Genomic DNA, 57,044 nt, shown 5'->3' with positions numbered 1-57,044 from the left:
TTATACGGAGGGGTAGCGAAGTGGCCAAACGCGGCGGACTGTAAATCCGCTCCCTGTGGGTTCGGCGGTTCGAATCCGTCCCCCTCCACCATTTTCACATGATGTAAAAAAGATTACATACGTTTTTGTTGTATCGTTTGTCGGATAATTTCCCGAATTTCCTTACAGAAATTCTTGAAATTATCCTGCGTTATTAAATCATGAAGCATATTCACAGAAGTATCTCACGAAGTTATATCAATGGGCTATAGCCAAGCGGTAAGGCAACGGACTTTGACTCCGTGATGCGCTGGTTCGAATCCAGCTAGCCCAGCCATTTAAAGATGAGCCATTAGCTCAGCAGGTAGAGCATCTGACTTTTAATCAGAGGGTCGGAGGTTCGAGTCCTCCATGGCTCATTTTTTTGCGGAAGTAGTTCAGTGGTAGAACACCACCTTGCCAAGGTGGGGGTCGCGGGTTCGAGTCCCGTCTTCCGCTCCATTATGGGGCCTTAGCTCAGCTGGGAGAGCGCCTGCTTTGCACGCAGGAGGTCAGCGGTTCGATCCCGCTAGGCTCCATTAAAAACTCCTTAAGTCATAACGGCTTAAGGAGTTTTTTGTTTTTAAAGAATATGTTTTCCCTTTCATATTGCTTTATTGTTCAGAGCGGCTTGCCATGCTTTCTGGAAGATAACTTTCCTCTGTTGAAGTGATAAGTGTTTCTTGTGGGAAGAACATTTTCTTTCGACGTTAGGCATTTACATCGGTTTTTAATAGAATAAATATTCAAAAAATTGTTGAGTTGAGTCACCAATTTATTATTCGGTAAAATATAAGCAATATGAGGGGGAGGAGAGGTTTTATGAAAAAGATTTCCATCATTGGCGTTCCTATGGATTTAGGACAAACACGTCGCGGAGTAGATATGGGACCAAGCGCTATCCGTTATGCGGGTGTTATAGAACGTTTAGAGCGTTTACATTATGAAATTGATGATTTAGGAGATATTGCTATTGGCAGAGCAGAAAGATCTGGCGACTCTGCTGTTCATTCAAATTTACGAAATTTGAAAGCAGTTGCTGAGGCGAATGAAAAATTAGCAGAAGCTGTGGATGAGGTAGTGCAAAAGGGGGATTTTCCGTTAGTTTTAGGTGGTGACCATAGTATTGCGATTGGAACGTTAGCGGGTGTTGCTAAACATTACAAAAACTTAGGAGTTATTTGGTATGATGCCCACGGAGATTTAAATACAGCAGAAACATCGCCTTCTGGAAATATTCATGGTATGTCGCTGGCTGCCAGCTTAGGATTGGGGCATCCAGCCTTGACCAACATAGGTGGCTATAGTCCAAAAGTAAAACCAGAGAATATTGTTCTGATCGGGGCGCGTTCATTAGATGAAGGAGAGAAACGGCTTATTAAAGAAAAAGGTATTAAAGTATACACAATGCATGAGATTGATCGCCTCGGAATGACAAAAGTCATGGAGGAGACGATTGCATATTTAAAAGAACGGACAGATGGTGTTCATTTATCATTAGATTTAGATGGATTAGATCCTCATGATGCTCCTGGAGTAGGGACTCCTGTTATTGGTGGACTGACCTATAGAGAAAGCCATTTAGCAATGGAAATGCTTGCAGAGGCAGAAATGATTACTTCTGCTGAATTTGTTGAGGTCAATCCAATTCTTGATGAACGAAATAAAACAGCTTCAGTGGCTGTTGCACTAATGGGCTCTTTATTTGGAGAAAAACTAGTATAGTTTATAAAAAGCTGAAAACTTTTGTGCAGACAATAAAATCTGAATATTGAGAACATAGAAGTTCTTTCTTATAAAAACAGCAGACCTGATGATTAGGCTGCTGTTTTTTGTTACAATAAATCGTGGAACTTTTTTTGTTTTGATTCGTATAGAAATATAGCCGCAATAGGGCGGGGGTATAATATAAACATGGAACAGTTGGTAAAAAATAGAATTAAAGCTATAAAAAAAGGCGATCAAAATGCATATGCTGAAATTGTTGAAATTTACAAAAATAAAGTATATCAATTATGTTATCGAATGCTTGGAAATCGTCATGAGGCAGAAGATGTTGCTCAGGAAGCATTTATTCGTGCTTACATAAATATTCATACGTATAATCCTGACATGAAATTTTCTTCTTGGCTTTATCGCATTGCTACCAATTTATCGATTGATCGAATTCGCAAGAAGAAACCAGATTTTTACCTAGATGCAGAAGTCAGCGGTACAGATGGTTTGACGATGTATTCACAGCTAGCCTCGACGGAAGCTTCACCAGAGGATACATTAGAAAGTTTAGAACTGCAAGAGATTGTCCAAAAAGCGATATTAAAATTGCCGGAAAAGTATCGGAGTGTTATTGTTTTAAAATATATAGAGGAACTATCATTACAAGAAATTAGCGAAATTCTCGATTTGCCTGTAGGAACAGTGAAGACAAGACTTCATCGCGGGCGTGAAGCACTGAGAAAGCAATTGGGACATTTATGAGAGGGTGAGAAAAAATGATGAAATGTCCATCTAACATTATTGAATTAATGCACAACTATTTAGACGAGGAGATTAGCCCTCAGGATGAACTTATTTTACGAGATCATTTGCATGAATGCGCGAAATGCAGCCAACATTTTAATGATTTGAAAAAGACGGTTGCTTTCATTCAGCATTCTTCTCATCTTGTACCTTCTGATGATTTTACAGCGAAAGTAATGGCTCGATTACCGAAAGAAAAGAAAACCATTCGCTTAGGAAGATGGTTGAAGAAGCATCCGATGATTACGGCGGCGTCTTTATTTTTCGCTTTAATGATGGGAAGTTTGTTGACGACATGGAATGGCGAGCAGCAATTTTCTGTATCGACAAAAGAAAATTTAATTATTAAAGGCAATACAGTTATTGTGCCAAAAGGAGAAGTAGTTAATGGAGATATTGTAGTCCGAAATGGTTCAATCCAAATTGAAGGGAAAGTGAACGGAGACGTAACGGTCATTCACGGGGAAAAACACCTTGCTTCTGCTGGTCAAGTGACGGGAGAAATTGAAGAAATTAATGAGGTATTCGGGTGGATTTGGTATAACATAAAAGATATGATGAAAGATACATTGGAAACTTTCGATCGCGAATAACAAAGCCGTCTTTTTGATGGCTTTTTTGCTTATATGATATAATAAAAGAGTTGTTTAAATACAACGTATAGGAATTAGAACAACAAAGGAAGTGTGAGAATGCCTTTTGGAGAGCTCCCAATCTTAAGTTATTTAGCAAAAATTGTTGATATACTCCTTGTTTGGTTTGTTATTTATAAATTGATCATGATTATTCGCGGAACGAAAGCCGTTCAGCTTTTAAAAGGAATTATTTTAATTGTACTCATTAGAATTGTAAGCAATTTTTTAGGATTCAGCACTTTGCAATGGTTAATGGACCAAGCATTAACGTGGGGCTTTTTAGCGATTATTATCATTTTCCAGCCGGAATTGCGGCGTGCGCTTGAGCAGTTAGGAAGGGGAAAGCTGTTCTCAAGAAGCAGTGTGCCTGAGGAAGAAGAACAGACAAAAACCATTGAAGCCATTATTAAAGCTACTGAATATATGGCGAAACGAAGAATTGGTGCTCTCATATCAGTCGAACGGGAAACAGGCATGGGTGATTATATCGAGACAGGTATTCCTTTAAATGCACATATTTCTTCGGAATTATTAATTAATATTTTTATACCGAATACCCCCCTTCATGATGGAGCAGTTATTATCCAGAAAAATCACGTTGCTGCTGCAGCGTGTTATTTGCCGTTATCGGAAAGTCCTTTTATCTCAAAAGAATTAGGAACACGGCATCGTGCAGCACTAGGAATTAGTGAAGTGACAGATAGTGTGACCGTTGTCGTATCAGAGGAAACTGGAGCCATTTCAGTGACGAAAAATGGAGAATTGCATCGTGATTTAACATTAGAACAGTTCCGTGAATTGCTGACAGGAGAATTGAAGACAGCAACGAAGACAGCTTCCTCATCTCGTTGGCAATGGAGGGGGAAGAAAAAATGGATAAATTAATGAATAACCATTGGTTTATGAAGGCTTTTGCGTTGTTGCTGGCGCTTATGCTATATATGTCTGTGAACATTGAAAAAGAGACAAAATCGGGGAGTTTAACGCGTAACTCCGTAGGAACAACGAGTGAAGAAATAGTGACAGATGTGCCTGTTGTTGTTTATTATGATAAAGAAAATTTAGTCGTCTCCGGCGTCCCAGAGTTTGTCAATGTGACATTGGAGGGTCCTGCAAGCATTTTAAAACGAACGAAGCTTCAACGAGATTTTGAAATTTATGCAGATTTAACTGATTTAGAATTAGGGAGACATACAATTCCTTTAAAATATAAAAATATATCAGATAAACTCAAGGTAACAATAGAGCCAGCTGTAGTAAATGTTGTTATTGACGAAAAAGTTTCTAAAGATTTTCCTGTTGAAGTAGATTTTATTCATAAAAATAAAATAGCGGATGGTTACTCGATAGAGCAGCCGATTGTCAAACCAAACTTGGTCACAGTGACAGGCGCTAAAGAATTAGTTCAAAAGGTGGCGCTTGTAAAAGCAAGAGTTAGTTTGGATGGAGCAAAAGAAACAGTTGAACAAGAATCGCGTGTGAACGTTTATGATAAAGATGGAGAGGAACTCGATGTCGAAGTAGAGCCTTCTGTTGTAGATGTAACGGTGCCAGTAAAAAGCCCTAGCAAGTCCGTTCCGTTTAAAATTAATCGGACGGGCAAATTGAAAGAAGGTTTAAGTATTGTTAAAATCGAAGCAGTCCCAAATGAAGTAACGATTTTTGGACCGAAAGACAAAATCGAACAAATTGAATTTATCGATGGAATTACCATCAATTTAGATGAAATTACGAAAGACACGACGTTAGAAGTGAAAGTTCCACTTCCAGAAGGAGTTAAAGCGGTTGATCCAGCGAAAATTAACATTCATATTGATGTACAAGAGGAACAGTCAAAAACATTTTCTCAAGTACCGATTGATATTTTAGGATTAGGTGATCGATATTTGCTTCAGTTTTTAGACCCAGAGGATGGGAAGCTTGATATAGTGGCTCACGGTGCGTCAAGCGTACTAAACAGTATAAAACCAGATGACATTGATTTGTATATAAATGTAAGTGAACTGGGTATTGGAGAGCATGAAGTAGCGGTTGAAGCAAATGGACCGCAAAATATAACATGGGATTTATCTCAAGATAAAGTCAAAGTTAAAATTACGGAAAAAGAATAAATAAGCAAGAGAATAAAAGGAGAGATACAGATAATGGGTAAATATTTTGGTACTGACGGTGTACGTGGCATTGCCAATAGCGAGTTAACGCCAGAGCTGGCGTTTAAAATTGGCCGTTGTGGCGGTTATGTGTTAACAAAGGATAAAGAACGTCCAAAAGTATTAATCGGCCGTGATACACGTATTTCAGGGCATATGCTTGAGGGAGCATTAGTAGCTGGATTGCTTTCTATCGGAGCAGAGGTTATGCGTCTTGGTGTCATTTCAACTCCAGGTGTAGCTTACTTGACAAAAGCGCTAGGGGCGCAAGCGGGAGTTATGATTTCTGCTTCGCATAACCCTGTGCAGGATAACGGGATTAAGTTTTTTGGACCGGATGGATTCAAGCTTTCAGACGAACAGGAAAGAGAAATTGAGGAATTATTAGACAGTCCAGAAGATACATTACCGAGACCGATCGGCAAAGATTTAGGACAAGTAAATGATTACTTTGAAGGCGGACAAAAATATTTACAATATTTAAAACAGACGGTAGAAGAAGATTTCTCAGGATTGCGCCTTGCCCTTGACTGTGCTCACGGAGCAACTTCTTCACTAGCTACTCACTTATTTGCAGACTTAGAAGCAGATGTTTTAACAATGGGAGCATCACCAAACGGAATTAATATTAACGATGGAGTTGGATCAACACATCCAGAAGCGTTAGCGGCGTTTGTAAAAGAAAAAGAAGCGGATGTAGGGCTTGCATTTGACGGTGACGGTGACCGTTTAATTGCAGTTGATGAAAACGGCAATATTGTCGATGGCGATCAAATTATGTATATTTGCGCGAAGTATTTGAAGGAGACGGGACGTTTAAAACATCAAACCGTTGTTTCAACGGTCATGAGCAATCTTGGTTTTTATAAAGCATTAGAAGCACAAGGAATTCAAAGTGTACAAACAGCAGTCGGTGACCGCTATGTAGTCGAGGAAATGAAGAAAAATGGCTATAACTTAGGCGGTGAGCAGTCCGGCCATATCATTTTCCTTGATTACAATACAACGGGTGATGGTTTGTTAACGGCTTTGCAGCTTGTCAATATCATGAAAATTACCCAAAAGCCGCTTTCGCAATTAGCAAGCGAAATGCCGAAATATCCGCAGCTTCTTGTGAACGTCAAAGTAACAGATAAACATAAAGTAATGGAAAACGAGAAAGTAAAAGAAGTGATTCAAGCGGTAGAAGCAGAAATGAACGGAAATGGCCGCGTTCTTGTTCGTCCATCAGGAACAGAACCGCTTGTCCGCGTCATGGCAGAAGCCCCAACAGAGGAATTATGTAAAGAGTATGTAGAACGAATTGCTACAGTAGTAAAAGAAGAAATGGGAGCTGAATAATTTATTTCTCTTATAACCAACCTACGCATAAGTGGAACGAACGAGAATATTCCACTTATGCGTATTTTATAAAATAAGTGGAACGAGAAATTTCACTTATACATATTTTATAAAATATATTAGTTGACGTTTCTTAGTGGACTGCTATAATATTAACATTGTTGTTATTCAAAATAGAAAGGTGGGTAGGAGAAGTATTTATTTTGTAAAGCGCCTGGACTAAGCTTTGCTCGGAAGAAAGCTTAGTTGACGAGGAGGAGGTTTATCGATCGTTCGGCGGATGCCTCCCGGTTGCTGCGATTACAGCCGCAAGTCCTTTCTTAAAACAAAGAGGTGACTCTTTGCACAAAGGAAAGGATTTAATCGCAAAGTTGATCATTAAGGGAGTCTGTCTAAAACAAAGGGTCAGATCCCTCAGCTACAATATAAAATATAAATAGGTCGGTAGAAGATATTGTAATCATTCGAGGGGTCCTCACATCCTTATAGGCAGCCTCTTTTGAAAAATAGGGAGGAATGTGTTGATGTGTGGAATCGTTGGATATATCGGTGAACAAGATTCAAAAGAAATTTTATTACGCGGACTTGAGAAATTAGAATATCGTGGCTACGATTCAGCTGGGATTGCTGTGTTAAACGAGAACGGAGTACATGTTTTTAAAGAAAAAGGACGCATCGCAGACTTACGTGAAGTTGTCAATCCAGATGTCGAAGCGTCAGTCGGTATCGGTCATACACGTTGGGCTACTCATGGTGCGCCAAGCCGTGTAAATGCACATCCACACCAAAGTGCATCAGGTCGTTTTACACTTGTTCATAACGGAGTAATCGAAAACTATGCGATTTTAAAACGCGAATATTTACAAGATGTTGAATTAAAGAGTGATACAGATACAGAAGTTATCGTGCAGCTCGTTGAGAAATTTGTAAACAGCGGCTTAGATGTAGAGGAAGCATTCCGACAAACATTAATGCTTTTAAAAGGCTCTTATGCGATTGCATTAATCGATTCTGAGAATAAAGATGTTATTTATGTGGCTAAAAATAAAAGTCCATTGCTCGTTGGTCTTGGAGACGGCTTCAATGTTGTCGCAAGTGACGCGATGGCTATGCTGCAAGTGACAAACCAATATGTCGAGTTAATGGATAAAGAAATGGTAATGGTCACAAAAAATTCAGTGACGATTAAGAAATTAGACGGCAACATTATTGACCGTGATCCGTACACAGCAGAGTTGGATGCAAGCGACATTGAAAAAGGAACATATCCGCATTACATGTTAAAAGAAATCGATGAACAGCCGCTTGTGATGCGCCGCATTATTCAAAAGTATCAAGATGAAAACGGCCATTTAACCATTGACCCAGAAATTATTGAGGCGATGAACGAAGCGGATCGTATATACATTATAGCGTGCGGTACAAGCTACCATGCCGGCTTAGTTGGCAAGCAGTTCATTGAAAAATGGGCAAAAATCCCTGTGGAAGTACATGTCGCAAGTGAGTTCTCATACAATATGCCATTACTATCTGAAAGACCGTTGTTTATCTATATTTCACAAAGCGGTGAAACAGCAGACAGCCGTGCGGTACTTGTCCAAACGAAAGAAATGGGCTATAAAGCTTTAACGATTACAAACGTTCCTGGTTCCACGCTTTCCCGTGAAGCAGATTATACGTTATTGCTTCATGCTGGTCCGGAAATCGCAGTTGCATCGACAAAAGCATATACCGCACAGATTGCGGTTTTAGCGATTTTAGCGACAGTAACGGCGAAAGCAAAAGGAATTGAACTTGATTTTGATCTTGTTAAAGAGTTAGGTATTATCGCGAATGTTATGGAAATGCTTTGCGATGCAAAAGAAGAAATGGAAAAAATTGCACGTGAATATTTAGCGACAACGCGCAACTGCTTCTTTATCGGTCGTGCGGTAGACTTCTACGTCTGCCTTGAAGGTGCGTTAAAGCTAAAAGAGATTTCATACATTCAAGCGGAAGGCTTTGCTGGCGGTGAATTGAAGCACGGTACAATCGCGTTAATTGAAGAGGGTACGCCAGTCATCGCTTTGGCAACGCAAGAGCACGTGAACTTAAGCATTCGCGGTAATGTAAAAGAAGTGGTTGCACGCGGTGCGAACCCTTGCATTATCTCAATGAAAGGCTTAGAAACAGAAGAAGACCGTTACGTCATCCCAGCGGTTCATCCAATGTTAACGCCGCTTGTTTCGGTTGTGCCATTGCAGCTTATCGCTTACTACGCTGCATTACACCGCGGCTGCGACGTTGACAAACCGCGTAACTTAGCGAAGTCAGTGACGGTGGAGTAATTAAGACAGCTACTTTGAAAAGGTGTTGAATTACAAAAAAGTCGGGTACTTGACAAAAAAGTCGGGAACCGGACAAAAAAGTTGGGTACCGAACAAAAAAGTCCGGGAACTGAAAGCCTGCTGGTGAATCCAGCAGGCTTTTGTTTTTCCTATTACAGTGTTTATTTCCTTTGCAAATATAACTGTTATTGGTGTTCGCGGAAAATAAAGTCGCATACTGAAAAATAAAGTTGGTAACTAGAAAATAATAATGGTAACTGGGAAAAGGTGTTGGCATAGGTTTATGCCTAAGTAGTTCTGATAATGTGGAGAAAAAGCTAAATAACAGTGTAAATGACACATCAAATAACAACTGAAATAACAGGCACAATAACAATATAATTAAAACATAAAAACGCTTGGGGTATTTCAAAGAACCCCAAGCGTTTTAACTTTATAGTGTTGGTCTTGTTCAATTAACCCGCGTTAGTTGAAGATTGGTATTATCCCTGACTGTCTTCGTCACTTTTGTATTCTAAAATATCTCCAGGCTGACATTCTAAAGCCTTACAAATCGCATCTAAAGTTGATAATCGAATCGCTTTTGCCTTTCCATTTTTCAATATAGAAAGATTAGCCATCGTTATTCCAACCCTCTCCGAAAGTTCTGTAAGGCTCATTTTCCTTTTAGCCAGCATCACATCAAGATTGATTATAATTGCCACGTTATTCACCTTAGACCGTTAAATCATTTTCTGATTTTATATCTATGGCATTTTTTAATAGTTTTTGAAGAATAGAAGCAAAGACTGCAATCACAATTGAAGCAAGAATAATGACCAATCCAAATAACATGACACCTGGGGCATCCTCATTCTTCGCGCAGCGATAGAACATTGGCAAGGCTGACACATACAACATACTGAATGTGAATGCACAGTATTTTATATACTTTAAAGACCTAACAGATAATTCCGAGAAAGCAATGTTCTTATCAATATAGCTTAAAAGTCTTAAAGTATGATACAATGCAACGAAAAACGGTATTGCCGATGCATACAAATCTATTACAAACAAAACTAACAACCATTCCAACCCTTTTGCTAATTCATTTGCTATAAAAGGCGACACAAATATAAACATAGCAAGTACCGTAATTCCAATAAGACAAACAACTATCTTTAAAAAGAGAGTTTCTGGTTTCATATATAGCACCTCCGCTTATTTTTGTCAATCTGATTTTAATACACAATTTATCGTTTTGCAATATATTTTTATCCTTTTACGATATTTTTTTTATGTAAACGAATATACATAATCTGATTATTTTATTACTTATATTTTCAAAACGTATGTTGACTCTCACGTTACGTGATACTTTATAGTGAATATGGAAGGGAGGTCAAAACGATGGCAATGACAGTGAAAGAAGTGGCCGATTTAGTTGGCATTAGTGTGCGCACACTGCATTATTATGATGAAATCGGGTTATTAACCCCAGATGAGACAACCAAATCTGGTTATCGTCTTTACTCCGATGATAATCTTGAGATGTTACAACAAATCTTATTTTTTAAAGAACTTGGCTTCCCTTTAAAGAAAATCAAAGAAATTATCAATAGTCCTTCATTTGATCGGCATGAAGCGTTGGTACTGCAACGAAAAATGTTGCTTGAGAAACGCAGGCGACTCGATAAAGTGATTGCTACGATTGATAAGACCATTCAGCATATGAAAGGAGAAATTCAAATGACGAACAAAGAGAAATTTGAAGGCTTTGACTTTAGTCATAATCCATACGAGCAAGAAGCTCGTGAACGTTGGGGAGATGAAGCTGTCGACAAAGCAAACGCTAAAATCGGGAGCATGTCTAAAGATGAACAAGAAGCTATGGCTAAAGCAATGAATTCGATCTATCAAAAACTTGCGGCTCTTCGTAATGGCTCACCTGAATCAGAAGAGGCGCAAGCAGCCATTAAAGAATGGTATGATTTTTTGAACAATAACTTCGGCAATTACTCACTCGAAGCATTCAAAGGATTAGGGCAAATGTACGTAGATGATGAACGCTTCACCAAAAACATCGACCAATTTGGTGAAGGCTTAGCGAAATTTATGCGCGATGCCATGGCAGTCTTTGCGGATAAAAACAAAAAATAATGTGAACAAAGAGGCTAATCCAAGTGTCAGACCCCACAACACAATATATAGGACATAACATTGGATAAATGAACGATATATCGTGAAATGCGCGTGAGGTCAGACACTTATGGATCAGCCTCTTTGTTGTTATAACATAAGTGGGAGTTTTCTCGCCTATTTAAGATAAAACATATTGTAGTTTCTCCAGCTGAAAGAGGAAATGCGGGATAGGAAGTAAAATGGTTAGGTTTGTTTGTGATAAACATTCATTAAAATTCATTTCTGCTGAGACACATAAAGATGCGGTAGAGTTTTATCGAAAATATGGCTTTAAGATAACAAGTTTGAGAGAAAAGTATCGAGGTGTTGAGAGATTTTTGTGTAAATTGTTAGGCTATAGGGTGGCATTACTACAGTAAGTGTTCATAAAATCCATTTTTTAAATCTATTTCTTCTTTCCTACTTCTTATATAATATTGTAGGAATTATCAGTGGCTCAAGGTATCTACAATCGTTCATATAAGGAAAGGAGAAGATTATGTGGGTTTGTATCAGTTAAAAAAGGCTACTATTTCTGCGTTAATTGTTGCTATAATGCTGTTTACCATGTTTCCGAGTTATTCAAAAGCAGAAGAAAGTTCAGATAATCCTGTTATTCAAATTGCAGCTGGAAGCTTTCACAAACTAGCGTTAAGAAAAGATGGGACGGTTGTTGCGTGGGGCGCTGATTTTTTAGATCGTGTGGCACTTCCAGAAATGAGAAACGTCCAAATGATTGCTGCTGGTCATAACTATTCTGTTTTTGTTTATAAAGATGGGACGGTCTCGACTTGGGGAGCAAGTGAGAGGGAGATTCCAAAAAATCCACCGAAAAAATTAACCGATATTGTTCAAATTTCAGCGGGATACCGTCACGTTTTAGCCTTAAAAAAAGACGGAACGGTTGTGAGCTGGGGAGAAGGAGAAGGGGCCGCTGTTCCTGAAAATTTAAAGAACATTGTTGCGGTAGCAGCAGGATATGACCATTCTTTAGCTTTAGATAACAATGGAAAGGTCTATGCCTGGGGCGAAAAAGATGGTCGTTCTTCCGTTCCATCAACGCTTGGTCCTGTAAAAGCGATTGCTGAAGGGGGGACTTTTTGCGTAGCATTACAGAAAGATGGAAAAGTGGTCATTTGGGGACTTGACACCAAATTCGAACCTTCAGCTCCTTTAACAAACGTGGTTTCAATTGCGGCGGCAAGAGGATATGTTTTGGCTTTACGAGCCGATGGAAAAGTGGTGTACGTTGGATATCCCGCTTATTTATATGTACATAACCCAGAATTTATGAATCAATTAACAGGTGTGAAACAAATTGAAACTGGAATGTATGACGATGTAGCTCTATTAGAGAACGGAAAGGTTGTTAACTGGGGAAAGGACGTCAAACCTTATAACGTGCCTGATGGTATTCGTCAACCAGGAATAGATGCTACATTAAACGGAATTGCTGTATCTGGAAAAAATAATTATTCGAGCTATGCAAATTATTCTTTTCAAGAAAATCAGAAGAATTATCATTTAGACGTGCCTTATGGCCTTCAAGAAATTTTGCTAGAACCGCGAACAGAAGATCCACACGTTTCCGAAGTCTTGATTCGGACAAACAAGAGTAAGCAAACGGGAACGTCTACCATTGATTTAGGAAATGGACCGACATACGTATCTGTAAAAGTAACAGCAGAAGATCAAAAAACAAGCAAGACATATGCGTTAAACGTATATCAAACATTGAACAATCGACCGGCTATCATATCAAATGTTCCGTTGTCAGATGGTGTTACTGGAAACAGATTTGAAGTAAACTCATCGGAGGTTCTTAACCTACTGAATACACCAGATGAGTTGGATAAATTAAAGATTATCATTTCAAATTTTAGTTATTTCAATAGAAATACAGATATCGTGATTCCAAGTTCAGTCATTAAAGCGATCCAAGAGAAAGATGAAAAGGCGCAAATTGAGATTTGTGATCCTGAATTTTCCACTCGTTTTCCGGTATCAACGTTTGCGGTCGATCAAATTATTCAACAGGAAAACATTTCTCTTGAGGACTTGTCGTTCATTGTTCAATTAAGATTGAAGGAAATGCCATTGTTTTTACAATCTGAAGGCTTTTCTAACCTCTCACCCGTTTATCGCTTCAATGTAGTGGCGAAGGCGGGAAGCGAGTTAAAATCGCTCATATTGAAAGGAAAAGTGGAGAGTACGTTTGGAGCCGAAGTGATCAAAGCAAAAGCAATGGCCGCTCAACTTGATGGACAAAATCTTGGTCCAGCATTACCGATTATTCCAGAAATTGATAAAGTTACTATCAAACATCGCTGGAACCAACCGTTTTTTTACGGAGAAAACAACAATAACACCTTCAAGGATATTGGTGGGCTATGGAACGAAGAACAAGTAAAGAAGTTAGCGGCAAGGGGCATTGTTAAAGGAAAAAAAGACGGCACGTTCGGTCCACATGAACCAGTAAGCCGTATTCAATTTGCCGTCATGTTGACAAGGGCTTTAGGTCTATATTCGGAAAGCGAATATCGTCAACAGTTCTCTGATGTAAGCGGCAAAGAATGGTTTGTGCCGGAGCTTTTGAGTGCTGTCGAAGCTGGGATTATTAAAGGAAAAAATGATGGAACTTTTGCACCGAATGATCCGATTACGCGCGAACAAGCAGCTGCGATGCTTGGCCGGGCGATGAGAGCGGTCGGATACGAGCCTTTGAAGCTGGATGAAACAAAAAACGTGGACAACTTTAGAGACGTGCAACAAATAACCTGGGCAAGAGAAGACGTAAACTTGTTATTACAGGCAAATGTGTTATCTGGAAAAGCAGATGGAAGTTTTGCCCCTCGTTCTTATACAACAAGAAGCCAAATGGTAAAATTACTTGATCAATTTTTGGTTTTTACTGAATATGGAAATTGATATAAGATAGGGGAATTTTTCATAGCCCAAAAAGACAAAAATCCCCAAAAACATATATAACTGATTTAATAACTTTTCGACATGCAAATTTAAACTGATGAATCTCGTACAGCCTATTTTGTTCGTTGACAAACTTGCACCATGTCGAAATCACGCATCATTTATATATAGTTATGTATAAAAATCTTGATAAATCAACGATTGAAAGGCTTGGAGCAATCCAAGTCTTTTTCTTTTTCCCGCTTAAAAGGATCACCTTTATTTAAAGCCTTGGGAGAGCGGGGAGCATTAACGGTTGTTTTGTTGAAAAGGCAGAGATGAATTTTTAGCAAAAAAAGTCAAGATTTCCTTTTTGTGTTTAGTACCCTATAAGCAAAGGAGGTGCGGGTGGTGATTTACCAGCAAATATTACAGAAAGCCATTAGTTATATTGAGGATAACTTACACGAATCTCTTACATTAGAAAACGTGGCTTCCTATGCTGGTTTCTCGAAGTACCATTTTCTTAGAATTTTTCAGAAGGAAACCGGGATGACAGTTGGTGATTACGTGCGAATTAGAAGGCTAGTTAGCGCTGCTAGTATGCTGTTTTACACCGATGAGTCGATTATTAACATCGCTTATCATTTTCGATTTGGAACGCAAGAATCTTTTACAAGAGCTTTTAAGAAAGTTTATCATATGCCGCCAGGACAATACCGCCGGATTATGAACTCAATTATTGATAAAAATGGAGGAAAGAATATGAAACAACAGCAAAAAATGAAGGGATGGTTTTTGAGTGGAAGCCATCCATTCAATTATGAAATGGGGATTGATACGAAAGTAGTCCATCGAGGAAAATGCTCAGGCTATTTAAAATCTGTAACGGTTCAAACAACTGATGAATTCGCTACAATGATGCAACAGTTCAAAGCAGACAAATTTTTAGGGAAACGAGTAAAGCTCTCCGCTTTTGTTAAAACGAAAAATATGGACGGTTTTTGCGGTTTATGGATGAGAGTCGATAACGCTCTGTATGATGTTCTTCAATTCGATAACATGAGCGACCGGCCAATTGTAAAAGATACGAATTGGAATTTATACTCCATCGTTCTTGATGTTCCGGAAAATAGCGCTCTTATCTCCTTTGGCGTTCTTCTCTTTGGCAAGGGACATGTTTGGGTCGATCAATTTAAATTTGAGGAAGTGGATAAAAGTGTACCGACTACCAATCTTGAAATAGCCCATGACGTTCTCGATGAACCGATAAACTTATCTTTCGAAGAGGAGTGATTTTTCATTTAGCGAAAATTTCGGTTTGAGGATGCTTTTTGTTTGAAAGGTAGGCAATACGTAAAGGTGATAAAATAATGCGTATAAAGCGATACTTCTCAAATAGGGGTATCGCTATTTTTGTTTCCATAACAATGGAACCTTTTTCTCTTTTGGCAAAAAAAACTGTGTGCTCTCCCTTTGTTGAGTAAATTTTTGTTCATTCCTCCGTCTTAATTGTCATATCCCATACATCAAACGAAAAACGTATGGAAAGAGGGAGTTTATTTTAAAGATTTGAGAGAGTATGGATGAAGATTCAAACCAACCGTTTAAATCACCCTTCCTATTTGAGTGATTTTACTAAATATTCAATAATTTATATAAAAACTGCAGAAAAATATAGAATTCTTGAGTTTTTATTAGATGGAATCGTTTTTTTGAAAGTATACGCTTGTGGTAGTTATTTAGCTTGAATGATACTTTTAATAATAATTAATTTTGGAAATTTAGTTTATAAGATTCATTTTTAGATATATTTACCGAAATTATGATTTTAGGGAGTGAGATGATGTACGATATTTTTAGGAGTTTTTCAACAACATTTATGTTAGGAACCGTTTTTCTTATAGGTTCAGCTTTATTAAATGCCATCAATCAAGTTTATTATGCGAAATATGTACAGGAAATTAGTCCTTTTACTTTTACATTTGTAAGCTTTTTTGTAACTTCTATCACATTTAATGTTATTAGCTTGTTTTCAAAGAAAAATAAAAATTCTATTAGGCGTTTAAGTTCAAAGGATCGAATGAATTTTATAAGTCTGAATGGATGGACTGCGATTATATTTATTTGTTTTTTCTTTGCATTGAAATATGTTGAACCAGCTATTGTAAGTGCTATTGAGATTGGTGTAGGACCTTTATTAGCCCTTTTTATTGGTAAATGGTTATATCCACAGCATACGGCATCCAAGGTAGAGTTTCTAATCGGTATAGGGATTTTAATAGGGAGTATTGTCTTGTTTTGGGCGTCTCTTACGGGGCACTCAGGAATTGAGATGATTTCCATTGATTTAACGGTGAAAGGCCTAATTGCCTCAACGATCAGTGGAATAGGAGCTGTTTTGGCAGCGATTTATTCAAAAAGATTGAGTGATTCAGGTTGGAGTTCAACACAAATTTTGGACCATCGATTTTATGCCATTATTCCGATTGCAGCCGTCCTCGCTTTTACTCAAGACTCCTTGTATGTAACTGTTTTAAAAAATGGGAAATAGATTCTTTTTATAACGATAGCGGGTGTCATTTTACCTTTATATATGCTTCAAATAGGAGTCCGGTTTTGTAATCCATTTTTTGTCATGATTACGACTACACTTGTTCCTGTGTTTACTTTTATTTTTCAACTCTTTGACCCTCGCATTAAGTGGTCAAATACGTCATTAATAGGTATCGTTCTCATTTTATTTTTTGCTTTACTAAGTGTTATTAGTGAAAAGTGGAGAGATTGAGATTGCTAGTATTTTTACACTGAGTCATTGCTACTTGCGATAAGGAAAACAGAGCGCCCATTCATGTATTGCAAAAATGTGATATGCGAAAAGAGGAGGATTTCAAAGAAACTTGCGTACGGGGGAGCTGGAGAGACAGCTACTTGTTTGTCATGCTGGAAGAAGAAAGAATATAAATTTCTTCCATAATAAGTGGCTGTACGGCAATGTTTCGATGAAGAAGATGAAAAAGAGTAATATTTATACAGAATTTTCATTCATTTTTTGACAATAAATTGGTAAGGAAAATGCTATAATACAATCAGCAATAGCGGAAGTTCAAGGGTGGTCGGCTTGCCCCTATTTCCTTTTGAAAGGGGGTGAGCATAATGACAGTATATGAGTCCCTTTCTCTTATGCTTTCTTTCGGGATGCTAGTGATAGCGGTACTGTCGTTTAATCATAAGAATAAAAAATAGACCTCCCTTGAACCGCCAATTCTAGGATGAGGTCTATTTTTCCAAGTAGGCCGACTCCTTTGAGTCTGCTATTGCAAGGACCGGAAGTGTTGCCGCACTTTCGGTCTCTGTTTATTATTATGTTCTTCCTATTGCGTATCATACCATATTTTTTAGTTAGAAAAAAGATGATTTATCATGTCTTCCGTAAGGCATAAAACCACTTTTGCATTCAGTTTTGTTGAGAAGATAAGATTCAAATCTCTAGCTTGCGACAATATCGAAATCATTAGAATAAAAGCTTTGCTCATATATCATGCTGTTCGGCACTTAGCTAAAGAGGAAATACAACCTATTTATAAAATGTGATTAAGGATGTGATTGAAATCGTGATAGTAGCTTTAAATGAACGGAATGAACGAAGAACAAAGATCCTTTCTTATTTAATGACCAAGCTGTCCGGTGCAGGTTTTTCGATATTCATTTTTTTCATAGCTACTTTGTTTTTAGCGGATTTTGATATGTATGAAGCTGTAAAGAATATAGCAAATCCGTTCATTTGGCTTGTTTTTTACGGATACGGAATTGTTTGTTCCCTTTTCATTGATTTGCTTGTTTTTAAAATTCCTAAAATCAATACAACGATAAAAGTAATTCTCTATATTCTGGCAGGATACATTATTTTCATCCCGTGGGGCTGGTTAGCGTTAATTGCTGGAACAGTTGGTGCGCTCTGTTCTTTGTTATTTTACTTAGGCATGTATCTTTCGCAAAGAAAGATGGTTTTTAAATATGGATTCGCGATTATGGCTCCGTTTATTTTAGTTATTCTTATGAATCTTGATTTTACAATCAAGATGAAGTGGGAAGAGACAAAAGGTGATTCAAGCTATACAGCAAGCTTTAGCTATTTTAATGGAGAACATGCCATCCCGATTCATGCGAAAAAAGGACAAACGATTACGTTTTCCGTCCAGTTCAACAATATTAATGAAGGCGGGTACGGTTATCATGTGTTAAACGAGGAAAATGAATTGGTCGGGATGAATGAAGGAGATGAGCAACAACATAGAATCGAGGTGAAAGACAGCGGAATATATCGAATTATTGTTACAGGTGACGGTTTAAAAGGAAGTTTTCAAGTTGTTTGGGACGTAGAAGAGTAAACATACTTGAAACAAAACAATTATTTAAACGTACATTTTAACTAAAGTCGGTATGTGGCGGAGGGGAGATTTTGATGGCAAGTATAAAGGCAAAAACAAAAGTAGAGAAGGTTCTCCTCATGTTATCGATTTTCGGGATTGTTGCGATGTTTGTTTATGTGATGTTGATTTGGTCCAAATTGCCTGAAACGATTCCTCGGCATTTCAATTTTAAAGGAGAGCCCGATGGATTCGGCGGTAAAGGTTTCATCCTTGTGCTGCCCTTTGTAGGATTAGGACTTTTCATTTTAACTACCTTGCTAAGTCAAATTCCGAACGCGTTTAACTATCCGGACGATGTGACCGAAGAGCAAAAACAGCGGCTTTATGTTCATGGGCGGATTTGTCTAAGCTGGCTACAAACGCAAATTATTTATTTTTTGTTATATGGTGTCTGGCAAACGGCTCAAGTGGCTTTAGGAAAAGCGAATGGATTAGGAATTTATGCACTTCCAATCTTCTTATTTATGGTACTTGGAACTATTATATATTTTGCGGTTCGCGGAAAAAGGCTGTAGGAGAGGATGGTACAATTATTATATAATTATATATATCTATATATAGAGATATATATATCTGTATCGATACCGATCATAAAGTCAAACTCATACATAATCTACGCTATCGTGAAAGAGTAAATAAATGTAAACGTATTTCCCCGCTGATATTGTGAGAGGAGAGAAAATGTGAGTGTAACTAGTTTTTATCATATTCCGTTAGTGTTTTTTTCATTGATTATCGCTGCCGTTGCTTCCTATAATTTCCTTAACCTTGTAGCACATTTACACACGAGAACAGGATATATACGGACCATCTTATTACTTGGCGGAGCAAGCACGAGCGGAGTAGGGATTTGGTCGATGCATTTTATCGCGATGTTAGCGTTTCATTTACCAATTCCAATACAATGTAACTTTTCTCTCTTACTGACATCGATGGTTGTCCCTATGATCTCTTCTTTTATCGTTTTGTTAACGTTCAGCCAAAAAAAGCTATCTTTTCGTTCTATATGTCTTGCAAGCATCTTTATGGGAACTGGGATTAGCTCGATGCATTATATTGGAATGGAGTCTTTAGAAATCGCGGCTAAGATTCATTATACTCTTTATTCGATCCCGTTATCGACGTTAATCGCTATCTTTCATTCATTTATTGCCTTTTTCATACTTTTTCGTTTTAAGAAAGACTTTCAACGATTTACAATTTGGAAAATGATTAGTGCACTATTTATGGGAATTGCTGTTTTTGGAATGCATTACTTTGCAATGGCTGGTACAACGTTTACACCAGTGCATCTGGTTCATTCGACAAGCTCAACTTTTTCCATTAATCACTTGTTACTCGCTGCGATAATCGGCATTGCCGTATTCACCATTTTCGTTTTTACGACAGCGACCTTACTCATTGACCGTCTTTTAAAAGAAACTGAAAAATACCATCAATCACTTTTTACGCAAACACCTGACATGGTATTCTTGTTAAATACAGATGGTACTTTCGTTTCTGGGAATCCAGTTTTCGAAAAAATAACTGGATACGCTCCAGAAGATTATATTGGGAAACATTTTCAACTATTTATTGATCCGAAAGATTGTAAAAAAGCTATTATGTTTTTTCATCAAGCGTTAGAAGGAAAAGTAAATGAATTTGACGTAAAAACGAAACATAAAAACGGCGGAACGATCGATATACATACTAAACTCATTCCGATGACAGTCGAATCAGAACTAAAAGGAATTTATGTCATCGCACAAAACATTACAGAGTTAAAGCAATCTAGAAAAGAATTAGAGACATTACATCATAAACATACACTCATTTTAAATTCAATGGCTGAAGGTGTATATGGAATTGACAGATATACAAACATCGTTTTTTGCAATCCGGCAGCCGAAAAAATGACAGGATACAAAGCGGAAGAAGTAATCGGAAAATGTCTTCACCTTATGATTCACCATACAAAACTAGACGAAACCCCTCATCATATTGAAGAATGCCCGATTTATCGTTCCGTTCAAGAAGGACGTACTTATCATATAACAAAAGACATTTTTTTCAGAAAAGATGGGACATCGTTTCTCGTTTCATACACGAGCACACCAATTTTAGAAAATGGCGATGTAGTTGGCGCTGTGATTACTTTTACAGATATTACAGAAAAACAGAAGACAGAAGAATTAATCCGAACATCAGAAAAACTTTCTGTCGCTGGCCAACTCGCAGCGGGCATCGCTCATGAAATTCGCAATCCATTAACAGCCATTAAAGGATTTTTAAAACTACTAGAATCTGAATTAGGAGAAAAGAAACATTATTTACAAATCGTTCAGTCAGAAATACAACGAATTGAACTGATTTTAAGCGAGCTCCTTGTCCTTGCGAAACCGCAAGCAACAAAATTCGTGCCAAAAGAGATGAGACTGTTGTTAACACATGTTACAGCTCTTTTAGAAACACACGGAAACTTACATAATATCCAAATCATAACAGAAATTGAGCCTGACCTCCCACTTGTTGAATGTGACGAAAACGGGCTTAAACAAGTGTTTATTAATTTCTTAAAAAACGCGATGGAAGCAATGCCAAATGGCGGAGAAATCCGCATCGAAGCGAAGAAAAACGGTCACGATTCTATTGTGATCCGCTTTATCGATCAAGGTTGTGGGATTCCGGAAGAACAGCTCAGAAAAATCGGACAACCGTTTTTCACGACAAAAGAAAAAGGAACGGGGCTTGGCTTTATGGTAAGCAAAAAAATTATCGAAGATCATGGAGGAACGATACATATTACAAGTCGAGTAAACGAAGGAACAACGATCGAAGTAACCTTACCGATTCATATTCAAACAACCCCATTACCTCCAAAGCATGTTTCTACCCTATAATCGTAAACCAGATGATGATCTTTTTAGATCATCATCTGGTTTTTATTTAATCTGTTTTTAGCCGCGTTTTATAAAGAAAGGAAGTTCTGTATGCCCCATTTCGCGCACGTATACGAAAAGTTGTCCTTTATGATGAATTTCATGGTCTAGCGCTAATTGAAGAAGTTGAAATGCAGGGATTTTCATGCCAAATCTTTGCGTAAGGTCAAGGACGCGGTCTAATTCTTCATCTGTAAGTGATTCTAGTAGGCTTTTTGTTTTTTCAGTGTAGGTTTCTGTCACTTTTCGCAAGTCTGTTTCGGTTTCCTCGATTTTTTCACTGAATACTGCTGAATTGCCGCTTTTTGCGACTTTCGCAAATCTATAGAATGAAAAAAGTATATGAGTCACTAAGTCTTTTGCTGTCATGGATGTCGGCGTTGGTTTGTAGTTATAATGTTCCTTTTCGATTTTGTTCACCAATTCCACTGTAACGTTGCGATGGGCTAAAAAACGTTGAACAAGCTGGTTTGTGCGGTTCATAGTTAAACGCCTCCTTAAGAGAAATCAATATCACTTCCATGTTAAGGTGAAAAATATCTTTTTGCAAAAAATTGGCTTGAAATACATCATTTTTTTGCCGCATTTTCTCGTGAATTTTGAACAAATTGGAATTTGGGCAGTTCACTTGAAAGATACGAAGGAGGGCGACGAATTTTATTTTGAAATGAATGATCAATAACGTTTTTTATTACATTCATCTTTTTCCGACCATTAGCTATTGAATAGACATGTTAATAAAGATTCATTTATAGCCCAACAGTTTACTAAAAAGAAAAGGGGAAGCCATTCGCCTTTTTTTGAACAGCTTCCCTAGCAGCTAAAGGTTCAAGTTAGTTATTTTTTTCTTCGGTTCGTTCTTTATGATGATTGTAGTCGTATTTAGAACGGTCTACTGGTTTGAATCCTTTCGGTGTGTAAAAGCGAAGCAAGTCTTCGTACACGACTTTATCGGACAGGTTCAGTTTGGTTCGTACGATTTGTTCATCACGCTTAATTTCGTCATTTTTCTCAATTGGATTGCCGGTTTTGGAATCATAATATTTTCCGTTAATGGCGGTAACGGTTGGAGTGACGAAATCCCCATTGCGAAACGCGACAATTTGTTGGTGTTCTGGTGACAAGAGGTCTGTACCAAATTGAATATAGTTTTTCGTATCAATTCCTAATAAGTGGAGAAGGGTTGGCAGAACATCGATTTCTCCACCATATTGATGCATAATTCCACCTTTGACACCTGGAACACGAATGAATAATGGTACGCGTTGTAATTGGGCATGTTCAAATGGCGTGATTTCTTTTCCGATAATTTGCGCCATTGCTTCATTATGATTTTCAGAAATTCCATAATGATCACCATATAAGATGATGATGGAACGATCATATAAACCAGATTTCTTTAGATAATCGAAGAACTCTTTCACAGCTTCGTCTAAGTAACGCGCTGTTTGGAAGTAACGGTCCACAGACGCATCACCGGTATTAGCTGGCTCAATCGTTGCCTCTTCCTCATCAATTAGATAAGGGAAATGGTTCGATAAGGTAATAAACTTCACATAAAAAGGTTCTTTTAACGTTTCTAACAATGGAATCGATTCTTTAAAGAACGGTTTGTCCTTTAAGCCATAATTTAAAACATCTTTATCATTCATGTCATAATAACTTGCATCAAAGAAGTGGTCAAATCCAAATGACTTATAGACTTCGTTACGATTCCAGAATGTTTTATAGTTGCCGTGGAAGACGGCTGATGTATAGCCAAGTTGCCCTAAAATAGCCGGAGCTGCTTGGTATGTGTTTTGTCCTTTCGTTGTAAATACCGACCCTTGTGGCAATCCAAACAAGGAGTTTTCTAACATAAATTCGGCATCGGACGTTTTTCCTTGCCCTGTTTGATGGAAAAAGTTATCAAAGTATAACGTGTTTTTATCACGAGTTAATGAATTTAAAAATGGTGTCACTTCTTGACCATGTAGCTTATAGTTAATCAAAAAGTTTTGGAATGATTCCAAATGAATATAGATAACGTTCATTCCTTTTCCTTTGCCAAAGTAAGCAGGATTCGGTTTTGCGTACGTTGCTTGTACCTGGTTCAGAACGGTTGTTATATCATTTTTATTGGCAAAGGCACGTTGTGTCGACGATTTCATACTTTGAATTGCATCATAAATTACATAGTTATACATTCCTAAATATTTGACAATATAGTTACGGTCAAACGTTCTTGTTAATAATTGCGGACGATCGATTTCCGCTAACGCTAAGTTGGCCACGAACATAAAGATAGACGTTGCAAATACTAGATTTCTTTTATGACGTCCTAAAGAAACGGGTTCTAGTTTTACACGTTTAGACACGACGAACGCGATTAAAATAGCAGTGTCTAAGAAATATAGTACATCGTATCCTTTTAATAACGCTAAAATACTTCCACCTAAGTCACTGAAATTGTTCGTTTGCGTAAGAGTTGGGAATGTAATAAAGTCACTAAAGAATCGGTAATATACGATATTCGCATACAAGACAAACGATAGAATAAAGTCAATAACAATCAGCCAAGTATAAGTTCTTCTCCCTTTAGCCAATAAAGCTAAGCCGAAGAAGAAAATGGCAGAGCTAATTGGGTTAATGAATAATAAGAATTTTTGCATGGAATTGCTAATTCCTAAGTTGAACTCTATCCGATAGGCTGCGTATGTTTTCAGCCAAAATAAAAACACGGCAAAAATAAAAAAACCAAGAGGTTGGTTAAAAACATGTTGATATTTTTCTACTAATTTTTTTATTCCCTTCATTTTCTAAACTCACCCCTGTTCTCTATAATTCTAGTACTTTGAGTTTTTTAAAAAATATGTGGGGGTCATCGTATTTATAATAGACAAAAGTTGTCCGGCTTGTTTGTTGATTAGGGAGACCAACACGTATATGATTAACAAGAAAGCGAGTAATACTCACAATCTGTTAACATACTTATCAAACGATGACGGCTTACTTTATATCTTTTATATAGAATCGTGATTGAAAATCCCCCATGTCAAGTAGCATAATATATCATTTGATGTTTGGTCAAATCAATAATCTTACTTGATTTCCATTTAATGCAAGTATAGGCGCCATTTAAGGTTTTTATAGCGTTGTTCTTTTTGCGATACGTTTATTTTTTAATCCATTCGCTAATTTTTGCAATAATCGAAGCAGATATGTTTCCTAATAAAAATTTTATTTTGGATGAGGAATGCTGATTTTATCGAATGGGATATGAGGATTGTGAATACGAAAATATATTGAGCGAGCCGGGATAACATGAAAGTAAGGAAATAGCTTGGTATGGCTGTTTTATGTTTAGGGGGGTTCGTTGTATTTCCTATTCGATGAGGTCACATTGCGCATGACCAATCATTATCGGCAAGATGGCAAAATGGTGAAAGTAAAAAGGAATGAAAAGGGGATTAGGACCATTTATTTGAGTTATTCAAAGCTCGCTTCGACGACTTTTTAGCGAGATTTCGCTCTAAAAATGGCTTTTAGAGGATCGTCGCTGTTCGAAAAGTTTTCAACAGTCGACGATCCTTATTTATTTGGAAGCAGGGAGATGCATTGGAAAAGCTTTCATTAGTCATACTATTTAAGACAATAAAGGTATGTATTTTTAATATTTCGTTTTCGAACGTTTTACATCATTTATAGAAGAGTTTGACTAAATGGAGGGAGGGGTAATGATGCGCAGGAATGCCAAATATAATTTCGATCCTCCGAAAGTGTTAGTGGGTGGATTTGCTTTCATTATTTTGCTTGGTTCCATCCTTTTAACACTTCCGATCGCCACAAATGATGGAAAAGGTCTTCCGTGGCTAGATGCGTTGTTTACTGCTACATCAGCTACATGTGTAACGGGGCTTGTTGTTGTTGATACAGGGACGACGTTTACGTTATTTGGACAATTAGTGATTTTGTCTTTAATTCAAGTTGGTGGATTGGGCTTTATGACGTTTGCGACTTTTTTCGCATTTCTCATCGGAAAGCGAATTTCCTTGAAAGAGCGGCTGGTGCTACAGGAGGCGCTTAACAATTTAACAATGGAGGGAGTTGTAAAGCTTGTCAAACGAATTCTTATTTTCACCGTTATTATCGAGTTCATTGGAGGTATTTTATTAGCAATTCGTTTTTCATTTGATATGCCGTTATTCAAGGCGATTTATTTTGGACTGTTTCATGCGATTTCCAACTTTAATAATGCAGGATTTGATATCATGGGCGAATTCAGAAGTTTAACCGGATATGTGGAAGATCCAGTTGTTACGCTTGTTGTATGTGCGCTTATTACGCTTGGTGGCATCGGTTTTATTGTGATGAATGAAGTATATGAGTATCGCGAAACACGCCGCCTTTCTCTGCATACAAAAATTGTTATTTTTACAAGCTTATTATTAGTCGTGCTTAGTACATTGGCAATATTTTTACTGGAGCTGAATAATCCGAAAACGTTGCAGCCGCTGTCTCCGCTTGGGAAATTCCTAAGCTCTTTATTTCAGGCGGTTACCCCGCGTACAGCAGGTGCTAATACGTTAAACATTCCCGACTTAACACAGCCGACTTTGTTTTTAATTATCTTTTTAATGTTTGTCGGGGCTTCTCCCGGTTCAACGGGGGGAGGAATTAAAACAACGACGTTTGCCACGTTGCTTGGGGCAGTTTGGTCGCAAATAAAAGGGAAAGAAGATGTCGTTTTTTTTAAACATCGAATTCTGTACAACACTATTTATAAAGCGTTGACGGTGACATTTAGCGGTTTATTTATTGTTATGGTTGTTACGATGTTGCTAACCATTACAGAACAGGGAAAAGATTTTTTGATGATTTTATTTGAAGCGACTTCTGCTTTTGGAACGGTCGGACTTTCGATGGGGCTTACACCTGAATTGTCTCCAATTGGAAAAATTGTAATTATGTTAACGATGTTTGTCGGCAGGTTAGGGCCACTAACGATTGCCTATGCCGTTACATTGCGGAGAAAACCTGATCCGTTCCGTTATCCGAAGGGAAAAATTATGATTGGCTGATGGCAAGGAGGTGTCACCAATGCAAAAGCAATATGCAGTCATTGGTTTAGGAAGATTTGGTTCAAGTATTGCTTCTACTTTATTTGAAGCAGGTAATGAAGTATTAGGAATAGATATCAATGAGGAACGGGTGGAGGAATTTAAAGATTGTGTTACACATGCTATTGTTGCTGATTCGACCGAGGAAGAGGCTTTAAAAGCGATTGGCATTCAAGATTTTGATGAGGTCATTGTGGCGATTGGCAATGATATTCAATCAAGTATATTGACCGTGCTTGTTTTAAAAGAGATGGGAATTAAAAAAGTCATTGCAAAGGCGCTGAGTAAGCGGCATGGGCAAGTATTGCAAAAGCTGGGGGCGGATTGGGTTGTATTTCCCGAGCGGGATATGGGTGAGCGCGTTGCACATCATCTTATGTCGCCTAACGTCCTTGATTTCATTGAGCTTGCGAAAGATTACAGCATCGAGGAAGTTAAAGTGCCGATTAGCATGGTGGGAAAAAGCCTCAAGGAACTGGATTTACGCGCCAAATTTAACTTAAGTGTAATTGCAATTAACAGCAGGGGGAATATTCATATTTCTCCGCATCCGGATCAAATGATTAAGGAAGATGACGTGTTGGTGGTAATCGGGAGAAATGAGGATTTGAAAAGATTCGCGAATTTGAAATGATATATTATGAACAAGCTTATTGAGAAATCAGGAGCTTATAAAGTATCGATCTTCCCAACTTCAGATTAATAATACGAATGATCAGAAGCCGAAGTGATCAACAAAACATGAAAAGTGAAGACGAAAGAATGGTACCTGTCATTAAAATTGCAAAGCACGATAAAGAATCAACCACTTGGATGATTCGTGTAAAAGATGCGAATGAAGAGAGTGAATTGATATTCAGGTGGGGGATTAATTGATTAAAGAGAAGGAAAGAATGCCTGTCACATAGGAGTGGCAGGCATGAACTTTATACGATTTATTTGTTATTGACAACCGCAGGTAATAAAAAGCTTAACGCCGATGCGCCAAGGAGTAGAATAATCGAGTAAATAAAAGAGATGTCATAGTTCCCTGTAACATCATAGAGAAGACCTGGGATATAGGAACCGATGGCGGAACCGATTTGATGGCTTAAGAATAGCCATCCGATCACAACACCTACCGAAAGATGTTTAAAATACTCGGTTGCTAACTTAACGGTAGGAGCGACGGTTGCAAAGTCAACAATCCCAAAGGAAATGGCAAATAGGAGTAGTAAATAGGATTGAGATATAAAGAAGTTAAAGAATGACGTCTCATGGACGATGATGAGTAATATTGCAATGGAGATGGCTCTTGCTCCATAAAGAAAAGACAACATGTTTTTACAACTTAAACGGTCTGCTAAATGTCCGGATACAATCGTTCCGAGTATATTAAATGCTGCTAATAAACTAACAGCTGTACCTGTTAGAGTGGGAGAAAAACCGCATACTTGAGCGAATGGGATCAGATGAGTATCAATTAAGCCGCTCGTGGTGACTCCACACACAAAAAAAGGAAGCAATAAAAATAAAAATGGTTTTGTTTTGAATAACTTTAAAATGGACACACTTTCTTTTTGCTCGTTCTTCTTTATTTCTATCTTTGTACTCTCTACCTCTCCATAGGCGGTCGTTCCTTTTTCAGAAGGAGAAGTTCGGATAAATAGAAAAATGAGCGGAAACACGATAATGGTTAAAAAAGATCCTAATAGTAGAACCGTATGTTTCCAGCCAAATTGCTCAATTAAAAACAAGGAAAAAGGAACGAGAAGCAGCTGTCCTGCTGCTGTGCCTGCGGACATTAATCCAAGTGCAAAGCCTCGTTTTTCCACAAACCAGTTTGCGATAACGACAGAACCTGCAACATTCGAAGCACCCCCAAAACCAACAGATGCTACGACACCATACAAAATCATGAGTTGCCAAGGACTATTAATAAAAAAGGTACATATGGTTGTTAAACCAATTAACAAAATACTGAAAGAAAGTACCTTTCTAACACCATGTTGATCGATTAATTTTCCGATGTAAGGTTGAGATAAACCAAACACGGCATAACTAATAAACGAAATGAGTGATATGACGCCGCGATTCGTGTGAAATTCGTCTTCCCATGGAGTAATAAATGCACCAAACGACAGTCTCACTCCTTGGGCAGAGAGTAAGGCAATAAAAGCGAGTAATAGTACGATCCATGCGTAATGAAAGCTTCGTTTCATCTATAAACACCTTCTTCTCTTGTTGATTTATCTCAATATTATCAATTTATTAGATTTATAAAAATAAATTTTAAAAGATGAAAAAATTTTATTTCCATTAGTGGGTTGTGATTCGCGAAAAGCGGTATTAGAAGGGTTTCATCAAGCGGGACTTCAGCCTAAAGTCCACCTTGAAGTGCCTTATGATTCTTTATTAAGTTATACAGCGGCTGGATATGGAATCACCTTCATTCCTTCGATTCAGGCGCAAAATATGACACAAAAAGGGGTCGTCTTTAAAGACATCAAAAACAATCCGATTCGAAGAAAAATTTATTTACTCGCTCGCTCCCAATCAATACTCGAGCTAATTGGACAGCATATCTTATAGATAAAAATATGTCGAATGTAGGGGGAAATATTTCCCCGGAAATCGACAAAACATGATAATGGTTCGTTAGGGATGAGCGATAAGGGTCTGACCCTACGCGAAATCTACGTATAGTTTTCTAATAATAGAGGATACATGATGCTCTAGGGTTCTTTTGCTAATCATCAACATTTCGCTGATTTCGGCGTTAGTCTTATCCTCAGAAATTAACTTAAGAATTTCGATTTCAGTCTTTGTTAGATAGTGTTTATGATATACAAACTTTTGTTAGGAAATAATTCAAACCATAAATGATTATTTTCTGATAGCTGAGACAAATGTTTAGGTACTTTGAACCCAATATCATATCTTTTATTGTTATACTTAGGAAGTGATTCAGTTCAACAATAGAAACGAAAGTCATTTTGATGTAGAATGCTTATGGCGCGTTATAAACAACTCTTTTATCTATAAAGAAAACGACGTTGTTAGCTTAAATATCCCTTTTCTCCATTCGCCAAATCCCAATGAAAGAGAAGGTACATATGTAAAAAGTAGAAGCCAAGTAAAATAAACATAAATGAAAACGGTTATCCAGACCTTTTAGATGGATGGGATCCATTGCGATGGTTGGGTAAGAAAGCGGCCATATATAACCGATTTTTAATAAATACAATAATATTCCTAAAAATGTGAATCCAACACCTACTCCTACGGGTACAGAGAAGCTTTTCATAGACGTAGATAATAAAAGTTGAAGAGAAGCAATAGCGATTGTGCCAATCCATCCGTGAAAAACCCATTTGATAATAGTGAACGGTATAAAGCCTGGAAGTCCCATTAATTTACCTATTAGTGTATAGGCTGCTAATAAAAAGATTTGCGTTATGAACGAAAGGAAAGCAATCATCATAAGCTTTGATATATAAATGTTTTTTATCGATATGGGCATTGAAAGAAGTTTATTCCAATTGTTCCCTGCAAATTCGCTTCTACAGATTAATGAGCTGTAAATACTAATGAGAATAGGGAGCAGAAACATACTGTAAAGCATACCGACTTGCGTCCAAGCTTTTATCCATTCGTTTTCTCCATGGTGTACAAGTACTTCTTTATTTGCTTGAAAGTTCAACAGTCCTAACACAATGCAAATGAGCGGTATACACATCATAATGAGCCAAAGTTTTGATCTCTTTAATTTGAGCAATTCAGAAGCAAGAACGAATCTGATAGGCATACATCCAATCCTCCTAGTTAATATCTTTTCTTATAAAATGATTTAAACTTAATAGAATCAAAAATATTCCGATGATTAAACTTAAATATATATTAGAGAGATAAGAAGGATTGTATTGGTAATTCATATGACCATCTATCATTTTAAAAGTAATTGGGTTTGAAATAGCAGGATATGTCCAGATAAATAAACGGCTCACCGAGAACATTTGACCAAAATATCCTAGAAATGATCCAATCATTCCTGCCGCTAATGCAAAGGCTTGATTTTTATTTATCAAAGATATCCACAGTTGAAGAGCTACAATACATATACTTGATCCAATCGATGCAAATACAAACTTTATCGTTAAGATAAAAGGGAACGATCCTGGGAAATCTAAGATCTTTCCAATGATTATAGTGCTAAGAAAAGAAATGACAGCAGGTATTAGCAATAACACAAAACTTACAATTAGTTTGCTGAAATATACAGAAGCTTTGTGGATAGGAGTAGCCAACAGCAATCTCCATGTGTTTTCCTTATGTTCTAAATCGATCAATCGTGATACAATAACCGCTATAATAATAGGAAAAAACAGACCATTAAGAACGCCAAAATTTAGTATTAAATTTTCCCAAGTAAGAAACTCTTGTTTAGCTTTTGCTGTTAAGGTGAAAACCCAAGCAATCTCTAATAAGTGCATCAAACCTATAACAAGTACAAAATGTTTTCTTTTTAACTTGAGAAATTCACTTTTTAATATCGATAACATCACAGACTTCCTCCCTTGCCTGTAAGCTCAAGGAAAATATCTTCCAATGTGCGCCGTTCTTCCTCGATTCTATAAACGGATATATGGTTTGTTACTATGAGCTGATTCGCTTGGGCAATCTTCTCATCATCGCAGTTATTGAGTACTAAGCATCCATTTTTTATAGTGGAAATAATATTATTACTCTGCAAAATTCGATAGCTTTCGGCGAGATTGCTTACTCTCATCTTTACTATTGATTTGCTTTTTCGCAATTTCTCTATTTTATCCTGAAAAATAAGGTTTCCTTTTTGAATAATACCGACCTGGGTAGCAATCTGGTCAATTTCACTAAGTAAATGGCTTGAAATAATAACAGTCATGCCATATTTAGAAGGTAATTGCTTAATGAGCTCACGTATTTCTTGTATACCGGCCGGATCTAATCCATTCGTAGGTTCATCAAGAATTAAGAGTTTTGGGTAAGCTAAGAGAGAAGCAGCGATGCCCAGCCGTTGTTTCATACCTAACGAATATTTTTTTACAAGCTTATCTTTTTGGTTCGTTAGTCGTACAATTTCTAGTACTTCATCTATATTTTGTTTTGGGACGTTAATTAAACGACGAATAACTTCTAAGTTTTCATAACCTGTTAAATGCCCGTAGTAAGATGGTGATTCCACTAAGGATCCTATATTCTTTAGGATGTTTGTTCTATGGATGTTTAAATCTTTGTTGAAAATTTTAATTTTCCCCTCGGTTGGTTTTACTAAACCTAAAAGCATTTTTAGTGTGGTTGTTTTTCCTGCGCCATTTGGCCCTAGGAAGCCGTAAATTTCTCCTTCTTTTACTTTTAAATTTAATTGTTTCACGCTAAAATGATCCCCATATTTTTTTGTAAGGTTTTGAGTTTCTACAATATACTGAGACATATTGTTGTTTTCCTCCTTTAGATGTGGTGTAATTTCAACCATAAAAAACTATACACAATCTTGTTTAACTTCCTTTTCACATTACCTTAAGATTTGCTTAATTAGAAAAGCGTATTAACATTTAGTTAATACGCTTTTTTAAAACTACTGTTGTTGTTGTCCCTTTTCCCCATTTGCTTTGCACATGAATTTCGCCGTTGTGAGCATTAATAATTTGTTTCGCAATCGCTAATCCTAAACCTGATCCCTCGATATTTTTCGTATTACTGCCTCTAAAGTAACGATCAAATAAATGTTCTAATTCTTCTTCTGGAATGCCTCGACCATTATCTTCGACAAAAATATATACTGCATGTTTATCATCTTTAACATCGACTTTTATATGTGTACCACTCGAGTTATGAACAATCGCATTAATAATAATATTATTTAAGGCTCTCTGGATTAACTTTTCATCTATTTTTAATATTAAAGAAGTACTGTTTGCAATGAATTCTATATTTTTATCTTGGTAAGCGGGATTATTTACGTATGAAATGATCAAGTCCCTTAATATCTTTATAATATCTGTATCTTTTTTGTTTAAAGGGAGTATATCATTTTTAAGTTGATATGTAAGCTTTAAGTCGTCTATAAGTTTTTCTATATAAAGAGATTTTGACTCAATAATCTTAGCGTATTTCGCTCGTTCTTCTGTGGTAAAGTGATAATTTTTGTCCGCCAGCAATTCACTGTAGCCCTTAATGGAAGACAAAGGAGTTTTTAAATCATGTGTAAGGTTGGTAATCCATTCCTCTCTCATTTTATCCAATTGTTTTCTCTTTTTATCTAATTCTTGCAAATTAGTAGACAGCTGTTTTAAACTTGCAAAAACATCTTTATATATACCTTTGTTTACACTTTTCTGTTCATATATCCCCTTGGACAAATTGGTGATATTATCCATCAACATCCATACAGGTCTAGCCATATATTTAGCTACTCCATAGGCGAAAATCAGAACACATAGTATGGCTGCGATAACTAGCATGAGAATCCCATAAGGATACAAGCTAAACATATTGTTAATATTCAAATAGATTAAAAAACGCGAAACTCTTTGATAAGGAAACGCAACAATATAACTCCATTTTTCGTTATTTTTTTCTAGTTCGCTCACGAAAATGGTATATCCATCTACTGAATATTTGTATAAAAAGACAATGTCTTTGGCTGTGTAGTGCTGCTTTACATTCTTTGGGGTATGAGCGTTATAAACGACATTTCCATTCGTGTCTACAATTTGCATCCAAGCTTTATTGTGAGTTAGTATGTGTTCTCCTTTTTTAGTGAGATAAAAATTCCCATTCATCCACTGGATTTGTTTTTTTAAGTTTAAGGTAATTTCTTCCGGAGAAGATTCCTGATGGTTTAATTTATTATTGTGAAAGACGAAATAAGTAACGATAGCTACTTGTACGATTAATACTGTTAATAGTAGTCCAATAATAGAAGCTATATATAAAAGTGTGATTTTCCATTTCATATCCACTATTCCTTTATATTTAATTTATAACCTAAGCCTCTAACGGTGATTAGATATTTTGGATTAGAAGGATCATCCTCTATCTTTTCTCTTAGATGTCTTATATGCACCATAATCACATTATCACTTCCATAATATTCTTCATTCCAGATCGCTTCATATAAAGAGGACTTGCTGAATACTTGGTTTGGATTTTTTGCTAAAAATAATAGAAGCTGATATTCTGTTGCAGTCAAAGAGAGGGGAGTATCGTTTTTTAATACTTCTCCGCTTTTTTCATTAATTGTAATGTCACCAAATCGATATAACTTTGAACGAACAGATTGCAGCTCTCCTCTTAAATATTGATCCCGTCTAAAAAAAGCTTTCATGCGGTAAGCAACTTCTTTCGGACTGAATGGTTTTGTAATATAGTCATCCGCTCCAATGCTTAAACCAACAATACGATCTACATCTTCTTCCCGAGCTGACAGAAAAAAGATAGGTGCCATTGTAAAAGATCTAATTTCTTGACAGACACTAAACCCATCTATATCTGGAAGCATAATGTCCAGAACAATTAAATCTGGATTAATACTCTTACACATCTCTATCCCTTTATATCCAAGAGAGGTTTTGTATATGTAACGGAATCCTTCTTTTCTTAACACAATTTCCAGCAAATCTAAAATTTCTTCTTCGTCATCGATGATTAATATTTTTTTAGATTCTATGTATTTAATATCAACGAGCAATATGTTCACCTCCCGCGATTAGATGTGATTTTTCTAAATATATTCATTCTATAGATTTTGATTTGTTAATTATTATCAGAGTGTAACAAACCCTTCGTAGTAAAATTTTACATTATATTATAATTATTTTCATTATCTTCCAAAAAATAGAGAAGGTGATTAAAAACATATTTGTAGAAAATAATATGGATTCTTTTAAAAGCGAGGGATAATAGTTTTTCAGAAAGTGATGAAGGGGAAAATGTTATTTTACCTTAGTTCCATTAGCTGTTTTTCTGTCTGAATACATTGAGAAAGATTAGATTAAGTTCATTTTACAATGAATTCCCATATCGAAAAGCGTTTGATATCGATGATCTTTTGCTTAATACATTAGGTGGTCTAATAGGGGTTGGATTATACAAGTTTTTCGTTAGTCCGTTATATAGCATCGTTAATACTAAATTTAAAGCTTTTCATAAGTCTTTAACATAGTGTGGTTACCGGTCTAAAGTAATAAACATAGCACCTGTAAAATACAGGTGCTATGTTTCTTTTAAAGGGGAGAATATGTTTAGCTTTTACTCTTTACTACATCCTCTCCGGCGCCCCAATCCCTAATAAACGTAATCCTTCTTGTAATACAATTGTTGTCGCCCGAACCAAAGCAAGGCGCGAGTTCAGTCCTTCATCTTCGACAAGAATTTTTGTATGGGCGTAATAGCTGTTAAATGCTTGTGCTAAATGGATGACATATTTAGCAATCAAAGAAGGATCGAGATGTTCATACGCTTTCTGAATGACATTCGGGAACGCAGCGAGCAGTTTGGCGATTTCCCAGCTTTCTTCGTCTTCTAGCCCGTGAATGTCGCTTGTCACCACTGTTTTGGCGTTTCGTAAAATCGAGCCGGCTCTTGCGTACGTATACTGTACATACGGTCCTGTTTCACCTTCAAACTTCAGCATGTCTTCAAGGGAAAATTCGATGTTGTTGATACGCTCGTGTTTTAAATCATAAAAGATGACTGCCCCGACACCCACTTGGCGCGCGATTTCGTCTTTATTTTCTAAATTTGGATTTTTGGCGGCAATGTTTTGTTCGGCGAGCGCGATTGCTTCTTTGAGAACGTCCTCAAGCAAAATGACGCGGCCTTTTCTTGTCGACATCTTTTTACCGTCTTTTAAAATCAAACCGAACGGAACGTGAACCATTGTTTTTGCCCAAGCGAAGCCAAGTTTTTCGAGCAACAAGAACACCTGCTGGAAATGAAGGCTTTGTTCGTGTCCGACGACATATAAGGCTTTAGCGAACTGATAGGTTTCATAACGATAAAGTGCCGCTGCTAAATCACGGGTTGCGTATAATGTCGCACCGTCTGATTTTTTAATGAGGCAAGGCGGCAATTCTTTTTCGTCAAGGCGGACGACCATTGCACCGTCTGATTCGCTCAATATCCCATGTTCTTCAAGCAAATGCACCATGCGATCCATTTTGTCGTTGTAAAACGCTTCTCCGTTGTAGGAGTCAAACGAAACGCCTAGCAATTCGTAGATGCGAGAGAAGTCTTTTAAAGACTCATCGCGAAACCATTTCCAAAGCCGATATGCTTCCTCGTCGCCGTCTTCCAGTTTTTTAAACCATGCCCGTCCTTCCATTTCAAGCTGTTCGTTCGTTTCCGCTTCCTGATGAAATTTGACATAGAGGTTAAACAGTTCTTTAATCGGGTTTTCTTTAATTTTTTCGTCATTGCCCCAGCGTTTGTAAGCGGCGATGAGTTTACCGAATTGTGTGCCCCAGTCGCCTAAATGGTTAATTCTTACTGCCTTGTAGCCGCATTTTTCCGCAATGTTGGCGATGGCGTTTCCGATGACAGTTGAACGAAGATGCCCCATCGAAAACGGCTTGGCGATATTCGGGGAAGAGAGGTCAAGGACAATCGTTTTTCCTTCTCCTAATGACATGTCCCCATAATGATTGCCTTGTTGTAAAACCGTTTCAATGACTTGCTTGCTGACCGTTGTTTTGTTTAAGAGGACGTTCACATAAGCGCCTTTTGCTTCGACCTTTTCAAAAAGCGAATCATCAAGTTTTTCTGCAATCTCTTTCGCGATGAGAGCAGGCGATTTTCGGAATGTTTTGGCCAAAGTGAAACAAGGAAAGGCAAAGTCCCCGTAAGAGGCATACTTTGGAACTTCGATGAGTTCATATACTTGCTGTTTCGTTAAATGTTCGCTAAGCAAATTGGTTAAGCATTGGGCGAACTGTAATTTGTAATCCATCAGACACTCTCCTTTGCTTTGTAGTCAAATAAAAAAGCCCGTCTCCTGATAGAGACGAGCTATTACCCGCGGTACCACTCTAATTGTTTACATAAAAACCTCTCTTGTTTATAACGGGGACTCCCCGGCGAATCTTACTAACCGACAGGTGTTCAGATTAGCATCTCCGAAGTGCGCTTCATTATATAGTCCACATCAGGCTTCCACTATTCCTGACTCGCTAGTGCTTCCTATATAACTACTCTCTTCGTCATCGAATTGGATATTGATTTTTTAGTATTATAATGGTTTTTCAGAATTTTTCAAGTTATTTTTGGCTTGATTCGTTAATAAGCGTAAGAAGTTTATTTAATGCATCATTTGCTTCGGATTTTTCCATGTTATCAATGTATTTTTGTCTGTCGCGATAAAGCTGATAGATAGCTTGCAGCAATGACTCATTCGATAAATCTTCTTCCATTAGCATTTCACAATAACCAGCTTTTTGGAAGGAGCGGGCATTTAAAATTTGGTCACCGCGGCTGGCGCCTTTTGACAGTGGAATAAGGAGCATCGGCTTTCTTAACGTTAAAAATTCGAAAATCGAATTAGAACCGGCGCGCGACAAGACAATATCCGCCATTGCCATTAAATGAGGCAATTCATCGCTTACATATTCAAATTGTTTATATCCTTTATGATTGATTAAGTCAGGGTCTATATTTCCTTTGCCGCAAATATGAACGATTTGGAAGTCAGCTGTGAGTGTTTGTAAGTTGGCGCGCAGCACGTCATTGATACGCTTCGAGCCTAAGCTTCCTCCCATGACAAGGAGAACCGGCTTTTCTTTTTCAAAGCGGCAATATTCAAATCCTTTGTTCGCTTCTCCTTTGAATAGTTCTTCTCTTACAACTGCGCCGACATAAATGCCTTTATCTTCCTTTACATGTTCCAATGTTTCCGGAAAAGTAACGCATACTTTTGTCGCAAAAGGCATGGCAATTTTATTAGCAAGTCCTGGCGTTATGTCCGATTCATGGATAATTGTCGGTACATGGTTGAGCCATGCGCCGATAATGACAGGAACAGAGACAAACCCGCCTTTGGAGAAAATAATATCGGGTTTTTCCCGCTTGATAATTTGATAAGCTTGAAGTGTTCCTTGCATGACTTTAAAAGGATCTTTAAAATTGTTCCAATCAAAATAGCGGCGCAATTTTCCTGTTGAGATAGGGAAATACGGTACATTTTCCACTTTAGAGAGCAGCTCTCGTTCAATTCCTGTATGTGAGCCAATATAGCTGATTTCCCATCCTTGTTCTAACAACTTCGGGATAAGTGCTAAATTGACGGTAACATGTCCAGCAGATCCTCCACCTGTAAGAATGATTTTTTTCTTCAACGATCATCACCTATCTTTATAAGATTTATGCCCAACGTTTACTTATAACGTTCTCAAGGTCATTGATTCCAATTGAAAATGAAGGAGTTGTAACATATAGTTTGCAGGAAAATGAATTCTTGTTCAAGGGGGATAAGCATCTTAACAAGCAAGATCTGTCCCATTCTTTATGAAAGAATAAAACAATGCAATATTGTAACATCTATACAATAAAAATAAATGAGGCGAAAGACAGGTAAATCTTTCTCTTTCTTAAAAAGATGAACTATAATGAAACATAGAGTATATGTGCTCATTTTTTGAAAATAGGAAGAGTACGGATGTTTTATGTCATTATTTTCCTTAAATCATAGTAACTTCATATTTAAAAACGGTTTATTTATTGTTAAAGTGATAAATGTAGATTATTAGTATTATAGTTTATAGCCGTGGTAAAAAGCTGATAAAGAGGTGTATTTTTTGAAAAATTTATTGCTGGTTCTGCTTGCTTTTTTCCTGTTTTACGCTGTTGTTCCGACCGTCGTGATTCGTGTTTTTTCTCTGCGTATTTACAAAAAGGGAAATAAGCGAAACACGATTGCTTTAACGTTTGATGATGGTCCGGATTCCATATATACTCCTCGTTTATTAGATTTATTGAAAAAATATCAAGTAAAAGCCACTTTTTTTGTTGTAGGGGAAAAAGCAAAGCAGCATCCGGATCTTATTAAACGAATGCATCAAGAAGGTCATGAGATTGGGTTACATAATTACCGCCATATTAGCAATTGGTTTGTGCTTCCATTTTTTTTATCGCGAGGATTACGTAAATCAGCCGACATCATTGAACAAATCATTCAAGAAAAGCCGATTTACTATCGTCCTCCTTGGGGCCACTTTAATTTGTGTACACTTCCTTTGCAGAAGCAGTATAAAACGATTATGTGGACACATATCCTAGGTGATTGGAAAGAAAAGGTAGGAATACTTGAACTGTTTCAGCGTTTGAAAAAATGCGGGACAGATGGCTCGATCATCGTGCTTCATGACAGCGGAGAGACGTTCGGAGCAGATGCGAATGCTCCGGAAAATATGCTGGCAGCATTAGAGTTGTTTTTGAAAGAAGGGTATACTCAAAAAATAAGATGGGTGACGCTTAGCGAAATGCTGAATGCGCAAAATAAAAAACAAATTTCATAATAAGAGGGACGTATGGAGACAAATACAATTTTAATGTATATACAGTCATATGGATATATGATTATTTTTCTTTTCCTCTTTTTCGGAATTGTCGGTATTCCGGCTCCTGAAGAAAGTTTATTGTTTTTGCTTGGGGTGTTGATTGCCCATCAGCAATTGGCGTGGGAATATTGTTTACTTGCGGGATTGTTAGGGATCAATGCCGGTATGCTGAGTGCTTATGGAGCTGGTTTTTTTCTCGGCCATCCGTTTATTAATAAATATGGAAAATATGTTGGGATTAACAAGGATCGCTGGGTTAAAGCGGATGCAACGTTTCGGAAATATGGGAGATGGACCATTTTATTTGGTTATTATCTCCCGGGGGTTCGGCAAATTTCACCATATATGGCAGGGATGACAAATTTTCCGTTTGTTCCTTTTTTGCTGCTTTCGTGTGTAGGGTCTTTATTATGGGCACTTCCATTTGTGTTATTAGGAGCTTTTTTCGGAGAACGGTTCAAATTCCCTCTTTCGTATATTCCTTTGATTGGTTTAGGTATGTTTGTCTTGTTCATTCTTGGAGTTTGGCTGAATCAGATGATTAGAAAGAAACAATACGGAAATCGGTAAGGAGCTATTGTAATGATGAAAGTTCTTGTTTTGCCGTTGTTTCAAATGCCTTCTGGACATCATAAAGTAGCGGATGCGCTCATTTACTCTTTAGAAAAACAAAACCCTTCTGTTGTTTGTAAAAAGATTGATTTTTTAAGCTATTGCAATGAGCACATGGAAAAATTGATTTCCGAAATGTACATTCGCTGGATTCGTTCATATCCGAATTCGTATCATCATGTTTATAAAAAATTAATGTGCGCTGATTCCCATCGTCTGGAAGTTGCTCACTTAGAGCCATGGCTTCCTTATTTTGAGCATAAAATGAAAAAAATGTTAGAGAAAGAGCAGCCTGACTTCATTATTTGTACTCATTCGTTCCCTTCCCGTGTTTTACAACGACTGAAAAAGCGAAAAAGGATAAAGGCTCCTGTGATTAATGTGTATACCGATTTCTTTTTGAATGGTATTTGGGGAAAAAACGGAATTGATTATCATTTTGTTCCTCATCAAGAGGCAAAAATCGAATTAATGACAAAACATAAAATTTCTAAGGAAAAAATTATCGTTACCGGCATTCCTGTTCACGAAACCATTACTCCGAGAAATACGGTAAAAAAATCGGTGAATCACCGAAAGCATATTTTATTTGCTGGAGGCAATCAAGGATTAGGTAATATGGCCGATTTCTTTAAAAAGATGGGGGAATCCAGCCATTTTCAGTATTCTGTATTGTGTGGAAAAAACGAACAGCTTTATGAAGAAATTTTGAGCTGGAATAATGCGAATATTCGTCCTATCCGATATATATCCGATACGAAAGAAATGAATCATTTATATGATGAAGTCGATGCGATTATTACAAAACCGGGCGGAGTGACAGTGAGCGAAGCACTGCAAAAAAGATTGCCTCTATTCACGTTTGCTTGGCTGCCGGGGCAGGAGAAAATTAACTTGCAATATCTTGAACGAAGAGGGCTTATATATAATTTATCTGGGCTGGACTCTTATGAGCAGAAAATTTCTCAAGTATTGAATGATGAAATCGAACGGAACCGCCTTAATAAGCGAATCAATGAATACTTTGAAGAGATTGAAAAAACAGCACAAGAGGCAATTAAAGACATGATTACAGCAGGTGGAAACACAAAAAAGCAGAGAAGATATTAATATCGCAAGCAAATGAATGAAGATTAGTAGCGTTCAATACGACAAGACCGAGGCTGTTCCAAAATTGAGTGTCAGACCCTTGCAACCACAATTATATATTGTGGTATGCGGGGGCAGACACGTATGGGGCAGCCCCGGTTTTTTCCGTTTTCATTGAACAGCAGAGCCTACTTTATCATATCATAGTAAATGCAGATGTACGGAATTTCTCAGTAATTTTTTTGATAACGTGTTACAATAAACATTGGTAAAAAAGATGAGGAGGGACCCCCTGATGAAAACGAGAATTGGAGTATTATATGGCGGAAAGTCTCCAGAACATAAAGTATCACTACAAACTGCGAAAGCGGTCATGAACGCTATCAATAAAGAAAAATTTGACGTTACACCGATTTATATTACAACAGAAGGAAAATGGGTGAAAGGTGAGCGTTTAACTGGAGAAGTAAAGGATGTAAAGCAACTAGAGTTGAAATCAGAAGCAAATGCGATCTTGCCAGTGGCTTTAAATAAAACGGGAGCTCCTGCAACAACGGAAGAAAGTGAAGGAGCGATAGATGTCATTTTCCCATTGTTGCACGGACCAAATGGTGAAGATGGCACAGTTCAAGGTTTGCTTGAATTATTGAACATTCCATATGTCGGAAACGGTGTGCTAGGCTCTGCGGCAGGTATGGATAAGGTCATTATGAAAAACTTATTTGCCCAAGCAGGTTTAAAGCAGGCAAAATACGTTTGGTTTATTAAAAATGATTGGAAGGAAAATGCTGAGGCTGCCTATGCAAAAGTTGAGGAAGAACTTGGCTATCCTTGTTTTGTGAAACCGGCAAATGCGGGTTCAAGCGTGGGAATTAACAAATGTAAAAATCGTGAAGACTTAGAGGCTGCATTTATTGAAGCGTTTAAATATGACCGAAAAATTATTATTGAAGAAGCAATTGTCGGCCGTGAAATCGAAATCGGGGTCATCGGCAACGATAAGCCGATTTGCTCGGTTGTTGGAGAAATTGTCCCGAAAAAAGAATTTTACGACTATCAAGCAAAATATGAAGATGGCGACACAGAGCTAATTATTCCGGCTGATGTGACAGAAGAACAGTATGAAACCATTAAACAGATGGCGATTACTGCGTTTAAAGCTCTTGACCTTTGCGGACTTGTGCGCGCTGACTTTTTCTTAACGAAAGATGGTACTATTTACATTAACGAAGTCAATACAATGCCTGGTTTTACCCCATTTAGCATGTTCCCGCTTCTTTGGAAGCATACGGGAGTTTCATATCCAGAACTTATTGAACGTTTAGTTCAGTTGGCAATTGAACGCCATCAAGAAAAGCAAACGATTACGTATACATTTTAAGAAAACAAGGGAAGGGCTGATCTAAAAGTAAGGTGTCAGATCCCACAATTGCAATATATGGTACTGAATGTGTGTTTATCACATTACATACTGTGTGTTGTGCGTGAGGTCAGACACTTATGGAGCCAGCCCTTTCTCAATTCCATTACAGAAGCAAGGTGGAAGATAATGATTACTCGTACATTGCAAGAAATCCAAGAAATGATAGCAGGAAGTGGTTTGTCCGATCGGTATAATGAGCTTGTTATTTCTGGCGTTTCAACGGATACAAGAACTCTCTGCAAAGGAAATTTGTATATTCCGCTTAAAGGAGAAAAATTTAATGGCCATGCGTTTGTGAAAGATGCTTTTGCGAAGGGAGCTGTTGCGGCATTATGGGAAAAAAGTGAACCGAATTTTCCGCAGGATGTGCCGCTTATTTTTGTTGATGATACATTGGAAGCACTTCAACGTTTAGCAAGCCGCTATCGCGAGCAGCTTTCTGTCAAAATTATCGGCATTACCGGAAGCAACGGTAAGACAACGACAAAAGATATGACGGCCGCGATTTTATCCACGCAATACAAAGTACAGAAAACAGAAGGAAACTTAAATAATCATATCGGTTTGCCGCTGACATTGCTTCGTCTTGAAGAAACGACAGAAATGGCTGTAGTAGAGATGGGAATGAGCAACTTTGGTGAGATTGAACTTCTCTCCAACTTGGCGAAACCAGATGCCGCCATTATTACGAATATCGGAGAATCCCATATGCAAGAGTTAGGATCGCGCGATGGCATTGCGAAAGCAAAATTAGAAATTGTGTTGGGATTAAAAGAAGACGGTGTTTTCATCTATAATGGTGACGAACCTCTTTTAACAACACGTGTGCAAAAGATGAATCTCTCTCAGAAGACGCTGACGTTTGGCAACCAAAACAGCAATGATTATTATCCGCTTATGGTTTCTTTAAAAGCGAATGGAACGACTTTTACTGTGAATCAAATGCCTGATGTTTCTTTCTTTATTCCTATTTTAGGAAAACATCATGTATATAATGCTTTAGCAGCCATTTCCGTCGCGCGTTTCTTTGGTATAAGCTGGGAGAATATCAAATCGGGTCTTGAACGCTTGCAAGTTACAAAAATGCGTATGGAAATTATAAAAGGAAAAGACGGCTTAACGATTATTAACGATGCATATAATGCAAGTCCAACATCAATGAAAGCGGCACTTGAGCTGTTGGGAGAATTAACAGGCTACGAAAAGAAAGTGGCTGTTTTAGGGGATATGCTTGAACTTGGTGAAAAGGAAATCGAGTTCCACGAAGAAATTGGCCGAATGTTAAACAAAAACATAGCAGACTATATTCTGACGTATGGACGGCTCGGCAAAGCGATTGCTTTAGCAGCGCAGTCATCTTTTCCAGAAGGGTGTGTAAAAGCGTATGATAGCAAAGAAACGCTGGCGGCGGACCTTGCTAGGCTTGTGTCTGGGAAAGATGTTGTTCTTTTAAAAGCTTCAAGAGGGATGAAGCTGGAAGAAATAATAGCGTATTTGGCAGAATAAGCAGAGGGGGAATTTCCTCTGCTTTTTTTATCGTGTTAAAATGAAGGACAGATACATTACAGAAAGAATCGAGGAGATAGAAATGGATTATTTGGCTGCGTCTGCATCAAGCAAAAAGTGTATATGGATTGGATTACAGGGGCGAAAAGAAACACGTCATTGTCGTATTGCTCAAGCGATTGAAAAACTGCAACAAGGGCAAAAAGGGCCTTACGTTAAATAGGTGATGTATAATGATTGGTTGTTTATGTATACACGGATTTACAGGCGGGCCTTATGAAGTTGAGCCGTTAGCGCGATATTTGTGGGAAAGAACCAATTGGCTCATTGAAACCCCTTGTTTGCCGGGGCACGGCGAGCAATTGCAATTAAAGGGAGTTACATATGACCAATGGCTGCAAACAGCGGAAGAAGAATTACAAAAGCTGCTAAACAAATGCGATACCGTTTACTTAGTTGGTTTTTCCATGGGTGGTGTGATAGCCGGTTATTTAGCGACAAAATACAATGTACAAAAACTTGTTCTGTTGAGTGCGGCTGCTTATTATATCAATCCTAAACAAATGTTCATTGATATTCGTGGGATGATTCGTGACAGTTTCGCAGGCAGACTGAAGGAAAATCCTTTATTTGTTCGTTATAAGACGAAAATTGTACATACACCATTAACAGCAACGCTTGAGTTCCGGAAATTGGTCAATAAAGTTCGGCCAATGTTGAAAGAGATTTCGGTTCCTACTCTGATTGTTCAAGGAGAGAAAGATGGAATTGTCCCGTTAAAAAGCGCTCGTTACCTATATGAAACCGTTCGCTCTCCGATGAAAAGACTGCTTTTTTTGCCTTCTTCCGGACATCTTGTTTGTCATGGACCAGACCGTCAGCGATTATTTGTTGAAGTTGAGAAATTTTTTCAGGAAAATCTTTCATGAGGCTTTTATTGAAAATACAGTATTAAAATGGTATGATAACTTACAGCATTTAAAGGAGGGGCATCTTCTGCTTTAGCGGAATGCCTTTTTTTATAAGCTAGAAATTTTAAAAGGAGTATGGAAGCGTTGATTACATTTCAAGAATTAGGTTTAAGCAAAGAATTAATGAAGGCGATTCGCCGCATGGGATTTGAACAAGCGACTCCGATTCAGGCGGAAACGATTCCGTTAAGCCTGGAAAATAAGGATGTAATTGGTCAGGCACAGACAGGTACAGGAAAAACGGCAGCATTCGGAATTCCGTTAATCGAGAAAATTGATATAAATAACGATATGATTCAGGCGATTGTTGTTGCCCCGACACGGGAATTAGCGATTCAAGTATCGGAGGAATTGTATAAAATCGGAACGACGAAACGTGTTCGCGTCTTGCCAATTTACGGCGGACAGGATATCGAAAGACAAATTCGCGCCCTGAAGAAACGGCCGCATGTCATTGTCGGCACACCAGGAAGAATTATTGACCATATTAATCGGAAAACGCTTCGTTTGCAACATGTGCATACCGTTGTTCTGGATGAAGCGGATGAAATGCTCAATATGGGATTTATCGATGATATTGAAGCGATTTTAAGTCAAGTTCCTACAGAACGGCAGACATTGCTGTTCTCTGCGACGATGCCGGAGCCGATTCGCCGCATTGCTGAGCGATTTATGAACAATCCGCATCTCGTTAAAGTAAAAGCAAGAGAAATGACCGTGCCGAATATCGAGCAATATTACTTAGAAATTCATGAGAAAAAGAAGTTCGATACGTTGACGCGCCTGTTAGATATTCAAGCGCCGGAGCTGGCGATTGTGTTCGGACGTACGAAACGCCGCGTTGATGAGCTTGCCGAGGCGTTAAATTTACGCGGCTATGCAGCGGAAGGAATTCACGGAGACTTAAGTCAGGCAAAGCGCCTTTCCGTTTTACGCAAATTCAAAGAGGGTTCCATTGAAATTTTAGTGGCAACTGACGTAGCGGCACGTGGGTTGGATATTTCAGGAGTGACGCATGTATATAACTTTGATATTCCTCAAGACCCAGAAAGCTATGTACATCGCATTGGACGCACTGGCCGCGCAGGAAAAACGGGAGTGGCGATGACGTTTGTCACTCCACGTGAGATTGGACAACTTCACAATATTGAGAAAACAACAAAGCGGAAAATGGAACGGATGAAGCCGCCGACATTGGATGAAGCGTTAGAAGGACAGCAGCGCATTGCGATTGAAAAGCTACTCGCAACTGTAGAAAAGGAAAACTTATCATTTTATAAACGTGCAGCAGAGGAGCTGTTAGAAGAACACGATTCGGTTTCCCTAATTGCCGCTGCGATTAAAATGATGACGAAAGAGCCGGATACAACGCCTGTCAAATTAACAGAAGAGCCACCGATTCCAGTGAAAAAAGAGAAAAAACGTCCAAACTATAAAAATGGGCATGTAAAAGAGCAACCGCGACATCGGCAAATGAAAAAACGCCGTGCTGTCCGATAAAGGAAAAGGGTCTATCTCCTTTCAAAACTGGGAAATACGTTGAAGGGAGACGGGCTCTTTTTTTATACCTTTCTGCTCGACTAGCCTTTTTAGAAAGAACCATACTAAAGGTAATCTTAGTTTGAGGTGGCGAATCATGACAATTGTAAGACTAGGATATGTCGCAATGAGCGTTCATTTACAAAATTGTTCACCGTCACAGACGATGACATTTGCACAATTTCAGAAAATAAAGAATCGCGAAGCAGCGGTTAAAAAATTGGAGCGGATTGCTGTTTCCAACTTAGAAAATTGTTTGCGGCTATTAAAACATAATAAGGCGCACGATATTCGCTTTTTCCGCTTTAGTTCAAGGCTCATCCCACTTGCGAACCACGAAGAGTTAGAGGATTGGGATTATATAGAGCCGCTTCGGGATATATTAGGAGAAATTGCTAGATTTTTGAAAAATTACCCAATCAGAATCGATTTTCACCCCGACCATTTTGTTTTGCTAAATTCGTCTGATCCGGAAATTTTAAAAATGTCGTTAAAAACACTGCGCATGCATGAAGCGTTGTTGAAGGGAATGAACATTGATCCTGAACATCGCTGTGTCCTTCATGTAGGTGGCGGATACAATGACAAAGAACAAGCATTAGAGCAGTTTATTCATAATTGGAGCTATGTCCCTAGTCACTTGCAACGAATGATGATGCTAGAAAATGATGATACGACTTTTACGCTGCAACATACGTTATATTTATGTGAAAAACTCGCGATTCCACTCGTGTTTGATTTACACCACCATTTGGCAAACTACGAGAATAAAGATTGGAAGCCAGACTGGGAACGCATCGTTTCAACATGGAAGCACTCGCCGCTGCCGATGAAAATGCACATTTCCAGCCCAAGAAATGAAAAAGATTTTCGCGCTCATAGCGATTTTGTTGATACTCAAATGTTCATGAAATTTTTGAATGAAATAAAAGGAACCGTTACACAAATTGACTGTATGATTGAAGCGAAACAAAAAGATGAAGCTTTATTCCGATTAGTAGAGGATTTGCAACATTATCAAGAAGTTGAGTTGATTGATGGATCAAGCTTTTATGTACGGTAACCGCCAAAATCGTGGCGGTTTTTTTGTTCGTTTTCATGTATATTTTTGTTATAGAGGAAATTGACTTCCAAATAGAAAGAAGGGAAAACATGAGGGAAGAACCAAAACAGCGGATTAGTGAAAGAGCGTTAACGGTTTGGAGAATTAGTGGAGCTATTTTATCTGCGATTTTATGGATCGTTTTTTTCGCTTTTGTTGCAGTAACACTGATTTTTGACTGGCCTTATTGGCTTATTATGATCGGTTTTATTGTTGTTGTCGTTGACACATATGTAACGATATTTGTATTTCCAAAGCTGCGTTGGAAACGATGGCGGTATGAAGTTCATGAACATGAAATTGATATTCAACACGGATTATTTATTGTTAGAAGAACCATTATTCCGATGGTTCGTGTTCAGCATGTGGATACAGAGCAAGGGCCACTTTTACGTAAGTACCATCTAGCGACGGTATCCGTATCCACGGCGGCGACTACTCATGAAATACCAGCTTTGGATGTTGAGGAAGCAGAGAAATTGCGCGACCGCATTTCCATATTAGCAAGGGTGGTTGATGAAGATGAATGAGCCGTGCCGCCTGCATCCGCTTGCTGCTTTTATCCAATTTCTTAAAACTGTTCGTGAGTTAATTCTTCCTTTAGCGTTATTTTTCCTATTTGGCGGGGAGGGAGAAGGAAAGTTTGTCTGGCTAAAATATGCGGTTTTAGTTATTACTTTGCTGGGAACGTTGATTGTCGGCTTATTTTCTTGGTATCGCTATACTTACCGAATTGAGCATGGAGAATTACGAATCGAATACGGTATATTTGTACGAAAACGAAGATATATTCCGCGGGAACGGATTCAAACGATTCATGTTTCAGCAGGAATTATGCAAAGATTGTTCGGTTTAGTAAAATTGCAAATTGAAACAGCGGGAGGAGGAAATGAGGCAGAAGCGGTCTTAACCGCGATTACAAAAGCGGAAGCAGACAGAATAAAGAGCGCTTTGTTTGTTGATGACTTGATCTCTTATGAGCAAAAGGACGATACGTCTTTACGTTATGAAGCAACAATGAAAGAATTGGTTATTGCTGCTTCTACGTCTGGCAGCATCGGTGTTGTTTTGTCAGCAGCAGGGGCGTTTTTCAGTCAGTTTGATGAGTTGATTCCTTATGAATTATTTTTACAAAAGTTTCAGCAGTTTACTCATTTGAATATCATTATTATTTCTCTCATTACCCTATTCGCTATTTTCTTAGTATGGTTTATTTCTATTTTTATGATGGTTGCTAAATACGGCCATTTTACCGTTGTCAAAAAGGGAGATGATTTAATGATTTCCCGCGGTTTGCTAGAAAAGCGGCAGTTCAACATTCCTGTTTCTCGTGTTCAAGCGATTCGCATTGCGCAAAATCCTCTCCGCCAATTGTTGGGTTATGCTGCTGTTTACGTCGAAAGCGCGGGGAGTGCAGGCGAAAAGGAAAGCAACTATTCTACGGTTCTTTTTCCGCTTGTAAAGGTTTCGAAAATAAATGAGCTATTATCGATGTTTGTGCCTCATTATTCCGTACCATCTTCTTTTGAACGATTGCCGTCAAGAGCGTTGCGTCGCTATATATTGCGGACCGTATTTCTAACAGTTGTTATTTTGTTTCCGATCAGTTATCTTTTTCGTCCATGGGGGTATTTGTCACTATTGATTTTAGTCCCTTTTGCGTTTCTTGGTTATATGCGTTTTAAAGATGCCGGTTTTTATATGACGGACGAACATAGCTTATCGTTGCGTTATCGAGTTTTTTCAAAAATGGTTGTGTTATTAAGGAAAAAGAGAATTCAAGCATTAGAAAACAGCCAATCTATTTTTCAGCGAAAACAGCAGCTTGCAACGGTTCACCTGTCCATTCAATCCGGATTACATTCAAAGTCTTTTAAGATCGTAGATATCGATGAGGCACATATGGATGCAATACAAAAATGGTATCGAAAACAGTAACTATATCGTATATGGATTTGGACGGGAAGCGATAAATGGGGCAATCGTTGCTCCGCCTAAAAATCCGAATGTATGAGCGATTGTATTAATATTGGGGTTCGTTACCGTCATAATAACACCAATGCATAAACTTGTGAGAATGATTTGTGTGTGCTGGCGGTCGATGATATTTTTGTGGATGACAATGAGGTAACTATACACGCCAAACAGTCCAAAAATGGCACTTGAAGCGCCTAAATGGCTATACAGCGGCGGAAGGAGAAATAAAGTAGCAATGTTTGCAAATATGCCGCTCCATATATAGACAATGATGAATTTATATGTTCCAAGCATCTTTTCTAAAGCAGGGCCAAAAAGGATAAGGGAAACCGAATTAATGATCATATGACCAAAATGAAGGTGCAAAAAAAGCGGAGTGAAAAGGCGCCAATATTCCCCCATGCGAATATAAGTATTCGTTCCGATTAGTTTTTCTAGAACAAAATTTGTAAACGTCGTCTGAACCGAAAAGAAAACCCAGCAAATAACATGAGTAATAACAATAGTTGAGACGATAGGATATAAACGGACAAATGTTTGAATATTTTCAGTACGTATAAACATAAACTCCCTCCTTGAGAGCTTGTTTTGTAAATATGTATGTAATGAATACAACAGATAGAAGGAAGGAAAAGAAATGATTGTTGGAATTGGAATTGATATTGTGGAGATCAAGCGGATAAAAGAAATTGTTGAACGACAGCCGAAATTTATTGAGCGAATTTTATCAGAGCAAGAGAAGAAAAGATTTTTTCAATTATCAGAAACGAGAAAAATAGAATTTTTAGCGGGGAGATTTGCTGCTAAAGAAGCTTATGCCAAGGCGGTAGGAACGGGGATTGGCAAAGAGCTTTCTTTTGCGGACATACACATACATAATGATGAGAAAGGAAAGCCTTTTATCCTTTCAGGAACTCCGGGACAGTACATTCATTTATCGATTTCTCATAGCGATGAATATGCGATTGCACAAGTAATTATTGAGCGCTTGTCAAGCTAGTCTGCATATTTGAAAACTTTGTCTCATATATTTGTAGTGCGCAAGGGGGAGAACATCTCTTGATGTTTATATGAGGCAAAGGGGTTGAAAAAATGAGGAGAAATTTATTCGGGGCATTACTAACCATCTTTTTAGTTTTCGCTCTAGTTGCATGCGGGTCAAAATCGCAAGAGGACGTAGTCAAAGAACTTGATGAAAAAATGGAGGAGCTGTCCAGCTATAAAGCGGAAGCGAAATTGACCTTAACGACTGGCTCAGAGCCGCAAGTGTATGACGTGGAGATTTGGTATAAACAGCCGTCCTACTACCGCGTCAATTTGAAAAATGCACAAAAAGATCAAAACCAAATGATTTTACGCAATGACGAAGGAGTGTTTGTCTTAACACCAGCGTTAAACAAAAGCTTTCGTTTTGAAAGCGATTGGCCCAAAAACAGTAGTCAAGCATATTTATACGAATCTTTAGTAAAAGACATCTTAAGCGATTCGAAGGCTTCCTTTAAAGCGACAAAAAAACATTACGTTTTCGAAACAAAAACGAATTATCAAAACAGCAAAATGATTCCCAAACAAGAAATTACTTTAAACAAAAAAGACTTGTCTCCTGTTTCTGTAAAAGTGATGGATCCAGATATGAATGCGTTACTTACGGTCGAGTTTTCCAAAGTTGAATTTAATGCCAAGTTTGATAAAGATGCATTTGATACAAAGAAAAATATGACAGGGGCGAAATTAGATGTTCCAACAATAGCACAAGAAGATGATGCAACGCTAGAAGTAATGTACCCGGCCGATTTGCCAGTAGGAGTTGAACCTATTGAGGAAAAAGAAATTGCAACAGAGAATGGAAAACGGATTATTATGACGTTTGGCGGTGAAAAATCATTTACTCTTATTCAAGAAAAAGCGCGCGTGCTACCAGCAACGAGCACATCTACGCTTATCAAAGGAGAGCCGGTTGACTTGGGATTTGCCATCGGTGCGCTTACTGATCAATCACTTACTTGGTCATATAAAGGCGTTGAATTTACGTTGGCTTCTAACGATTTAACACGAGAAGAAATGATGATGGTTGCCCGTTCCGTACAAAGAACAGCCATTAAATAACATGTGTTTACACAGGCTCAATTATAAAAGGAGCCTGTTTTTTTATCATTCACTTGTACGGTATTCGTATTTTTTTGAAAAAGAAAAGTATAATTGAAGAGAGAAATCTTGTTTTAAATGGAATTTAATATGCATAAACAAGCAACTTTTCAGACGATAATATGTAGGGAATTAAGGAAATAGCTTTGCATGGAAAAGATTTAATGTTATTATTGAAATGAATGTGACTTAATTGGGCGGTAGTTTCTTGGAGGTGCATGTTTGTGTCTGAATCTAGCGCAACAACAGAAATCGTAATTCGTCTACCTCAAGCATTAGTAACAGAATTAGACGGAATTGTAAAACAAGAAAATGGTAATCGCAGCGATCTTATTTATCAAGCGACGAAAATGTATATTCGTGAGCGTAAAAAGCGCCAAATCCGTGAAGCGATGAGACGTGGTTATATGGAAATGGCGAAAATTAATCTATCCATTGCATCGGAAGCGTTTCTTGCAGAATATGAAGCCGACCACACCGTTGAACGTTTAGTTAGCGGGGGGTAATCCTTTGATTGTCAAGCGTGGCGACGTGTATTTTGCAGACCTTTCCCCGGTAGTTGGCTCAGAGCAAGGAGGCGTTCGTCCGGTATTAGTTATTCAGAATGATATTGGAAACCGTTTTAGTCCTACTGTAATAGTGGCGGCTATTACCGCGCAAATCCAAAAAGCGAAATTGCCAACGCACGTGGAAATTGATGCGAAACGCTACGGATTTGAGCGGGATTCCGTTATCCTTCTGGAACAAATACGGACGATTGATAAACAACGCTTAACAGATAAGATTACTCATCTCGATGATGAGATGATGGATAAAGTGGATGAAGCTCTTCAAATCAGCCTAGGACTCATTGATTTTTAATTTGTGCAAATCTATATGTTTGAATATTTAGAAAAATAGCTACCGCAAGCCGTAGCTATTTTTATTTTTTATCATAAACAACTGAGAAGTCTCCCCATTCAAATGACCTATAAGGGTGTTAAGTGGGAATAGTCCAAGAGGGGAAAGATAGCTTTTCTATTTCAATACTATTTGTATGTAAGTTTTGGTAAAATGAAGGAACAAACCTTTTCACATTCTAGGAGGAATTGCTTTGGAGAAGCGAGAAAAGCTGATTCACATCATTGCACAAGAGCTAAATATTGCCGCTCAGCGGGTAGAAAATGTCATTTCTCTTTTTGAAGAAGGAAACACGGTTCCATTCATTGCTCGTTATCGCAAAGAGTTAACAGGTGCTCTGGATGAAGTGCAAATTCGTGAGGTATTAGAAAAATGGCAATATCTTCAAAATCTTGAGTCGCGCAAAGAAGAAGTGCTAAGGCTTATTGATGAACAAGGAAAGCTAACGGAAGAATTAAAAACAGCCATTTTACAAGCGACTAAATTACAGCAAGTAGAGGATTTATATCGCCCATACAAACAGAAGCGGCGTACAAAAGCGACCATCGCCAAGGAAAAAGGGCTTGAGCCATTGGCGGAATGGATTTTAACATTCCCAATGAATGAATCGGTAGAAGAAAAAGCATCTCAGTTTCTTTCTGAGGAAAAAGAAGTTCATTCGATTGAAGAAGCCATTCAAGGTGCCAAGGATATTATCGCTGAGAAAGTGGCTGATGATGCAACATTTCGTCAGTGGATTCGTACGGAGACATTTAAAAAAGGAATCGTTGTATCTGTCGCTAAAGACACAGAGAAGGACGAAAAAAAAGTGTACGAAATGTACTACGAATATGAGGAGCCTGTTCATAAAATTGTTCCGCATCGAGTGTTGGCGCTTAACCGCGGGGAAAAAGAAGATATTTTACGCGTTTCCATCAAAGCTCCTGTTGATGATATTTTAAATTACTTAAGAAAAAAAGTGATTTTACACGAGAATTCAAAAGTAGCAAATTTTGTTTCTGAAGCTATTGAAGATAGTTATAAACGTTTAATTGAACCGGCTGTAGAAAGAGAAATTCGCAATGAATTAACGGAAAAAGCAGAAGAGCGTGCTATTCATATTTTTGCAGAAAATTTACGAAAGCTTTTATTGCAGCCACCATTGAAAGGGAAGACGGTATTAGGAATTGACCCTGCTTATCGGACAGGATGTAAATTAGCGGTTGTCGATGAGACAGGAAAATTATTAAAAATTGACGTGATTTATCCGCATCCGCCAAAAAATCAATTAGAAGAAGCAAAGAAAAAGCTGCTCGAAATGATTAACAACTATTCGGTAGAAATGATTGCGATCGGCAACGGAACAGCTTCGCGTGAAACGGAACAATTTGTAGCTGATACGATAAAAGAACTGAACGAAGATGTGTTTTATATGATTGTCAACGAAGCAGGAGCGAGCGTCTATTCTGCTTCAGAGCTTGCCCGTAAAGAATTTCCAGACTTGCAAGTAGAGGAAAGAAGCGCTGTTTCCATCGCGCGGCGTGTGCAGGATCCGCTTGCAGAACTGGTGAAAATTGACCCAAAATCGGTAGGGGTTGGGCAATATCAGCATGATGTTTCGCAGAAAAAGCTGGCGGAGTCATTAAACTTTGTTGTTGAAACAGTTGTAAACCAAGTTGGGGTGAATGTGAATACAGCTTCGGCAGCATTGTTGCAGTATGTATCGGGGCTATCGAAAACAGTTGCTGAAAATATCGTGAAGCGCAGGGAAGAACAAGGGAAATTTAAAAATCGCAGCGAATTAAAAGCCATTCCAAGGCTAGGGGCGAAAACGTATGAACAGTGTATCGGTTTCTTGCGGATTATTGATGGAGACGAGCCTTTGGATCGAACAGCCATTCATCCAGAAAACTACAAAAAAGTAAAAGAATTGTTGAAGCAAATTGGTGCTACGACAAAAGATTTGGGAAGTGAAAAGCTTCGTCAAGCGCTTGAAAATTTATCAATCAAAGACACTGCAACTGCTCTCGGGATTGGAGAATTGACCTTAAAAGATATTATTGATGCACTGATTCGTCCGGAAAGAGATCCGCGTGACGATTTGCCGAAACCGTTATTGAAAAAAGATGTCTTAAAACTGGAAGATTTACAAAAAGGAATGGAACTAGAAGGAACCATACGCAACGTCGTTGATTTCGGTGCGTTTGTTGATATTGGGGTTAAGCAGGACGGGCTTGTTCATATTTCAAAATTAAGCGACAAATATGTAAAGCATCCTTTAGATGTTGTTTCTGTAGGTGATGTTGTTAAAGTATGGGTAGAAGATGTTGATGTCACAAAAGGACGTGTATCTTTATCCATGCTGCCTCCTCGTTAAAAGGATTCTAGAAAAAAACACTGCTTTTACGAGCAGTGTTTTTTTCTATAAAAGAACCAGCATTGGTTTAACAGTTTAATTTGATATCTATTTTTTTCGTAATAAGCACGCATCATCTGATTTTTTAACCATGTAGGCATTTTGGCAAACCTCCATTAGACATTTGTTTAAAAAGAAAAAGAAAGTTAGTATATAGTTTATGTATAGATAAGTTGTCTTGTGTCAAAAAGGAGAGATCACTATGGAGCAGAGGAAACTGCAGCAATTGGTAGAACACATTTCCTTGCGTTTTTTTGGCAAACCGTTTAAACATCAAGCGGTCTTTAATCCGCGCTTGCGAACGACAGGAGGAAGATATTTATTGCTTTCTCACAACATTGAACTTAACCCGAAATATTACGAAGTGTTTGGAGAAGAAGAGTTGATTGCGATTATTAAACATGAGCTATGTCATTATCATCTCCATTTAGAGGGAAAAGGCTATCGACATCGAGACAATGATTTCCGCGTTTTGTTAAAGCAAGTGGGAGCACCAAGATTTTGCAAACCATTGCCGGGTGAATTAAGAAAAAAAAGCATCTCCATTCATATTTATATTTGCACAGCTTGCGGCGTACAGTACAAAAGGAGAAAAAGAATCAACACAGAACGCTATGTTTGTGGCAACTGCCAAGGTCGCTTAAAAAAATTAAAATAAATAGTTGACGGAAGAGATATATGTATGTTAAATTATAAAAGCCGTCGTTGATAGGCGGTTTCGAAAAGAATAGTAAAAAAATATGTTGACAACCGATAAGCATCCCACTATAATAAAAGAAGTCAGGAAGACAACTGTTTTGGATTAGCTTATAACTAAAACAGTTTTTCAGGAAGTTTGTTGATAAAAGATATTGACCGCTAATTTATTCCGCAATAGCTCAGCGGTAGAGCAACCGGCTGTTAACCGGTAGGTCGTAGGTTCGAATCCTACTTGCGGAGCCATTGGAGAAGTACCCAAGTGGCTGAAGGGGACGGTTTGCTAAACCGTTAGGTCGCGTTTTTGCGGCGCGCGGGTTCAAATCCCGCCTTCTCCGCCACTTTGAAATATGTAATATGGCCCGTTGGTCAAGTGGTTAAGACACCGCCCTTTCACGGCGGTAACACGGGTTCGAATCCCGTACGGGTCATCTTTTAGTGGGAGATGTTGGGAACTTTCCTTTGTTGAAAGTGAACACCACCTCCCGTTTGTTTGCTATGGAGGATTAGCTCAGCTGGGAGAGCACTTGCCTTACAAGCAAGGGGTCGGCGGTTCGATCCCGTCATCCTCCACCATATCAAAATATTGGTCCCGTAGTGTAGTGGTTAACATGCCTGCCTGTCACGCAGGAGATCGCGGGTTCGAGTCCCGTCGGGACCGCCATTGATTTGAAAGTGTTATATCAACGTCGGATAATTCCCCGAATTTCTTGATAGAAATTCTTGAAATTATTCTGCGGTGTGAATTCATGGGGTATATTCAAAGGAGTATTTCACGAAGTAGCATCATTGGGCTATAGCCAAGCGGTAAGGCAACGGACTTTGACTCCGTGATGCGCTGGTTCGAATCCAGCTAGCCCAGCCATTAAGAAAACGAGCCATTAGCTCAGCAGGTAGAGCATCTGACTTTTAATCAGAGGGTCGGAGGTTCGAGTCCTCCATGGCTCACCATTTTGCGGGTGTGGCGGAATTGGCAGACGCACCAGACTTAGGATCTGGCGCCGCAAGGCGTGGGGGTTCAAGTCCCTCCACCCGCACCACCATTGATATCGCGGTCGTGGCGGAATGGCAGACGCGCTAGGTTGAGGGCCTAGTGGGGGCAACCCCGTGGAGGTTCAAGTCCTCTCGGCCGCATCAAAAAAGTGTTGCAAAAACATTTTTGATGATATATAATAGAAAACGTCTCTTAAGAATTAAGCGCTCGTAGCTCAATTGGATAGAGCATCTGACTACGGATCAGAAGGTTAGGGGTTCGAATCCTCTCGAGCGCGCCATATTTAACGGGAAGTAGCTCAGCTTGGTAGAGCACATGGTTTGGGACCATGGGGTCGCAGGTTCGAATCCTGTCTTCCCGACCAGTCAGGCTATATGCGGGTGTAGTTTAGTGGTAAAACCTCAGCCTTCCAAGCTGATGTCGTGGGTTCGATTCCCATCACCCGCTCCATAAAATAAATGTTCTTTGAAAACTGAACAAAACGAAGCGTCCACGTCAATTTGCTAGGTATATAACTTTTATTGGAGAGTTTGATCCTGGCTCAGGACGAACGCTGGCGGCGTGCCTAATACATGCAAGTCGAGCGGACCACAAAGAAGCTTGCTTCTGAGT

51 protein-coding genes, 17 tRNA genes, 1 rRNA gene, 1 pseudogene and 1 other annotated feature are annotated in these 57,044 nt (G+C 38.2%); of the genes and pseudogenes, 55 read left to right on the top strand and 15 right to left on the bottom strand.

Annotated features, from left to right (window positions below):
* The first annotated feature begins 6 nt into the window (after positions 1-6).
* The 12 genes from HNQ85_RS16295 (at position 7) to glmS (ending at position 8,991) form a co-directional block, all read left to right on the top strand.
* Positions 7-91 (top strand) — tRNA-Tyr (locus tag HNQ85_RS16295).
* A gap of 150 nt (positions 92-241) precedes the next feature.
* A tRNA-Gln gene (locus HNQ85_RS16290) sits at positions 242-316 on the top strand.
* A 9-nt stretch (positions 317-325) separates the two neighbouring features.
* Positions 326-398 (top strand) — tRNA-Lys (locus HNQ85_RS16285).
* Between the two features lie 7 nt (positions 399-405).
* Positions 406-480, top strand: a tRNA-Gly gene (locus tag HNQ85_RS16280).
* A gap of 4 nt (positions 481-484) precedes the next feature.
* A tRNA-Ala gene (locus HNQ85_RS16275) sits at positions 485-557 on the top strand.
* A gap of 283 nt (positions 558-840) precedes the next feature.
* On the top strand, positions 841-1,743 hold the full coding sequence (rocF, locus tag HNQ85_RS16270; protein WP_181538771.1) for an arginase: 903 nt from the start codon (positions 841-843) through the stop codon (positions 1,741-1,743).
* A 189-nt stretch (positions 1,744-1,932) separates the two neighbouring features.
* The gene (gene sigW / locus HNQ85_RS16265) at positions 1,933-2,496 is read left to right on the top strand and encodes an RNA polymerase sigma factor SigW (protein WP_181538770.1); all 564 of its coding nucleotides are present in this window, start codon (positions 1,933-1,935) and stop codon (positions 2,494-2,496) included.
* A gap of 17 nt (positions 2,497-2,513) precedes the next feature.
* Entirely contained in the window at positions 2,514-3,131 is a 618-nt protein-coding gene (locus HNQ85_RS16260; protein ID WP_181538774.1) for an anti-sigma factor family protein, read from the top strand.
* A 99-nt stretch (positions 3,132-3,230) separates the two neighbouring features.
* The gene (gene cdaA, locus HNQ85_RS16255) at positions 3,231-4,058 is read left to right on the top strand and encodes a diadenylate cyclase CdaA (protein WP_181538769.1); all 828 of its coding nucleotides are present in this window, start codon (positions 3,231-3,233) and stop codon (positions 4,056-4,058) included.
* Positions 4,046-5,284, top strand: coding sequence for a CdaR family protein (locus tag HNQ85_RS16250; protein ID WP_181538768.1), 1,239 nt, complete (start codon positions 4,046-4,048; stop codon positions 5,282-5,284). The genes cdaA and HNQ85_RS16250 overlap by 13 nt, the downstream gene beginning before the upstream one ends.
* A 33-nt stretch (positions 5,285-5,317) precedes the next feature.
* The gene (gene glmM, locus HNQ85_RS16245; RefSeq protein WP_181538767.1) at positions 5,318-6,664 is read left to right on the top strand and encodes a phosphoglucosamine mutase; all 1,347 of its coding nucleotides are present in this window, start codon (positions 5,318-5,320) and stop codon (positions 6,662-6,664) included.
* A 524-nt stretch (positions 6,665-7,188) separates the two neighbouring features.
* The gene (gene glmS, locus HNQ85_RS16240; RefSeq protein ID WP_181538766.1) at positions 7,189-8,991 is read left to right on the top strand and encodes a glutamine--fructose-6-phosphate transaminase (isomerizing); all 1,803 of its coding nucleotides are present in this window, start codon (positions 7,189-7,191) and stop codon (positions 8,989-8,991) included.
* A 482-nt stretch (positions 8,992-9,473) separates the two neighbouring features.
* On the opposite strand, the gene HNQ85_RS16235 is transcribed toward glmS, so the two are convergent.
* Both HNQ85_RS16235 and HNQ85_RS16230 read right to left on the bottom strand, forming a co-directional pair.
* Positions 9,474-9,695 (bottom strand): helix-turn-helix domain-containing protein, encoded by a 222-nt coding sequence (locus tag HNQ85_RS16235; protein ID WP_181538765.1) that lies wholly within the window; start codon positions 9,693-9,695, stop codon positions 9,474-9,476.
* A 10-nt stretch (positions 9,696-9,705) separates the two neighbouring features.
* Positions 9,706-10,176 carry a DUF2975 domain-containing protein gene (locus HNQ85_RS16230; RefSeq protein WP_181538764.1) on the bottom strand — a complete coding sequence of 157 codons (471 nt, stop codon included), beginning with the start codon at positions 10,174-10,176 and terminating at the stop codon, positions 9,706-9,708.
* Between the two features lie 204 nt (positions 10,177-10,380).
* Here HNQ85_RS16230 and HNQ85_RS16225 point away from each other — a divergent pair, with 204 nt between their 5' ends.
* The 8 genes from HNQ85_RS16225 (at position 10,381) to HNQ85_RS16190 (ending at position 21,373) form a co-directional block, all read left to right on the top strand.
* On the top strand, positions 10,381-11,130 hold the full coding sequence (locus HNQ85_RS16225) for a MerR family transcriptional regulator (protein WP_181538763.1): 750 nt from the start codon (positions 10,381-10,383) through the stop codon (positions 11,128-11,130).
* Between the two features lie 522 nt (positions 11,131-11,652).
* Complete coding sequence (locus HNQ85_RS16215) at positions 11,653-14,079, top strand: S-layer homology domain-containing protein (RefSeq protein ID WP_181538761.1); 2,427 nt, start codon at positions 11,653-11,655, stop codon at positions 14,077-14,079.
* Between the two features lie 390 nt (positions 14,080-14,469).
* On the top strand, positions 14,470-15,354 hold the full coding sequence (locus HNQ85_RS16210) for a helix-turn-helix domain-containing protein (protein WP_181538760.1): 885 nt from the start codon (positions 14,470-14,472) through the stop codon (positions 15,352-15,354).
* Positions 15,355-15,904: 550 nt separating this feature from the next.
* Positions 15,905-16,612, top strand: coding sequence for an EamA family transporter (locus tag HNQ85_RS16205; protein ID WP_181538759.1), 708 nt, complete (start codon positions 15,905-15,907; stop codon positions 16,610-16,612).
* A 602-nt stretch (positions 16,613-17,214) separates the two neighbouring features.
* Positions 17,215-17,304 (top strand): putative holin-like toxin, encoded by a 90-nt coding sequence (locus HNQ85_RS18115; protein WP_220129283.1) that lies wholly within the window; start codon positions 17,215-17,217, stop codon positions 17,302-17,304.
* A gap of 368 nt (positions 17,305-17,672) precedes the next feature.
* Positions 17,673-18,449, top strand: a complete 777-nt coding sequence (locus HNQ85_RS16200; protein ID WP_181538758.1) for a hypothetical protein — start codon at positions 17,673-17,675, stop codon at positions 18,447-18,449.
* A gap of 74 nt (positions 18,450-18,523) precedes the next feature.
* Positions 18,524-19,006, top strand: a complete 483-nt coding sequence (locus HNQ85_RS16195; RefSeq protein ID WP_181538757.1) for a DUF1648 domain-containing protein — start codon at positions 18,524-18,526, stop codon at positions 19,004-19,006.
* Between the two features lie 168 nt (positions 19,007-19,174).
* A complete protein-coding gene (locus tag HNQ85_RS16190) occupies positions 19,175-21,373 on the top strand; it encodes a PAS domain S-box protein (protein ID WP_181538756.1) in 2,199 nt (732 codons plus the stop codon).
* 57 nt (positions 21,374-21,430) lie between these two features.
* On the opposite strand, the gene HNQ85_RS16185 is transcribed toward HNQ85_RS16190, so the two are convergent.
* Together HNQ85_RS16185 and HNQ85_RS16180 are read right to left on the bottom strand one after the other, a co-directional pair.
* Positions 21,431-21,895: a DinB family protein gene (locus HNQ85_RS16185; protein WP_181538755.1), complete on the bottom strand. Its 465-nt coding sequence runs from the start codon at positions 21,893-21,895 to the stop codon at positions 21,431-21,433.
* A gap of 350 nt (positions 21,896-22,245) precedes the next feature.
* Positions 22,246-24,207 carry an LTA synthase family protein gene (locus tag HNQ85_RS16180; protein ID WP_181538754.1) on the bottom strand — a complete coding sequence of 654 codons (1,962 nt, stop codon included), beginning with the start codon at positions 24,205-24,207 and terminating at the stop codon, positions 22,246-22,248.
* A gap of 924 nt (positions 24,208-25,131) precedes the next feature.
* On the opposite strand from HNQ85_RS16180, the gene HNQ85_RS16175 reads away from it, so the two are divergent.
* The 3 genes from HNQ85_RS16175 to HNQ85_RS17895 all read left to right on the top strand — a co-directional run bounded on the left by HNQ85_RS16175 (position 25,132) and on the right by HNQ85_RS17895 (position 27,387).
* Positions 25,132-26,472, top strand: coding sequence for a TrkH family potassium uptake protein (locus tag HNQ85_RS16175; protein WP_181538773.1), 1,341 nt, complete (start codon positions 25,132-25,134; stop codon positions 26,470-26,472).
* Between the two features lie 19 nt (positions 26,473-26,491).
* Positions 26,492-27,145, top strand: a complete 654-nt coding sequence (locus HNQ85_RS16170) for a potassium channel family protein (RefSeq protein WP_181538753.1) — start codon at positions 26,492-26,494, stop codon at positions 27,143-27,145.
* A gap of 107 nt (positions 27,146-27,252) precedes the next feature.
* Positions 27,253-27,387 carry a hypothetical protein gene (locus tag HNQ85_RS17895; RefSeq protein ID WP_281363483.1) on the top strand — a complete coding sequence of 45 codons (135 nt, stop codon included), beginning with the start codon at positions 27,253-27,255 and terminating at the stop codon, positions 27,385-27,387.
* Between the two features lie 59 nt (positions 27,388-27,446).
* Here HNQ85_RS17895 and HNQ85_RS16165 read toward each other — a convergent pair whose 3' ends face one another.
* Positions 27,447-28,712: an MFS transporter gene (locus tag HNQ85_RS16165; protein WP_181538752.1), complete on the bottom strand. Its 1,266-nt coding sequence runs from the start codon at positions 28,710-28,712 to the stop codon at positions 27,447-27,449.
* 67 nt (positions 28,713-28,779) lie between these two features.
* Here HNQ85_RS16165 and HNQ85_RS16160 point away from each other — a divergent pair, with 67 nt between their 5' ends.
* The gene (locus tag HNQ85_RS16160) at positions 28,780-29,082 is read left to right on the top strand and encodes a LysR family transcriptional regulator substrate-binding protein (protein ID WP_343046565.1); all 303 of its coding nucleotides are present in this window, start codon (positions 28,780-28,782) and stop codon (positions 29,080-29,082) included.
* 93 nt (positions 29,083-29,175) lie between these two features.
* Here HNQ85_RS16160 and HNQ85_RS16155 read toward each other — a convergent pair.
* The 6 genes and pseudogenes from HNQ85_RS16155 to HNQ85_RS16130 form a co-directional block, all read right to left on the bottom strand.
* Positions 29,176-29,322: pseudogene (locus tag HNQ85_RS16155) on the bottom strand (response regulator transcription factor); the annotation flags it as partial.
* A 232-nt stretch (positions 29,323-29,554) separates the two neighbouring features.
* On the bottom strand, positions 29,555-30,298 hold the full coding sequence (locus HNQ85_RS16150) for an ABC transporter permease (protein ID WP_181538750.1): 744 nt from the start codon (positions 30,296-30,298) through the stop codon (positions 29,555-29,557).
* A gap of 13 nt (positions 30,299-30,311) precedes the next feature.
* Positions 30,312-31,052, bottom strand: a complete 741-nt coding sequence (locus tag HNQ85_RS16145; protein ID WP_181538749.1) for an ABC transporter permease — start codon at positions 31,050-31,052, stop codon at positions 30,312-30,314.
* Positions 31,052-31,963, bottom strand: coding sequence for an ABC transporter ATP-binding protein (locus tag HNQ85_RS16140; RefSeq protein ID WP_181538748.1), 912 nt, complete (start codon positions 31,961-31,963; stop codon positions 31,052-31,054). Before HNQ85_RS16140 ends, HNQ85_RS16145 begins: the two co-directional genes overlap by 1 nt.
* 121 nt (positions 31,964-32,084) lie before the next feature.
* Positions 32,085-33,488: a sensor histidine kinase gene (locus HNQ85_RS16135; RefSeq protein ID WP_181538747.1), complete on the bottom strand. Its 1,404-nt coding sequence runs from the start codon at positions 33,486-33,488 to the stop codon at positions 32,085-32,087.
* Positions 33,489-33,493: 5 nt separating this feature from the next.
* Entirely contained in the window at positions 33,494-34,222 is a 729-nt protein-coding gene (locus tag HNQ85_RS16130) for a response regulator transcription factor (protein ID WP_181538746.1), read from the bottom strand.
* Between the two features lie 288 nt (positions 34,223-34,510).
* Here HNQ85_RS16130 and HNQ85_RS17890 point away from each other — a divergent pair, with 288 nt between their 5' ends.
* A complete protein-coding gene (locus HNQ85_RS17890) occupies positions 34,511-34,696 on the top strand; it encodes a VanZ family protein (RefSeq protein ID WP_181538745.1) in 186 nt (61 codons plus the stop codon).
* A gap of 96 nt (positions 34,697-34,792) precedes the next feature.
* Here the strand turns inward: HNQ85_RS17890 and argS are convergent, their stop codons facing one another.
* Complete coding sequence (gene argS / locus HNQ85_RS16120) at positions 34,793-36,481, bottom strand: arginine--tRNA ligase (RefSeq protein ID WP_181538744.1); 1,689 nt, start codon at positions 36,479-36,481, stop codon at positions 34,793-34,795.
* Between the two features lie 47 nt (positions 36,482-36,528).
* Positions 36,529-36,744, bottom strand: a binding site (T-box leader).
* A 44-nt stretch (positions 36,745-36,788) separates the two neighbouring features.
* Positions 36,789-37,862 carry an undecaprenyldiphospho-muramoylpentapeptide beta-N-acetylglucosaminyltransferase gene (locus HNQ85_RS16115; protein WP_181538743.1) on the bottom strand — a complete coding sequence of 358 codons (1,074 nt, stop codon included), beginning with the start codon at positions 37,860-37,862 and terminating at the stop codon, positions 36,789-36,791.
* 459 nt (positions 37,863-38,321) lie between these two features.
* On the opposite strand from HNQ85_RS16115, the gene HNQ85_RS16110 reads away from it, so the two are divergent.
* The 11 genes from HNQ85_RS16110 (at position 38,322) to HNQ85_RS16060 (ending at position 49,263) form a co-directional block, all read left to right on the top strand.
* The gene (locus HNQ85_RS16110) at positions 38,322-39,041 is read left to right on the top strand and encodes a polysaccharide deacetylase family protein (protein ID WP_181538742.1); all 720 of its coding nucleotides are present in this window, start codon (positions 38,322-38,324) and stop codon (positions 39,039-39,041) included.
* Positions 39,042-39,053: 12 nt separating this feature from the next.
* Positions 39,054-39,653 (top strand): DedA family protein, encoded by a 600-nt coding sequence (locus tag HNQ85_RS16105; RefSeq protein ID WP_181538741.1) that lies wholly within the window; start codon positions 39,054-39,056, stop codon positions 39,651-39,653.
* 12 nt (positions 39,654-39,665) lie between these two features.
* On the top strand, positions 39,666-40,805 hold the full coding sequence (locus tag HNQ85_RS16100; RefSeq protein WP_181538740.1) for an MGDG synthase family glycosyltransferase: 1,140 nt from the start codon (positions 39,666-39,668) through the stop codon (positions 40,803-40,805).
* A gap of 274 nt (positions 40,806-41,079) precedes the next feature.
* Positions 41,080-42,165 (top strand): D-alanine--D-alanine ligase, encoded by a 1,086-nt coding sequence (locus HNQ85_RS16095; RefSeq protein ID WP_181538739.1) that lies wholly within the window; start codon positions 41,080-41,082, stop codon positions 42,163-42,165.
* A 168-nt stretch (positions 42,166-42,333) separates the two neighbouring features.
* A complete protein-coding gene (locus HNQ85_RS16090) occupies positions 42,334-43,713 on the top strand; it encodes a UDP-N-acetylmuramoyl-tripeptide--D-alanyl-D-alanine ligase (protein WP_181538738.1) in 1,380 nt (459 codons plus the stop codon).
* 82 nt (positions 43,714-43,795) lie between these two features.
* Complete coding sequence (locus tag HNQ85_RS16085; RefSeq protein WP_181538737.1) at positions 43,796-43,936, top strand: hypothetical protein; 141 nt, start codon at positions 43,796-43,798, stop codon at positions 43,934-43,936.
* Positions 43,937-43,946: 10 nt separating this feature from the next.
* Positions 43,947-44,642, top strand: a complete 696-nt coding sequence (locus HNQ85_RS16080; RefSeq protein WP_181538736.1) for an alpha/beta hydrolase — start codon at positions 43,947-43,949, stop codon at positions 44,640-44,642.
* A gap of 165 nt (positions 44,643-44,807) precedes the next feature.
* Positions 44,808-46,184 carry a DEAD/DEAH box helicase gene (locus tag HNQ85_RS16075; RefSeq protein WP_409994148.1) on the top strand — a complete coding sequence of 459 codons (1,377 nt, stop codon included), beginning with the start codon at positions 44,808-44,810 and terminating at the stop codon, positions 46,182-46,184.
* 136 nt (positions 46,185-46,320) lie between these two features.
* Positions 46,321-47,286, top strand: coding sequence for a UV DNA damage repair endonuclease UvsE (gene uvsE, locus HNQ85_RS16070; RefSeq protein WP_181538734.1), 966 nt, complete (start codon positions 46,321-46,323; stop codon positions 47,284-47,286).
* Between the two features lie 89 nt (positions 47,287-47,375).
* Positions 47,376-47,855: a PH domain-containing protein gene (locus HNQ85_RS16065; protein WP_181538733.1), complete on the top strand. Its 480-nt coding sequence runs from the start codon at positions 47,376-47,378 to the stop codon at positions 47,853-47,855.
* On the top strand, positions 47,848-49,263 hold the full coding sequence (locus HNQ85_RS16060) for a PH domain-containing protein (protein ID WP_181538732.1): 1,416 nt from the start codon (positions 47,848-47,850) through the stop codon (positions 49,261-49,263). The genes HNQ85_RS16065 and HNQ85_RS16060 overlap by 8 nt, the downstream gene beginning before the upstream one ends.
* On the opposite strand, the gene HNQ85_RS16055 is transcribed toward HNQ85_RS16060, so the two are convergent.
* Complete coding sequence (locus HNQ85_RS16055; protein WP_181538731.1) at positions 49,264-49,866, bottom strand: rhomboid family intramembrane serine protease; 603 nt, start codon at positions 49,864-49,866, stop codon at positions 49,264-49,266. It abuts the gene before it with no gap.
* 73 nt (positions 49,867-49,939) lie between these two features.
* On the opposite strand from HNQ85_RS16055, the gene acpS reads away from it, so the two are divergent.
* The 5 genes from acpS (at position 49,940) to HNQ85_RS16030 (ending at position 54,703) form a co-directional block, all read left to right on the top strand.
* Entirely contained in the window at positions 49,940-50,302 is a 363-nt protein-coding gene (gene acpS / locus HNQ85_RS16050) for a holo-ACP synthase (RefSeq protein ID WP_181538730.1), read from the top strand.
* Positions 50,303-50,394: 92 nt separating this feature from the next.
* Positions 50,395-51,408 (top strand): LolA family protein, encoded by a 1,014-nt coding sequence (locus HNQ85_RS16045; RefSeq protein WP_181538729.1) that lies wholly within the window; start codon positions 50,395-50,397, stop codon positions 51,406-51,408.
* A 263-nt stretch (positions 51,409-51,671) separates the two neighbouring features.
* Positions 51,672-51,953: a CopG family ribbon-helix-helix protein gene (locus tag HNQ85_RS16040; RefSeq protein ID WP_181538728.1), complete on the top strand. Its 282-nt coding sequence runs from the start codon at positions 51,672-51,674 to the stop codon at positions 51,951-51,953.
* 4 nt (positions 51,954-51,957) lie between these two features.
* Entirely contained in the window at positions 51,958-52,308 is a 351-nt protein-coding gene (ndoA, locus tag HNQ85_RS16035; protein ID WP_003253417.1) for a type II toxin-antitoxin system endoribonuclease NdoA, read from the top strand.
* Between the two features lie 232 nt (positions 52,309-52,540).
* Complete coding sequence (locus HNQ85_RS16030; RefSeq protein WP_181538727.1) at positions 52,541-54,703, top strand: Tex family protein; 2,163 nt, start codon at positions 52,541-52,543, stop codon at positions 54,701-54,703.
* Positions 54,704-54,729: 26 nt separating this feature from the next.
* Here the strand turns inward: HNQ85_RS16030 and cmpA are convergent, their stop codons facing one another.
* Complete coding sequence (gene cmpA / locus HNQ85_RS16025; protein WP_181538726.1) at positions 54,730-54,843, bottom strand: cortex morphogenetic protein CmpA; 114 nt, start codon at positions 54,841-54,843, stop codon at positions 54,730-54,732.
* 101 nt (positions 54,844-54,944) lie between these two features.
* Here cmpA and HNQ85_RS16020 point away from each other — a divergent pair, with 101 nt between their 5' ends.
* The 14 genes from HNQ85_RS16020 to HNQ85_RS17460 form a co-directional block, all read left to right on the top strand.
* Positions 54,945-55,400 carry a SprT family protein gene (locus tag HNQ85_RS16020; protein WP_181538725.1) on the top strand — a complete coding sequence of 152 codons (456 nt, stop codon included), beginning with the start codon at positions 54,945-54,947 and terminating at the stop codon, positions 55,398-55,400.
* Positions 55,401-55,609: 209 nt separating this feature from the next.
* Positions 55,610-55,684: transfer RNA gene (locus tag HNQ85_RS16015), tRNA-Asn, on the top strand.
* A 2-nt stretch (positions 55,685-55,686) separates the two neighbouring features.
* A tRNA-Ser gene (locus HNQ85_RS16010) sits at positions 55,687-55,779 on the top strand.
* Between the two features lie 18 nt (positions 55,780-55,797).
* Positions 55,798-55,869, top strand: a tRNA-Glu gene (locus tag HNQ85_RS16005).
* A 69-nt stretch (positions 55,870-55,938) separates the two neighbouring features.
* A tRNA-Val gene (locus HNQ85_RS16000) sits at positions 55,939-56,014 on the top strand.
* Between the two features lie 12 nt (positions 56,015-56,026).
* Positions 56,027-56,102: transfer RNA gene (locus tag HNQ85_RS15995), tRNA-Asp, on the top strand.
* 126 nt (positions 56,103-56,228) lie between these two features.
* Positions 56,229-56,303: transfer RNA gene (locus HNQ85_RS15990), tRNA-Gln, on the top strand.
* A 10-nt stretch (positions 56,304-56,313) separates the two neighbouring features.
* A tRNA-Lys gene (locus HNQ85_RS15985) sits at positions 56,314-56,389 on the top strand.
* Between the two features lie 4 nt (positions 56,390-56,393).
* Positions 56,394-56,478, top strand: a tRNA-Leu gene (locus tag HNQ85_RS15980).
* 11 nt (positions 56,479-56,489) lie between these two features.
* Positions 56,490-56,572, top strand: a tRNA-Leu gene (locus HNQ85_RS15975).
* A gap of 63 nt (positions 56,573-56,635) precedes the next feature.
* Positions 56,636-56,712: transfer RNA gene (locus HNQ85_RS15970), tRNA-Arg, on the top strand.
* 7 nt (positions 56,713-56,719) lie between these two features.
* A tRNA-Pro gene (locus HNQ85_RS15965) sits at positions 56,720-56,796 on the top strand.
* A 12-nt stretch (positions 56,797-56,808) separates the two neighbouring features.
* Positions 56,809-56,882 (top strand) — tRNA-Gly (locus HNQ85_RS15960).
* Between the two features lie 68 nt (positions 56,883-56,950).
* A 16S ribosomal RNA gene (locus HNQ85_RS17460) occupies positions 56,951-57,044 on the top strand; the annotation flags it as partial.

Source organism: [Anoxybacillus] calidus (assembly GCF_013760845.1).
In the GTDB taxonomy this organism is placed as follows: domain Bacteria; phylum Bacillota; class Bacilli; order Bacillales; family Anoxybacillaceae; genus Paranoxybacillus; species Paranoxybacillus calidus.
The sequence above is the reverse complement of the archived record's forward strand: the minus strand, read 5'-3'. Positions and strand labels throughout refer to the sequence as shown.

What these genes read in the sequence shown, in the direction of transcription:
- rocF (WP_181538771.1), top strand. Translation starts at nt 841, where the DNA reads ATGAAAAAGATTTCCATCATTGGCGTTCCTATGGATTTAGGACAAACA.
- sigW (WP_181538770.1), top strand. Translation starts at nt 1,933, where the DNA reads ATGGAACAGTTGGTAAAAAATAGAATTAAAGCTATAAAAAAAGGCGAT.
- HNQ85_RS16260 (WP_181538774.1), top strand. Translation starts at nt 2,514, where the DNA reads ATGAAATGTCCATCTAACATTATTGAATTAATGCACAACTATTTAGAC.
- cdaA (WP_181538769.1), top strand. Translation starts at nt 3,231, where the DNA reads ATGCCTTTTGGAGAGCTCCCAATCTTAAGTTATTTAGCAAAAATTGTT.
- HNQ85_RS16250 (WP_181538768.1), top strand. Translation starts at nt 4,046, where the DNA reads ATGGATAAATTAATGAATAACCATTGGTTTATGAAGGCTTTTGCGTTG.
- glmM (WP_181538767.1), top strand. Translation starts at nt 5,318, where the DNA reads ATGGGTAAATATTTTGGTACTGACGGTGTACGTGGCATTGCCAATAGC.
- glmS (WP_181538766.1), top strand. Translation starts at nt 7,189, where the DNA reads ATGTGTGGAATCGTTGGATATATCGGTGAACAAGATTCAAAAGAAATT.
- HNQ85_RS16230 (WP_181538764.1), bottom strand. Translation starts at nt 10,176, where the DNA reads ATGAAACCAGAAACTCTCTTTTTAAAGATAGTTGTTTGTCTTATTGGA.
- HNQ85_RS16225 (WP_181538763.1), top strand. Translation starts at nt 10,381, where the DNA reads ATGGCAATGACAGTGAAAGAAGTGGCCGATTTAGTTGGCATTAGTGTG.
- HNQ85_RS16205 (WP_181538759.1), top strand. Translation starts at nt 15,905, where the DNA reads ATGTACGATATTTTTAGGAGTTTTTCAACAACATTTATGTTAGGAACC.
- HNQ85_RS18115 (WP_220129283.1), top strand. Translation starts at nt 17,215, where the DNA reads ATGACAGTATATGAGTCCCTTTCTCTTATGCTTTCTTTCGGGATGCTA.
- HNQ85_RS16195 (WP_181538757.1), top strand. Translation starts at nt 18,524, where the DNA reads ATGGCAAGTATAAAGGCAAAAACAAAAGTAGAGAAGGTTCTCCTCATG.
- HNQ85_RS16185 (WP_181538755.1), bottom strand. Translation starts at nt 21,895, where the DNA reads ATGAACCGCACAAACCAGCTTGTTCAACGTTTTTTAGCCCATCGCAAC.
- HNQ85_RS16180 (WP_181538754.1), bottom strand. Translation starts at nt 24,207, where the DNA reads ATGAAGGGAATAAAAAAATTAGTAGAAAAATATCAACATGTTTTTAAC.
- HNQ85_RS16175 (WP_181538773.1), top strand. Translation starts at nt 25,132, where the DNA reads ATGCGCAGGAATGCCAAATATAATTTCGATCCTCCGAAAGTGTTAGTG.
- HNQ85_RS16170 (WP_181538753.1), top strand. Translation starts at nt 26,492, where the DNA reads ATGCAAAAGCAATATGCAGTCATTGGTTTAGGAAGATTTGGTTCAAGT.
- HNQ85_RS17895 (WP_281363483.1), top strand. Translation starts at nt 27,253, where the DNA reads ATGAAAAGTGAAGACGAAAGAATGGTACCTGTCATTAAAATTGCAAAG.
- HNQ85_RS16165 (WP_181538752.1), bottom strand. Translation starts at nt 28,712, where the DNA reads ATGAAACGAAGCTTTCATTACGCATGGATCGTACTATTACTCGCTTTT.
- HNQ85_RS16150 (WP_181538750.1), bottom strand. Translation starts at nt 30,298, where the DNA reads ATGCCTATCAGATTCGTTCTTGCTTCTGAATTGCTCAAATTAAAGAGA.
- HNQ85_RS16145 (WP_181538749.1), bottom strand. Translation starts at nt 31,052, where the DNA reads ATGTTATCGATATTAAAAAGTGAATTTCTCAAGTTAAAAAGAAAACAT.
- HNQ85_RS16140 (WP_181538748.1), bottom strand. Translation starts at nt 31,963, where the DNA reads ATGTCTCAGTATATTGTAGAAACTCAAAACCTTACAAAAAAATATGGG.
- HNQ85_RS16135 (WP_181538747.1), bottom strand. Translation starts at nt 33,488, where the DNA reads ATGAAATGGAAAATCACACTTTTATATATAGCTTCTATTATTGGACTA.
- argS (WP_181538744.1), bottom strand. Translation starts at nt 36,481, where the DNA reads ATGGATTACAAATTACAGTTCGCCCAATGCTTAACCAATTTGCTTAGC.
- HNQ85_RS16105 (WP_181538741.1), top strand. Translation starts at nt 39,054, where the DNA reads ATGGAGACAAATACAATTTTAATGTATATACAGTCATATGGATATATG.
- HNQ85_RS16100 (WP_181538740.1), top strand. Translation starts at nt 39,666, where the DNA reads ATGATGAAAGTTCTTGTTTTGCCGTTGTTTCAAATGCCTTCTGGACAT.
- HNQ85_RS16095 (WP_181538739.1), top strand. Translation starts at nt 41,080, where the DNA reads ATGAAAACGAGAATTGGAGTATTATATGGCGGAAAGTCTCCAGAACAT.
- HNQ85_RS16090 (WP_181538738.1), top strand. Translation starts at nt 42,334, where the DNA reads ATGATTACTCGTACATTGCAAGAAATCCAAGAAATGATAGCAGGAAGT.
- HNQ85_RS16085 (WP_181538737.1), top strand. Translation starts at nt 43,796, where the DNA reads ATGGATTATTTGGCTGCGTCTGCATCAAGCAAAAAGTGTATATGGATT.
- HNQ85_RS16080 (WP_181538736.1), top strand. Translation starts at nt 43,947, where the DNA reads ATGATTGGTTGTTTATGTATACACGGATTTACAGGCGGGCCTTATGAA.
- HNQ85_RS16075 (WP_409994148.1), top strand. Translation starts at nt 44,808, where the DNA reads ATGAAGGCGATTCGCCGCATGGGATTTGAACAAGCGACTCCGATTCAG.
- uvsE (WP_181538734.1), top strand. Translation starts at nt 46,321, where the DNA reads ATGACAATTGTAAGACTAGGATATGTCGCAATGAGCGTTCATTTACAA.
- HNQ85_RS16065 (WP_181538733.1), top strand. Translation starts at nt 47,376, where the DNA reads ATGAGGGAAGAACCAAAACAGCGGATTAGTGAAAGAGCGTTAACGGTT.
- HNQ85_RS16060 (WP_181538732.1), top strand. Translation starts at nt 47,848, where the DNA reads ATGAATGAGCCGTGCCGCCTGCATCCGCTTGCTGCTTTTATCCAATTT.
- HNQ85_RS16055 (WP_181538731.1), bottom strand. Translation starts at nt 49,866, where the DNA reads ATGTTTATACGTACTGAAAATATTCAAACATTTGTCCGTTTATATCCT.
- acpS (WP_181538730.1), top strand. Translation starts at nt 49,940, where the DNA reads ATGATTGTTGGAATTGGAATTGATATTGTGGAGATCAAGCGGATAAAA.
- HNQ85_RS16045 (WP_181538729.1), top strand. Translation starts at nt 50,395, where the DNA reads ATGAGGAGAAATTTATTCGGGGCATTACTAACCATCTTTTTAGTTTTC.
- cmpA (WP_181538726.1), bottom strand. Translation starts at nt 54,843, where the DNA reads ATGCCTACATGGTTAAAAAATCAGATGATGCGTGCTTATTACGAAAAA.
- HNQ85_RS16020 (WP_181538725.1), top strand. Translation starts at nt 54,945, where the DNA reads ATGGAGCAGAGGAAACTGCAGCAATTGGTAGAACACATTTCCTTGCGT.